The organism is Succinivibrio faecicola (assembly GCF_019448115.1).
Lineage (GTDB): Bacteria > Pseudomonadota > Gammaproteobacteria > Enterobacterales > Succinivibrionaceae > Succinivibrio > Succinivibrio faecicola.
In genome coordinates this window covers 1-49799 of sequence record NZ_JAGFNY010000013.1, presented here as the reverse complement: position 1 = coordinate 49799, position 49799 = coordinate 1, and the positions used below count along the sequence as shown (strand labels likewise).

The 49799-nt window shown below is 35.4% G+C and carries 54 protein-coding genes and 1 pseudogene; 35 read left to right on the top strand and 20 right to left on the bottom strand.

All coding sequences use genetic code 11. The features are described from left to right. The 10 genes from J5V48_RS05230 to J5V48_RS05185 form a co-directional block, all read left to right on the top strand. Positions 1-1489 (top strand): hypothetical protein (locus J5V48_RS05230; RefSeq protein ID WP_219937515.1); only part of this gene is annotated, 1489 nt, incomplete at its 5' end. Between the two features lie 14 nt (positions 1490-1503). Next, entirely contained in the window at positions 1504-1740 is a 237-nt protein-coding gene (locus tag J5V48_RS05225) for a hypothetical protein (protein ID WP_219937514.1), read from the top strand. A gap of 17 nt (positions 1741-1757) precedes the next feature. Further along, positions 1758-2864, top strand: a complete 1107-nt coding sequence (locus tag J5V48_RS05220; RefSeq protein WP_255557727.1) for a ParA family protein — start codon at positions 1758-1760, stop codon at positions 2862-2864. 10 nt (positions 2865-2874) lie between these two features. After that, positions 2875-3831 (top strand): hypothetical protein, encoded by a 957-nt coding sequence (locus J5V48_RS05215; protein ID WP_219937513.1) that lies wholly within the window; start codon positions 2875-2877, stop codon positions 3829-3831. 21 nt (positions 3832-3852) lie between these two features. Continuing rightward, positions 3853-5052, top strand: a complete 1200-nt coding sequence (locus J5V48_RS05210) for a ParB/RepB/Spo0J family partition protein (protein ID WP_219937512.1) — start codon at positions 3853-3855, stop codon at positions 5050-5052. A 218-nt stretch (positions 5053-5270) separates the two neighbouring features. After that, positions 5271-5870: a plasmid mobilization relaxosome protein MobC gene (gene mobC, locus J5V48_RS05205; protein ID WP_219937511.1), complete on the top strand. Its 600-nt coding sequence runs from the start codon at positions 5271-5273 to the stop codon at positions 5868-5870. A gap of 3 nt (positions 5871-5873) precedes the next feature. Next, a complete protein-coding gene (locus J5V48_RS05200) occupies positions 5874-7091 on the top strand; it encodes a relaxase/mobilization nuclease domain-containing protein (RefSeq protein ID WP_219937510.1) in 1218 nt (405 codons plus the stop codon). A gap of 172 nt (positions 7092-7263) precedes the next feature. After that, positions 7264-7557: a hypothetical protein gene (locus tag J5V48_RS05195; RefSeq protein ID WP_219937509.1), complete on the top strand. Its 294-nt coding sequence runs from the start codon at positions 7264-7266 to the stop codon at positions 7555-7557. Between the two features lie 5 nt (positions 7558-7562). Then, on the top strand, positions 7563-8597 hold the full coding sequence (locus J5V48_RS05190) for a Fic family protein (protein ID WP_219937508.1): 1035 nt from the start codon (positions 7563-7565) through the stop codon (positions 8595-8597). A gap of 82 nt (positions 8598-8679) precedes the next feature. Further along, positions 8680-8904 carry a hypothetical protein gene (locus J5V48_RS05185; RefSeq protein WP_219937507.1) on the top strand — a complete coding sequence of 75 codons (225 nt, stop codon included), beginning with the start codon at positions 8680-8682 and terminating at the stop codon, positions 8902-8904. A gap of 118 nt (positions 8905-9022) precedes the next feature. Here the strand turns inward: J5V48_RS05185 and J5V48_RS05180 are convergent, their stop codons facing one another. From J5V48_RS05180 to J5V48_RS09910, 11 genes are all read right to left on the bottom strand, one after another. Then, positions 9023-9343, bottom strand: coding sequence for a DUF4160 domain-containing protein (locus J5V48_RS05180; RefSeq protein WP_219937506.1), 321 nt, complete (start codon positions 9341-9343; stop codon positions 9023-9025). A gap of 2 nt (positions 9344-9345) precedes the next feature. Further along, a complete protein-coding gene (locus J5V48_RS05175; protein ID WP_219937505.1) occupies positions 9346-9618 on the bottom strand; it encodes a hypothetical protein in 273 nt (90 codons plus the stop codon). Between the two features lie 144 nt (positions 9619-9762). Beyond that, positions 9763-10500 carry a zeta toxin family protein gene (locus tag J5V48_RS05170; RefSeq protein ID WP_219937504.1) on the bottom strand — a complete coding sequence of 246 codons (738 nt, stop codon included), beginning with the start codon at positions 10498-10500 and terminating at the stop codon, positions 9763-9765. Next, on the bottom strand, positions 10493-10735 hold the full coding sequence (locus J5V48_RS05165) for a hypothetical protein (protein WP_219937503.1): 243 nt from the start codon (positions 10733-10735) through the stop codon (positions 10493-10495). The genes J5V48_RS05170 and J5V48_RS05165 overlap by 8 nt, the downstream gene beginning before the upstream one ends. A gap of 121 nt (positions 10736-10856) precedes the next feature. After that, a complete protein-coding gene (locus J5V48_RS05160) occupies positions 10857-11762 on the bottom strand; it encodes a hypothetical protein (RefSeq protein WP_219937502.1) in 906 nt (301 codons plus the stop codon). Next, positions 11740-12225: a 3'-5' exonuclease family protein gene (locus tag J5V48_RS05155; RefSeq protein WP_219937501.1), complete on the bottom strand. Its 486-nt coding sequence runs from the start codon at positions 12223-12225 to the stop codon at positions 11740-11742. The genes J5V48_RS05160 and J5V48_RS05155 overlap by 23 nt, the downstream gene beginning before the upstream one ends. A gap of 73 nt (positions 12226-12298) precedes the next feature. Then, positions 12299-12598 (bottom strand): hypothetical protein, encoded by a 300-nt coding sequence (locus J5V48_RS05150; RefSeq protein ID WP_219937500.1) that lies wholly within the window; start codon positions 12596-12598, stop codon positions 12299-12301. Next, positions 12599-14011 (bottom strand): hypothetical protein, encoded by a 1413-nt coding sequence (locus J5V48_RS05145; RefSeq protein WP_219937499.1) that lies wholly within the window; start codon positions 14009-14011, stop codon positions 12599-12601. It abuts the gene before it with no gap. A gap of 17 nt (positions 14012-14028) precedes the next feature. Continuing rightward, complete coding sequence (locus J5V48_RS05140; protein WP_219937498.1) at positions 14029-15837, bottom strand: zincin-like metallopeptidase domain-containing protein; 1809 nt, start codon at positions 15835-15837, stop codon at positions 14029-14031. 4 nt (positions 15838-15841) lie between these two features. Further along, complete coding sequence (locus J5V48_RS05135; RefSeq protein WP_219937497.1) at positions 15842-16069, bottom strand: hypothetical protein; 228 nt, start codon at positions 16067-16069, stop codon at positions 15842-15844. 174 nt (positions 16070-16243) lie between these two features. Beyond that, on the bottom strand, positions 16244-16414 hold the full coding sequence (locus J5V48_RS09910; protein ID WP_255557726.1) for a hypothetical protein: 171 nt from the start codon (positions 16412-16414) through the stop codon (positions 16244-16246). 31 nt (positions 16415-16445) lie between these two features. Here J5V48_RS09910 and J5V48_RS05130 point away from each other — a divergent pair, with 31 nt between their 5' ends. The 20 genes from J5V48_RS05130 (at position 16446) to J5V48_RS05035 (ending at position 34291) form a co-directional block, all read left to right on the top strand. Next, positions 16446-16961: a lytic transglycosylase domain-containing protein gene (locus tag J5V48_RS05130; protein ID WP_336244987.1), complete on the top strand. Its 516-nt coding sequence runs from the start codon at positions 16446-16448 to the stop codon at positions 16959-16961. 12 nt (positions 16962-16973) lie between these two features. Further along, positions 16974-17258, top strand: a complete 285-nt coding sequence (locus J5V48_RS05125; protein ID WP_219937496.1) for a TrbC/VirB2 family protein — start codon at positions 16974-16976, stop codon at positions 17256-17258. Between the two features lie 18 nt (positions 17259-17276). Next, on the top strand, positions 17277-17606 hold the full coding sequence (locus J5V48_RS05120) for a VirB3 family type IV secretion system protein (RefSeq protein ID WP_219937495.1): 330 nt from the start codon (positions 17277-17279) through the stop codon (positions 17604-17606). Then, the gene (locus J5V48_RS05115) at positions 17607-20135 is read left to right on the top strand and encodes a VirB4 family type IV secretion/conjugal transfer ATPase (RefSeq protein WP_219937494.1); all 2529 of its coding nucleotides are present in this window, start codon (positions 17607-17609) and stop codon (positions 20133-20135) included. Then, a complete protein-coding gene (locus tag J5V48_RS05110) occupies positions 20125-20871 on the top strand; it encodes a type IV secretion system protein (protein WP_219937493.1) in 747 nt (248 codons plus the stop codon). Before J5V48_RS05115 ends, J5V48_RS05110 begins: the two co-directional genes overlap by 11 nt. Positions 20872-20883: 12 nt before the next feature. Beyond that, complete coding sequence (locus J5V48_RS05105; protein ID WP_219937492.1) at positions 20884-22008, top strand: TrbL/VirB6 family protein; 1125 nt, start codon at positions 20884-20886, stop codon at positions 22006-22008. Positions 22009-22011: 3 nt separating this feature from the next. Then, positions 22012-22239, top strand: a complete 228-nt coding sequence (locus tag J5V48_RS05100) for a hypothetical protein (RefSeq protein WP_219937491.1) — start codon at positions 22012-22014, stop codon at positions 22237-22239. After that, entirely contained in the window at positions 22223-22942 is a 720-nt protein-coding gene (locus J5V48_RS05095; protein ID WP_219937490.1) for a VirB8 family type IV secretion system protein, read from the top strand. The genes J5V48_RS05100 and J5V48_RS05095 overlap by 17 nt, the downstream gene beginning before the upstream one ends. Positions 22943-22952: 10 nt before the next feature. Beyond that, complete coding sequence (gene virB9, locus J5V48_RS05090) at positions 22953-23774, top strand: P-type conjugative transfer protein VirB9 (protein ID WP_219937489.1); 822 nt, start codon at positions 22953-22955, stop codon at positions 23772-23774. Continuing rightward, on the top strand, positions 23774-25009 hold the full coding sequence (gene virB10, locus J5V48_RS05085; RefSeq protein WP_219937488.1) for a type IV secretion system protein VirB10: 1236 nt from the start codon (positions 23774-23776) through the stop codon (positions 25007-25009). The genes virB9 and virB10 overlap by 1 nt, the downstream gene beginning before the upstream one ends. 6 nt (positions 25010-25015) lie before the next feature. Continuing rightward, entirely contained in the window at positions 25016-26071 is a 1056-nt protein-coding gene (virB11, locus tag J5V48_RS05080) for a P-type DNA transfer ATPase VirB11 (RefSeq protein ID WP_219937487.1), read from the top strand. Continuing rightward, positions 26072-28375, top strand: coding sequence for a type IV secretory system conjugative DNA transfer family protein (locus tag J5V48_RS05075; RefSeq protein ID WP_219937486.1), 2304 nt, complete (start codon positions 26072-26074; stop codon positions 28373-28375). It abuts the gene before it with no gap. A gap of 6 nt (positions 28376-28381) precedes the next feature. Then, positions 28382-29029, top strand: a complete 648-nt coding sequence (locus J5V48_RS05070; protein ID WP_219937485.1) for a hypothetical protein — start codon at positions 28382-28384, stop codon at positions 29027-29029. 20 nt (positions 29030-29049) lie between these two features. Further along, positions 29050-29664: a hypothetical protein gene (locus J5V48_RS05065; RefSeq protein WP_219937484.1), complete on the top strand. Its 615-nt coding sequence runs from the start codon at positions 29050-29052 to the stop codon at positions 29662-29664. A gap of 6 nt (positions 29665-29670) precedes the next feature. Continuing rightward, the gene (locus J5V48_RS05060; RefSeq protein WP_219937483.1) at positions 29671-31647 is read left to right on the top strand and encodes a DNA topoisomerase 3; all 1977 of its coding nucleotides are present in this window, start codon (positions 29671-29673) and stop codon (positions 31645-31647) included. Positions 31648-31649: 2 nt separating this feature from the next. Continuing rightward, the gene (locus J5V48_RS05055) at positions 31650-32036 is read left to right on the top strand and encodes a hypothetical protein (protein WP_219937482.1); all 387 of its coding nucleotides are present in this window, start codon (positions 31650-31652) and stop codon (positions 32034-32036) included. Positions 32037-32064: 28 nt separating this feature from the next. After that, positions 32065-32406, top strand: coding sequence for a hypothetical protein (locus J5V48_RS05050; protein ID WP_219937481.1), 342 nt, complete (start codon positions 32065-32067; stop codon positions 32404-32406). Positions 32407-32459: 53 nt separating this feature from the next. Further along, complete coding sequence (locus J5V48_RS05045) at positions 32460-33098, top strand: hypothetical protein (protein ID WP_219937480.1); 639 nt, start codon at positions 32460-32462, stop codon at positions 33096-33098. Between the two features lie 61 nt (positions 33099-33159). Further along, a complete protein-coding gene (locus tag J5V48_RS05040) occupies positions 33160-33474 on the top strand; it encodes a hypothetical protein (RefSeq protein ID WP_219937479.1) in 315 nt (104 codons plus the stop codon). Next, complete coding sequence (locus J5V48_RS05035) at positions 33464-34291, top strand: hypothetical protein (RefSeq protein ID WP_219937478.1); 828 nt, start codon at positions 33464-33466, stop codon at positions 34289-34291. The genes J5V48_RS05040 and J5V48_RS05035 overlap by 11 nt, the downstream gene beginning before the upstream one ends. A gap of 80 nt (positions 34292-34371) precedes the next feature. Here J5V48_RS05035 and J5V48_RS05030 read toward each other — a convergent pair whose 3' ends face one another. The 4 genes and pseudogenes from J5V48_RS05030 to J5V48_RS05015 form a co-directional block, all read right to left on the bottom strand. Beyond that, the gene (locus J5V48_RS05030; protein WP_219937477.1) at positions 34372-35709 is read right to left on the bottom strand and encodes a tyrosine-type recombinase/integrase; all 1338 of its coding nucleotides are present in this window, start codon (positions 35707-35709) and stop codon (positions 34372-34374) included. A 168-nt stretch (positions 35710-35877) separates the two neighbouring features. After that, positions 35878-36138 (bottom strand): hypothetical protein, encoded by a 261-nt coding sequence (locus J5V48_RS05025; protein ID WP_219937476.1) that lies wholly within the window; start codon positions 36136-36138, stop codon positions 35878-35880. 770 nt (positions 36139-36908) lie between these two features. Continuing rightward, positions 36909-38153, bottom strand: a pseudogene (locus J5V48_RS05020) (ISAs1 family transposase); the annotation flags it as partial. 33 nt (positions 38154-38186) lie between these two features. Continuing rightward, positions 38187-38351, bottom strand: coding sequence for a hypothetical protein (locus J5V48_RS05015; protein WP_219937474.1), 165 nt, complete (start codon positions 38349-38351; stop codon positions 38187-38189). 424 nt (positions 38352-38775) lie between these two features. On the opposite strand from J5V48_RS05015, the gene J5V48_RS05010 reads away from it, so the two are divergent. Next, complete coding sequence (locus J5V48_RS05010) at positions 38776-38988, top strand: hypothetical protein (RefSeq protein WP_219937473.1); 213 nt, start codon at positions 38776-38778, stop codon at positions 38986-38988. A 165-nt stretch (positions 38989-39153) separates the two neighbouring features. Here J5V48_RS05010 and J5V48_RS05005 read toward each other — a convergent pair whose 3' ends face one another. Then, on the bottom strand, positions 39154-39969 hold the full coding sequence (locus J5V48_RS05005) for a hypothetical protein (protein WP_219937472.1): 816 nt from the start codon (positions 39967-39969) through the stop codon (positions 39154-39156). A gap of 363 nt (positions 39970-40332) precedes the next feature. Here J5V48_RS05005 and J5V48_RS05000 point away from each other — a divergent pair, with 363 nt between their 5' ends. Next, positions 40333-41538 (top strand): type III PLP-dependent enzyme, encoded by a 1206-nt coding sequence (locus J5V48_RS05000; RefSeq protein ID WP_219937471.1) that lies wholly within the window; start codon positions 40333-40335, stop codon positions 41536-41538. A gap of 39 nt (positions 41539-41577) precedes the next feature. On the opposite strand, the gene J5V48_RS04995 is transcribed toward J5V48_RS05000, so the two are convergent. Continuing rightward, positions 41578-41958 carry a cupin domain-containing protein gene (locus J5V48_RS04995; RefSeq protein WP_219937470.1) on the bottom strand — a complete coding sequence of 127 codons (381 nt, stop codon included), beginning with the start codon at positions 41956-41958 and terminating at the stop codon, positions 41578-41580. A gap of 124 nt (positions 41959-42082) precedes the next feature. On the opposite strand from J5V48_RS04995, the gene J5V48_RS04990 reads away from it, so the two are divergent. After that, positions 42083-42478, top strand: coding sequence for a winged helix-turn-helix transcriptional regulator (locus J5V48_RS04990; protein WP_219937469.1), 396 nt, complete (start codon positions 42083-42085; stop codon positions 42476-42478). A 22-nt stretch (positions 42479-42500) separates the two neighbouring features. Here the strand turns inward: J5V48_RS04990 and J5V48_RS04985 are convergent, their stop codons facing one another. Beyond that, the gene (locus tag J5V48_RS04985; RefSeq protein ID WP_219937468.1) at positions 42501-43589 is read right to left on the bottom strand and encodes a hypothetical protein; all 1089 of its coding nucleotides are present in this window, start codon (positions 43587-43589) and stop codon (positions 42501-42503) included. 160 nt (positions 43590-43749) lie between these two features. Here J5V48_RS04985 and J5V48_RS04980 point away from each other — a divergent pair, with 160 nt between their 5' ends. Next, positions 43750-45096 carry an ATP-binding protein gene (locus tag J5V48_RS04980; RefSeq protein ID WP_219937467.1) on the top strand — a complete coding sequence of 449 codons (1347 nt, stop codon included), beginning with the start codon at positions 43750-43752 and terminating at the stop codon, positions 45094-45096. Positions 45097-45098: 2 nt separating this feature from the next. Beyond that, positions 45099-47345, top strand: coding sequence for a DEAD/DEAH box helicase (locus tag J5V48_RS04975; protein WP_219937466.1), 2247 nt, complete (start codon positions 45099-45101; stop codon positions 47343-47345). On the opposite strand, the gene J5V48_RS04970 is transcribed toward J5V48_RS04975, so the two are convergent. Together J5V48_RS04970 and J5V48_RS04965 are read right to left on the bottom strand one after the other, a co-directional pair. Next, positions 47338-48996, bottom strand: a complete 1659-nt coding sequence (locus tag J5V48_RS04970; RefSeq protein ID WP_219937465.1) for a hypothetical protein — start codon at positions 48994-48996, stop codon at positions 47338-47340. The genes J5V48_RS04975 and J5V48_RS04970 overlap by 8 nt on opposite strands. A 179-nt stretch (positions 48997-49175) precedes the next feature. After that, on the bottom strand, positions 49176-49799 hold a 624-nt coding region (locus J5V48_RS04965; protein ID WP_336244986.1), incomplete at its 5' end, for a TetR/AcrR family transcriptional regulator.

The following is a 49799-nucleotide window of genomic DNA, read 5'->3' as shown; positions in this document are numbered from 1 at the left end:
TGATATGGCTCAGTTGGTAGAGCGCACCCTTGGTAAGGGTGAGGTCCCGAGTTCGATTCTCGGTATCAGCACCAGTCGTCATTACAGTATTAACTCACTGAATTATCAGAATATTTCTTCTGATTTCAACTATTCAGATTTTTCAAATTATTTTTTCAAAAATTTTAACTTTGGCTTAAATAAGCCATTGTTGCATTTCTTATCTAATGATAGAACAAAAACTGACAAAAATTACACTAAAAAAATCGATATTTTGTGTGAAAAAGAGTCCGTTATTATGCCAATTTCTTCAGTTGGTGAGTTATCTATCATCGGAATTCTTTTCAAAGAGCAACTAAGTTTAGAACTTAGTCCTACACTTAAAGTTTTCCTGTCTATTCTTACAAATCTCTGTAAAAATTCTCCATCCTATATTATTGATTACTCTAATTCAGAGCTTTTTGATCGTGCACATGGTTTATTCAGCCTCGTTCAAATCAGAAGACACATAGATAGATTAGAAAAATTAGATCTTATTTCTGTAACATATGGCCAGAACAGCTCTCGCAGTATCATGCTCACATGTGTCAATGATTTTACTGGTAAGTTTCTTTCTGTTTCTTCTCTATATACTGAATCAGGTGCGTCTAAGCTTAAGGCCTCAGAAATACTTGTATTCTCATATTTGTTGGATAAATCATCATTCTTTGCCAAAGCTGATTTAGGTTTCTTCACCGATAATGAGGATGCAGCTCTAATATGTAAAGAACTTAGCATTTCTGATAGGACTCTCCGCAATGCTTATGCCTCTTTAATTGAGCTTAAAGCTATTTCTTATTGTTCTGAAGATTCTAAAAAAGCTGTAAAGGCTGTAAACATTAGTGATGATATTAGCATTCAATATTCTGAGAAGTTCAACATTACAAGCTCTGATCATTGCAGAAAAATAGTGCTTAAACGCTGCAAATCCTGCTCTTCTGATACTGACCTTTCAAGCATGACTAATGACTCTTTAAAATCACTGTTATTAAGCTTAAACACAAAGAAAACTGTTGGAAAAAAATGTCGTTTCCCACAGGGCACTTCTGGAAAAAAAAGGATCTCAAAAATAGAATCTTTGGAAAAAAATGATCTCTCTATTAATAAGGAATTAAACGAATATATTAATAACGATAATATAAACGCACAGCAGATAGCTGTGGGAAATACATATTTAGATGTAAAAAATGACCCTATTGGCATTAGGATCATCCCTCCATCACTGACAGGTTCATCTGATTGGTACATTCAGGCTAAATCAGGATCTCATGCTCATCTAGATTTAAAAATCGATCCTTTAACATTCATCAGATTAAAGAAGATCAACGGAATAAACCTGAGTTCTTCAACTCTCTCTCATACTTACGTTTCATCGTTACTGAGTAAAAAACGAGTTCTTCTGCAGATTGAAGATCTTTGTGGCCCTCTTCAGAACGTTGTAAGAAATTTTGATATTTCAAGATCAGTTTAATTTAAGGAGCAGTTATGGATATTTTTGACAGAATCATTGCAGCAACATCAATGAATGAGGAGCAGAGAAAGCTAAAAGCAATTCCTTTACTGCAGGAGCTTGTAACTCTTACTACAGGTGAAGAGTGTTTTCTGAAATTAAACGAAAAAAACGAGCTACTTACAATCCAGTGTGGCCAGGCATTCAAGCAGATCTCTGTAAAAGGGGACAGTGCATCAGCACTTGTAAGAGACGTTTTTGACAATATTTAAAATCTAAGGAGTGATAAATGAAAATCTTAACAGTAGCAAATGAGAAGGGCGGTGTTGGTAAAACTCTTCTTTCTGTACAGTTTGCCTTCTATTGCGCTTTCAAGTTTGGGCTAAAAGTAGCTGTCATTGATTTAGATCAGCAGGCTAATGCTAGTAATTCCATTAGATCAAATCAGAACTGCGTTGTTTCTGATACGGCTTCTTCTTGTTTTATGTTGGAGCCTGCTGATCTTCTTGCAGAGAATCTTCAGAAAATTGAAGAAGCTGTAAAGCAGTCAAATATCGTCTGTTTCCCTGCAGACGATGCATTATCTGAAATAGAAAAGAAAGGCGATGAGTTTCATGCTCTTGTTACCTACAATTTCAGCAAGAACATTGACCTATTAAGTCCATATTTTGATTTGGTGATTATTGACACCAATCCAAATCCTGATGTCCGTTCTAATCTTGGAATTGCAGTTGCAACTCATCTTGTTTCACCTCTCATTCTCAATAAAGAGCCAATAGACGGAATTGCAAGACTTCTCAATAGGATCTCTGTATTAGCTCAGAACAACCCTGACATGGTTCTTGGAAAAGGCTTCTTGGGAATGTTGCCAAACATGCTCTCATCAACTAATTTTCAGTGTCAGAACGCAAAAGAACTGTTCGATTCAGCAGATGAGTTGATTATCAAATGGCAGCAGCTGGATATAGAACTTGATACATCAAAACTTTCTTTTGACAAAGATAAAGCATCAGTTGCTTTGGATGAAGATGGTAATGCAAAAGTTAAGGTATTAAACAGATATGCTTGCATTAAGCTGCACTCTGGAATTGCTGAGGCACAGGCTAAGGGGCTTCCAATCTGGGAAATGCCAAATCAGAACGCTGCATGGAGTGAGATGAAACGCTGCTTCTTTACCATGCTCTGCCAAATTAATCCTGAAAAAGATGATTTATCTACTCAGGAGCAGAAAGAAGTCTTTGAAAAGGCTTCAAAACTTTACGGCAAATCAGCTAAAGCAATCGTTAAAAACTTCTGGATGACTGATGTTGCAGCTTCTCTTCCTGGCATGAATTTAAGCGAAATTCAGAGACTAAGAGAAATGAGAAGCTCTGCACCGATTTCTACTGTTCTTTAAGGAAAAAAATATGACTTCAACAAAATCAAAAAAGAAAATTACAAATTCTGTTCCTGAAATAAAAACAGAAACTGCATCTGTAGAGCAGGAAATTAAGGATTCGCAGATAAGTGATGAGATTGTTCAAAAGCCAAAACTTGAGAAGTTAAAACTTAATTTTGTAGGCATGATATATCTGACATGCTTGCGACTTCGCTCATTAACTCCTCTTGAAAAGATTGTTCTGTCATACATAACAGGCCTGATTTTAGATGAAAAAATAGAAGAGCGTACTAACCGCTTTAAAGGATTCAATGAAGCTCATTTTAGGTTTTATTCTGAAAAGTATAAAAATCATTTACTTGATAAAATCAAGATCCCTTTATTCAAGAAGGTGACAGAGTCCCTTCAATGTAAAAATGAGCTTACACTAAGTTTTGACTTTCTCGGAAGAGCTGATGTTACGCTTTTTAAACGTCACACAACAGGATGCTGCATCCCTATTTTTGAAATTGATCCTGAAAATAGATTAAGTACAAATCAACCTACACTTGTACTTGAAGATAACATTGAAGCTGAAAATGGTTTTAACAAGGACTACGATTATAACTACACTGCCTGGCTGTTTTTCTCTGGTCTAATCAAATGTGCAAATCAGAGTCTTGTAGAGTGCGAAGGTTTTTATGTAAATAGAGTACAGATCATTAAATTAGCCTCACTTCTGCAGCTGCCTGATGCTGTAGTAAATAATGTAATGAACTACCTTTTTAAGATACATGCTGTTTTCACAAAGACATCACTAGAAGATCCTGAAAAAGAGTTCTCACTATATGACATTGTAAAAACTGAAACAGCTCCTTTTAAGTACTTATATATCAATGAATCTCTTGTTAGCAACTATATGAATCTTTTTCCAAATTACGAAATTCTGCATTATTCGTACGCAGTTTCAAGATCATCTTCTGCTTTTACAGGTAAATATAGATAGAAACATTAAGGAGAGAAAAAAATGGGAATGACTCCAGAATTTTTAGCAAATTTAAAGAAGGCTACTGAGAACTTTAAAGGCAAAGGTGATTATGCCAAGTTAATTTCTAAAGCAGGAGAATTTTATGATTTTGACATAGACATCGTATCTCCAGATCCTAATCAGCCTCGAAAGAACTTTGATGAAGCAGCTCTTCAGGAATTAGCTGATGATCTTAAAAAGAATGGTCTTATTCAGCCTATTGTGGTACGTGAAGATCCTGACAACGTAGGAAAATTCATTGTAGTTGCTGGTGAACGCAGATTAAAAGCAGCAAAGTTAGCAGGATTTAAGAAGATCCGTTCAATACTATCAACCTATGACAATTCACAGTTAGGTTATGTTCAGATTGCAGAAAACGCTAAAAGAGACAATCTGAAATTTTATGAAATGGCTGAGTTTATTGTCTCAAGATCAGATGCTGGCGAGAAACAAGCTGATATTGCTGAAAAGTTAGGCTTGTCAAAGACCAAATTAAGTGAATTTATGATTTGGAAAGATGCCCCTGAGTTGTTAAAGGATGCTAAAGAGAAGTTTAATGCAATTAGAGCTTTTTATGATGCAGTCAAGTTATATGAAGAACATCCTGATGAAATTAGCGACTTTATAGAAAAAAATGAAAATATCAGCAAATCTGATATTTCTAATTTTAGAAAAAAACTAACTGAGCAAAATACAGCTGTAGAAAGCTCAGATTCTGAAGCTCAAAATGTTGCTCAATTATTTGAAATTTCTTCTGATGATAAAGATTCAACATCATTAGAAAATGACAGCACTGAAGACTCATTTGAAGAGCCTGCTAATGCTAGTGATTATGAGTCTGATGATACTGAAGAAGAAAGTTCTGAAGCTACTACAGATGATTTTTCTTCAGACGACTCTGCAGAATCTGCTGAGATTTCAAATTCAGCTCCTACCTTCCAAGATGAAGCTTTCTCTGGAGTTGATACTTCAATAAATGAAAGTGAATCTGAATCATTAGCTGATACAGACTTTGACTCTGAAACAAAATCTAAAAAGCTGAAACATCCAGTATTTGTTGGAACTGTAGACGGTCGTGAGGCTGAAATAGTCATGGAAATGCCAACTACTGACGGCATGGTAAAGGTCAAATATGAAGACGGCTCTTTAGATGAGGTGTTGTGTGAGAACTTCATTTTAAACCGTATTTACGAATCCTAAAAAAGTTCGCCCGGGCGAACTTTTAGAGGGGAATTTTGTTGTTTTTTGATGAGGGCAGGATAGGCAAAATGGATCAAAATGCAGTGCATTTTGATTTTGCCACCTGCCCTTCTGGGGGACTCCCTGAGAGCGACAAAATTAAAATTTTGCGAAACACCTGAACAATGTCAGGTCGCACTTATTAAGTGCGGTTTAAATGAGAAAACAACAAAATCGCTATGAATGAACAGAAGAAAAGACGACAGTTAACAGTAAATCTTGGAGAGCATCACGATGCTTTCATAAAGCTTGCAGAATCTTATAAAGTGAAACCAGCAACACTGGCTTCAATGATTATCAAGCAGACTGTCAGTGAAGAAATCCAAAGTGGTAATAAAAAACTTGCAGAGCTTATTTTTCCTAACAAATCTAAAAAGGTTCATCAGCATTTGAGACTAAGAGAAGATGAACTCAAAGTTTTAGATGAATATGCATCTATCATGGGACAGACACGCCATCAGGCTCTTATAGGTCTTGTAAGAGCAATGACAGTCAATGAGCCACAATTCACTATTGGTGAACTGGAATCTCTTGAAAGTTCTAATTATGAGCTTCACAAAATAGGTGTGAACCTTAATCAGATAGCACATAAAATCAATTCAATGGAGCTTGATGAGTTCAAAAAGAATCAGTCTAGTGTAGTCATAAGTTTGATTAACATTCTTATAGACAGTGCAGACGAGTGCAAGAAGAACATAGATAAACATATAGATGCAGTTTGGAAACTTATCAATTCTTCAAGATACAGAACAAAGTTAAAGCAGAAACTGAGGCATTAACAGATGTCATTATCAACAAGATCAAACCTAAAAACCGAAGATATTCTTAAATGGCATAAAGGACGTGGAAGTTCTAAAAATAGCCATAAAGAGCAAAGAAGTGGTAGTGGCTATAATAGATCATCTGCAGGCTTTAAACTCTTTCCTACAGCATCCTATGGCTCAAATAGAGCATCATCTGAATTAAGTCCAAGTGATAAAGCATCAGGCATTGTTAATAATCTTCCAGAATCAATGGTTAAACTTGATAAGGCTAGCAAGGGAATTAAATGTCAGAAACATATGATGGCTGCTGCAGATTACATCTCAAGACATGGAATGATTGATCTTGAAGATGAAAATGGAGAGTTTCTGACTCATGACGAACTTGAATCCAGGATTGAGGATTGGTGTAAATCTCAGAATACACCTTATGAGGAGGACGGAAAGAAAAGGGCTGCAGATGCAAGAAGATTAGTCATTTCTTGTCCTAAAGGAACAGATCCTGAGGCTGTTAAAAAAGCAGTTAGAGAGCTTGCAAAAGAGTGTTTAGCAAATGAAGATTATAGGTATCTGTTTGCAATTCATAACAGATCTAAAGAAATGCCTAACGAGCCTGATCATCCTCATGTTCATCTTCTTATAAAAGCTATAAATTCAAAGGGAAAAAGATTAAATTTAAGAAAAGAAGATTTGAGATACCTAAGAGAACGTTTTGCCGTTATAGCCAAAAAATACGGAATTGATATGAATGCTACTACCAGGGCTCAAAGGGGTCATACTCAAAAATCTAAAACTCAGGAGCGTATTCATCAAGAAGAAAGAGAATGGAACAAACATCTTTCTCCATCCCATCCTTATGATTTGTCAAGAATGAATCAGATAGATGATGCCTTGAATACTGGTAAAGATATTCCTGAGAGTGTAGCTAAACAAAAAGCTGTAAAGACAAGAGAGAATATCATTAAGAATGCTAATGAATATATCAAAGAGCTAAGAGCATCAGGCAATACTGAAAATCTCAAGTTAGCCGCTGATTTAGAACGATACATTAGCAACATGTCTCCAGTAAAAACATCTCAAGAAGAGCTACTCAGAAAGATTAGAGAATTTAATCAAATTCAGAAAGAAAAGGGATATGACCTCAAAGAAAAAATTAGGCAGCGAAAATCGCATCAATCAAAGCAGTCACAGGCACAGAAGTGGGCAATTCATAGAAAAAAGCAGAATCAGGAACGCTAAGGAGTATATAAAATGAAATTTTCTGATTCATCTATTCTTTATCATACCATACCCAAGGCGTTAGCAATTTTTGAGATCTTTTGTGTGGCAATTGAGTTGTCGTTATGTTTTTTTTGGTGTAAAAATGTTCTATATTTTACTCATAACGGAAGCAAAAGAAAGGAGCCTATAAATGAATGAAAATATTGAAAAAAGAAGAGCATTAAGACAAAGAGAAAAAGATCTTGAGTCTTTTAAAATTCTATTTGAGGTGGATTTAAAAGGCAACGTAGAGCCAGAAGCGTGGGATTTGTACCATCAATGCTTAAATCTTGAAATTTCAATGGATGAGTTCTGTGAGCGTTTTTCTGCGTTAACAATTAAACAAGCCAAAACTTCTGATAATAATGCTTCTCATTATCAAGATGAAGTTGAATTACATTTGACTCATGAACAGGCAAAAGACTTATTTAGAGGTAAAAAGTAAAAAAAATGGATTGTACTGATTTATCAATAAACTCAGAAGCAGCTGTTAGACTTTGTGTTAGTAGAATTAAAGAAATCGAATCAAACAAGCTACCTGAATCAGTTTCATCTGAGTATATAAAGCAGCTTAATAGTTATATTTTTCAGAATATGAAAGATATTGGAATTGATTATCCTGCTGGTAAATTCAGGGAGCCTTCTAATACTGAAGATTTAAATCTGTCATATAGACCACTTAGCACTGGCGATGGTTTTTATTGCATGAGATCATTGCTTGATAAAGGTGCCGTTGAAAAATTTAACGCAACTCTGAACGAACTTAGTGTAGAAAATTTAAAAAAGTTGACTACAAAAGAGTTTGTCAAATCAATCAGTGACCTGTATGCCAGGTTAGACTATACACATCCATTTGTTGATGGAAATAGTAGAACCTTTAGAACTTTTACTAAACAGGTTGCTAACAGTGCTGGATTTTTACTTGACTGGGATAAGACTGCTTCATCAGATCAGAATAGAGATGCTTTGTACTGTGCTAGAGGTATCTGTGCCAATAATCTTGCTCTTTCAGATCCTTCGCAGGCGAATTTTAAAGAATATATTCAAAACATGAATGAAGATATCTCATTTATTTCTGGTGGATATGACATAAATCAGTTGCTTACTTCATTGGATATGGTGACTCCAAATAGAGCTGTTGCCCTGAAGGAAAAAATAGAAGATATATCACAGCCAATGCAAACTGGCGATTTGATAAATACAATCTGTGATTTGAAGAAAAACTATCCAGAAATTGAAAAGTCCGCAGATTCAATTAACAATTACATTCTTACTCTTTCTAAGAAAAAATCTACAGCTGAGACATTGGCTTTAACTTCTGAGATTTTGATACCGTCATTTTATAATTTTTTAAAAGATGGCTATCAAGATTGTAATGCTCATTTGCTTAATAAATATATTGATACGACTATCAATGAGAAAACAGGTCCTGTCGAAAGCAAAAATATAGAAAAGCAGAATAACAAATCTGATTTAGAAAGGTAATTCAAAAGTTTGATGTAATCTTTACTGTCATCATAAATATAAACTATTCTTAGTACAGAAAGATATTTTATAGGTGGACAAAATGAATAGCAAAAATAGTTCTGAATCTAGGAATATCAGTCCTGGTCAGGCTTTTTTTGAGAAAATGTGCAATCCTCAAATTTTGAGAAAAAATCTAAAAAAAGCAATTGAAGAAAGTTGGATGTTAGGCATTCCTGTTACTCAACAAGATGAGAATGGAATTTATGACTTATATCCAGATGGTACAAAAAAATACATAGATATTAAAGATATCGAAAACTCTTAATTTCAGAAATGTTGGAGATTGTCTTATCTGATATAACATGTTTCACCTTATTAAGGGACTTTGCAATTAGTGTTGCAACCATTGCGGTGAAAGCCCTCTTTTTTTTCATAGATTGAATCTATCTTTCAATATCAAGATCCTTCTTTTTATAGAAATTTACTTTTCCATCTTCTGGTTCAAATAACTTTATGTATAAATCTACTGTTTTCTTGAATAGTCTATCTTTTTTTATCAATTCTTGAATAGCTTTTATCTTTCTAGCTGGAATTCCTGCTCTGTTATACGCTAATTGTGAACTTCCATCTTCTCTAATCCAAAGTTTTGCAGTTTTAGAAGAGCCAACAAGGGCTTTTGGTGCAACATGAACGTGAAGAGGCTCGCCTTCATCTCTACTGCTAAAATAAACATATAGACCTAACAGAAATTCAATTTCAGGCATTTCTATCTACCACCTTCAGAATAATATCTTGCCATATCCCAAATGACATCTTTGCAATCAACTATGATATTTTTAATATTTGCAAATTCTTCATCTGTATATCCTTCGAGCAAGGTTACATTTTCTTTAGGTAAGAACATTTCTAATTTTTTAAACTTTCCTGTAGTGGTATCAGGTGATTCAGCATAAACTCTAACTTGTTCAATTCCATCGATCTTTTTTACTTCAGAGGTTAGAATATCCAGCCCCTCCTCACCTAAAAAAGGAAACATCATAATACACCTCCAAAAATAAAAAGCACCGCATACCCTTAGTATATAAATAAAGACTAGAAATTTCTATTTTATACTAATAATTATCATTTTTTAGGGGAAATAATTTTATTACAGTGTCATGCTGTTGTTCCTATCTTTGTGCCCCTATCTCTCAATATCTGTTTTGTTTTTTGTAAGATTCAGTTCTTTAGTAATAGCACTAGAAGGAAGTTTGTTAAAAATATTTTTTGAAGAGTCAAAAATCAAATCTCCAGATTCGCCAACAACTCCAAATTTATCTGCTAGTCCTGATTTATAAACAATATCTGCGTTTTTTGCTAGATTCTTTACTACAAGATCATGATGACTCTTAGCAGTGAATCTTTCTTTTCCTGACTTGTCATTTAGTCCTTCTTCATACCTAGACAAACATCTATTCCAGCTAACTTCTGCAGGACAGGTTTTTATACAAACGTAAGTTGTATATCCATTGTCTTTCAACTCTTTTAACGTTTTTAGTGGAGTCTCGGATGTTCTGAATGTCCCCTCAATGACAACGTTATACTTTTCTTTTATTGCTTTTTTGATTAAAGCTTCAGTTACCTTTCCTGCAAATTTTGCTGTTATTTTTGAGCTTTCTTTGCCATATGTATTCTGAATTTCAGAAAAATAAGGGTGCCAACTTCTGTATTCGTCACCATTAATGCTAATAATATTTTGGTTGTTTTTCTTGATAGTCTCAGTTAATACTGATTTTCCTGAACCTGGCTGTCCACCTAATACGTATCCTAAAGTTTTTTTTGAAGACGGAATTATCTTTCCTTGATGCGTTGAGTGTTCCCAAATTTGTTTTAAGATACTTTTGCTAGGAACAACGTTTTCAAGGTCTTCTTTGTTATGCATTCTCTGAATCATCTAAATAATATGATAATATAGGAAGTTTTAAGTATTTCTCTTTAAGAAATTTTAATCTGTTCAAAATATTTTGTTTATCAATATATTGTGGGGAAGTTATTAGCAAATTTTCTCTTATTTCAGAACATTCTATAAGATCTTCACTTTTTGTATTTAAAGGTGTTCTGTATGCGATAAAAGCAGCAGTTGCTGAAACTTCTTCAATCAGTACATCCTTTTCCATCAAAGTGCACATATTTGTAACTCCTTTAATATTTATCCATTACCATCATTATAATTCAAAAATATGAATACTTACTTAATCTTAGTAAGCAAATCCTGATTCGATTTATCATTAGTAACTTTCAGTTATTAAGCACTTCTTGAGCTATGTTTAAGTACTTTTGATTTGTTTCCCAGTCCTTCTTATTTAAGATATTTTTAGAAAAGTTAATATCTATATAAAGTTCAAATGAACCTAGATAGCGAGGATAACCCCCATTAGAATTAGATTCATGAAGTGAAATTTCTATGCTTTCATTTTCACCGAAGTTTTTGATCTTGAAATCTGATATTACGAAGGACAAAGAAGAAAATTCATCTTGCCTTGATATGAAACAAGCACCTTTAACTTTTTTACAATCAACTTTTTTCAGTTTAATTGTTTTTTCTAAGAAAGTTATAAAGGGAGAGTCTGCCTTGATAGGTGTTCTTGATAAATGTTGACAAGTATAAGAAAGTAGAAAAAGCCATGGTAAATTAAACTTATTTAAGACTTCAATCGTTTCATTGTGCATCGTAACAAAGTTTCTTAACATGTCTTTATAATCTTCAGCACTGAAGTAGATCTTAAACGTGCTTTTTACTAAATAGGCAATTCTGTCAAAGTTCTCTTTAAGAAATTTAATTAAGAGCTTATTTTCTGGATCTTCATATTTTCTTCTGCAGTTGTCGTTCTTAAAAGAATAAGAGTTAGATGCGTAAGGACATCTTTTGTAGCCTGCTTCGTTGTATTCAGCTAGTCCTGGCACACTATACGGATGATGTGCTGCATAAGGTGCTCGTGAATTTTTGAGCCTGTTTGCTTCTATGAGATTTACAAATTTAACTGGATTGCTGCAACCTCTAAAAGGACATACTGCAAAATAAATACTTTTATTTCCGTCAGATCTTACCCAAGGGAATTTTTTGCCTGTTAGTTTCAAAAAATCAGATTCGTTTGTAATGGTATGCGTGTTTGGATCATCTTTACTTAGCTTGAATATTCTCATGAATTAGCTCTTCTGTAAGATTTTGTAATGAAGGATAGGAGTTAAACAGTAAAATCCAAAAATTAGGATATGTATCAACTATAACATGTTCTTCTTTGCAAATAAAAAGGCAAAAAATAATCTGCTCTAAGGGAAGAATAAATTCATGTTTTAGATCTTTAAACAGAAAGCAGAAATCGCTATTTCCGCAATCAGGACAATAAAAATCTTCAGCTACATTTTGAAATTTAGCTATGTTTTTATCGGAATACTCAACATAATTATCATTTTTTAGAATGTAATTTTCCGCTTGCTTGATCCAATCGTCAGTTAAAGTTGGTATTTTCTTATTAGAATCAGCTATCAGAACACACTTAAGAACATCAAAATCGCTTATGTAAAATGAAGAAAAGTTATCTTGCATTTCAAAATATAAAGGTTCATTTGTGACTTCTTTTTCTTCTTTGATTGATTGAGTTTTCAATTTATGTCTCTTGTAAGTATTAAAAAACTTCCTCAGAAAAGAGGAAGTAAAATAGGCAAATTAGAAATTAAGATTAGAATTCATCAGGATATGCTTTTTTTGCTTCCGTCAGGTTGTACTCTTGAATGGCTTTGAATCCAAATCTGGTTTTAGCACTTAACATGACGTTAGCAGGGGCAGGAAGTTTCAGAAGTAAATTTTCTGATTCTTCAATTTTTCCTGCTTTTCGAAGATCAATAGCATCTCTAAAAATAGCTTCCTGCTGCTCCTTTGTCATTTCGATGTCGTATTTTTTACGACATTCAAAGTATTCATTCCAGTCAGCATCGGTCATTTTATAGTTGTCAACTAAAGGCATTTTTGGGGTAGTCATTTATCTCTCCAGATCTTTGTTTTGGTTATGGACTCCTGCAAGACGAGGATTCATCTGCATGCTCATTCCTGAATTGTGTTGTAGCTGAGTTTGTGGCTCAGCAGCTTTTACTAAATTCTGAGCTAGTGCTGCTTTATAAAGTGCGTTGATAAATTCTGCTTGGCGAGCATTGAAGTTGTAATAAACGCCAAGAGCCCTGTTTGTTATTGGGTAAACTTTTCCGTTTGGCGACATTAGATAGGCATATACAGGCTTGTCTTTGTACTGCATGCTGATATTAAAGCCTTTATTTCGATTTCTTAATGCCTCTCTCATGCTTCTGCCAAATTCCCATAGCCAGGTTTTTTGTGCTGCAATAAACCTTTCGTTGGCCATTCCAATTCCTCTCATGACAGCATGAGCTAAACCTTCTCCCTTTTGGCTAATGTTGAGTTTTACATTTTCTCCGTCTTTTTGGAGTTTCATCTTCATATCACCTGATTTGACTGTCATCTTGAAATTATCAGTCATCATTCCTGCAGGCATTACTTCAGTGAAAGGATTCATGAAGAGATTCTGTTCAAAAACAGGGTAGGTGAGAAGGGATTTGCCTGGTTGAACAATATTTGCTGCCATCTGCTGTGCCTGATTGTCCAGGCAGAGTCGAACCGCATCTTGAGGAAGACCATCCTGAAATTCAGTGTTTGGATCAAGAATTACAGGAAGATAAGGATTTTCAGTTTGAATATAAGGCAACTGAATAGGACTCTCATCGGTAATGACTTTAGTATCAGGTGTTTTTTGTAATGAACTTAAGTCTCTGATTGCATTTGTCTGCATCTCAATTCTGTCAGCACCATCAGAGAGATCCTGCTCATTATCCATTAGCTCGTGTTTATTTGTGAGCTCCCAATCAGCTTCAATTATTTCATTTACATTCTTTCGTTCATGTTCTGCAGGTAGAACTTCAGGAAGCAGTTCAATTTCATCAATTGCGGCTTTTTCTAAAACTGCATTTTTCTCCATAATTGGATAAAAAGCTTCAGGATCTTTTTCTGCATGATTGCATTCGTTAGTAAAGCCTATGAGTTTTATCTGCTCGTCAAGACTTGCAGGTGATTTATCCTCCAACGCTGCTTTAATGTCGTTTCCTGAAAGTCCCAAGTAATACTGCATACACTCAAGACTATCTAATGCTTTCTGTTTGTTTTCAAGCTGCTGTGGACTTAATTCAGTTTCATCTTTACTGATGATTTCAGGCTCTATTGGAACTTCTTTAGTAAACCATTGAGATTTAACAGCAATCACAATATCTTTGATCAGCTCTTTGCTGCTTGAAAGAGAGTCATGAATGCCAGCTCCTATGCCATGCAGATCATCTTTAAGATTCTCCTTGTGAGATACTCTTGAAGCAGTTCCATCAATCGTCGCCATTTTTTACTCCTTTATCTTTATCGTTCTATATCAGCTGATTTATGTGCAGTGAAAATTGATTGAGTGCCAGTAGTTTTTTCAGCTTCTGTTGCAGGTACAGGAGCAGAATATTTCTCAAAAACAGGAACAATATGCTCTTTGTAATCAGCAAAAAAAGCTTTTCTTTCTTTTAGTTCTTTTTGTTGAGAGTACTCAGAAGTGTACATATAGTCTTCCTCCCCCTTCAAAATGCTATCAATGTAATCCTTGATGTGAGTTGAAAGATCGGAATTTGCAGGTTCACTTCCTAAGTCATATCTAAAATGCTCATAGCTTTCATCTTTAAATCCGATGCCAGAGTCATCCTTTTTGAAGTAAAGAACTGAAAACTTTGATTTGTCATAACCACTATCAAGAGGATAGTTATTGTTCATTTCTTGAACTACTTCATTTGCTTTATTTAATGGAAGAAACCTGTTTTTACCAAAGGATTTGTTTAATTTTCCACTTTCAGACCAATGAAGATATGCCATAGGAGGCATTTCTCCCTTTAGAGTCTGGCTTAAAGTTTTTGGATCATTAGCAATAGCATCAACAAGACGTTCTACAGACCACTCTTCACGCTCTTCTCTAGTTTTTGAGTTTCCTTCTGGAACAATAATTTTGCTGTAGATTTTTTCAAAAGTATCAAAATCTAAATTTTTGAAATAGCCTTGTTCTTTTCCCTGACTGTAGATTTCCTTATAATCTTTAGCAACATCTTCTAAATCAGAACTTAACTGCTTAATCAGATCGGAATTTTCTCTTTGTTCAGTCAATGCCTTAGCATCAGTTATAGCTGTATCAAGGTTCTGTTGTGTGATAGGCTCTGAATCAGTTAAAAGTTTTTGTGCCTGACATGCTTCCTTAGCTTTAATGTATTCAGGATCAAAGCTCATGATAAAGTCAGAGATTTTTTCTGCATCACTTGCTGCTTTAAGAATTTCCTTTGGCTCTTTCTTTAAAACTTCGACCCAGCTTTTTATATATGCTTTATGGTTATCAGCAATTTTAGGCTCAATGCCTAACTGCATACAGAGCATGGCACTTGCAATTTCAGCTCTTAGTTCTTCTCTGGCATATCCAGGAGAGCCAAATTTTCCTGTCAATGGTCTGTCTAATCTAGATTTATGACCAGTCCAATGCCCAAGTTCATGCAGAGCTGTTGCATAATAATCAGTTGGATCTTTATATTGTGTTTTTAATGGTAGCTCAATTGAATCTGTTGCAGGTCTGTAGCATGGTGTTTGACAGGTTAATTCATTTTTGATGTCAGCTTTTGATGCTACAAGAATGTTTTCTGCTTTTTCATTTGGCGACCATTTATGATCTGGCTGTTCAACTTCTGGTAATTTAGGTAGATTTAAACCTTCAAACTGTTCGACATTAAAAACCATAAAAGGCTTAGGAAACATTTTTTCTTCGTATTGTTTCAGCCCATTTTCGTCAAGAATTGGATTACCTTCTTCATCCTTAACTACAACTTGAGTAGGCTTGAAATTGAAACCCCAGATGCAGTGCTCGCCTTTTTTGACTTTACCTCCGAGCTCATTAGCCTGAGCCATTGTCATAAAGCGAGGATCTGTATAGCCTCTCATGTAACTTTGAAGTGCAAAGTTAAATGAGTTCATGCCCCTATATACTGTTCCAGATGCAGGATTGAAAGGTTTAATGTAGCTGAACTTATCAAAGCCAGATCTCCAAGGAAGAGTTTCCTCTTCAAGTGCTTTGATAAAGACATCTGCTATTTCTTTTGCAGTGTCAGTGTAATGATCTTTCTTCTGAAAGTTTTTCTTATTGTAAGCCATGAGATTAAACCTCTTCAGCAGCTAAGAGTAATTCTGCCTCTGCATCTTCTTCTGCTATCTCCTGCTGAGACCTAACATCGTTATCAGAGTAGCCGACAGCTTCAGCTTCCTCTCTTGTTATGAATAATTCAGGAGCAGTTTCTGCAAGCTGCTGGATCCTTCTATTTAATCTGTCAGCTAGAACATTGTTGCTTATAGCAGCAGCTACGCTTCTGTTAATTTGTTCTGTCATATTTTTTTTGTCCTTTTTATGTCTTTTTTTAAGTTTGCTAAATTTGTTTTTAACTTTCTAAAATAAGGAGTTGGCAAATTTTTTAACTAAAAATTAAGTGTTTTTAAGTGTCTTTTTTTATGCTATATTTCTCTTTTAAAAAATAACCTGTTGAAAGATAAAGATTTAATATTCTCAATTAGAGAACAGCATAAGGCTAAAAAGCAGCACAGCAACTCTAAAAAGGACTCTTAAATTCTTTGTTTTTTCCTTAATTGGAGTTTCCCTAAGTGCATCTGCTGAAAGCTCCGCAGATAACTTTGATGTTTTAGCTTCAAAGTGTGCTCCAGATGTTGCTAAAGACACTCTTCACGCCCTTGTTCTGACAGAAAGTAGCATGAACCCTTATGCTGTCGCTGTTGTCGGTCAGAAAGTTTCTCAGCCTCAATCTATTTCTGAAGCCCTTTCTCTTGTAAAAAAACTAGATGCTACAGGTGCAAATTATTCCCTTGGTCTTGGCCAGATTAACGTTAAGAATTTCAAAACTCTTGGTGTTACCGCAGAAGAGATGTTTGATCCTTGTGAAAATTTAAAAGCTACTCAATACATCCTAAAAGACTGTTTCGTTAGAGCTAAGGGAAAAGATAAATCTCAAGGAAAGCAGTTAGGTGATGCTCTTTCTTGCTACTACTCTGGTAATGAAAAAACTGGATATAAAGGGTACGTTCAAAAAGTGATTGCCAATTCTGATAAATACACTTCTGTCAGAATTCCTTCAATAAAAGAAGCAAAAAAAGAATTGAATAACAGTCCTGCAACATCTGCAGGATCTGAATCAATCGTGATCAATTCTGATCATGTAACAGGTAGCCTGATCAGCTCAAATTCAGCTCCGTCAGGTCTCATTTTTTAACAGGAAAATAATATGAATATAAAGTTAGTTAAAAATCTTGGTTTGTGTTCTCTGATTGTAGGTCTATGTGTGCTTGATCAGGCTGTTGCTGCAGGTGCTACAGATGTTAAATCAAAACTTCAGTCTATTTTAGATGTGGTTCAGGCCTGCGGTGTTGTAGTTGCTACTGGTGCTATCTGTTGGGCAGGTTTCAAAATTGCCTTCCAGGGAGAATCATTACGTAACGTTGCAGGTCCTTTAATCGGCGGCATTATCGTTGGTTGTGCAGCTTACTTTGGTGCTCTGTTAGTTAACTAAAAGTAGGGGAGAGCATCGATGTCAGATCAAGAAAACAAGTACATGCTAAATAATGCTCCTATCTTCAAAGGTGCAACCAGACCTCCTTGTGTTTTAGGAATACCTCTTACACCATTTGTGTTCGTGGCTGGAGGCATTCTTATTGCAAGTCTTGTTATATGGCTCCCACTGGTGTTCTCCCTTATTCCGATCCTATGGATCATGCACAAAATTGCTAAAGATGATGATCAGAGATTTCTACAACTTTGGCTGTCGTACAGAATAAATTTTCTTGGCAGTAACAGGCTATTTACTGGTTATAACGCTTTATTTCCAGCAACTTATAAAAAAGACACTAAGAGAAAATAAATGCAACAACAAGAATTATTAGAAAACAGAGTACGCCTGATGCAGTCTGCTAAGAGCGTAGGAAAATTTATCAATTTGTCATCTGTAATTGCACCTTCTGTCGTCATCGGCAGAGATGGTGAATTAGTGACAACCTGGAAGATTCAGGGCATGGCATTTGAGACCAGTGAAGACATCACTTTAGATGGTGCTATCAATTCACTGAATATTCTTTATCGTTCACTTGCTTCAAGTAAGACTGCTCTTGCAGTACAGATTCACAGATTAAGAAGACCTATGACTGATGAACTGTCTGCTTGTGAAGAAGCAGGCTTTGCTCATAATCTATCAAAAGCTTATAACAAAAAGATAGGACATGAGTCCCTCATGTCAACTGAGTTGTATTTTACTGTTATTGAAAAGAGAAAATCATTAAAGAAAAGGAAGCGTACAGCAGAAGTTATCAAGCAGGAGCTTTTAGCAAGATTAGAAGTCTTTAACAAGATTGCTGAAAATGTAGAGCGTTCATTAAGCTCTTTTTCACCAAAAAGATTAGGCGAATACAAGAAGAATAATAAAGAGTATTCCTCTCAGTTAGCTTTTTATAATTTTCTTGTTACTGGTGTATGGCAGGAAGTTGTAATTCCAAAATGTCCTTTATATGAAGCATTGATGCCAGAAGCTATCTTTTCAGGCTCAGATTTCTTGGAAATTCAAAGTGCAAATGGCCATAAGTTTGTGCAGGCTTTAGAGTTTAAGGATTACGCTCAGAGCAGCTATTCAGGCATTTTAGACGGCCTTTTATATCCTGATGTTAATGCTGTAAAGAAGCCTTACATCTTTATTGAAACTCAGACTTTCTGCTTCTTATCAAAATATGATGGTCAGCATTTCCTAGAGTTACAGCAAAAACAGCTACTTTCATCTGAAGATGCAGGTGTTTCACAGATTCAGGCAATGTCAGCTGCTATTGATGGTGTTGTCAACGGTGATTTCTCCATCGGAGAGTATAGCTACTCTTTAACTTTATTTGCTGATTCTTATCAGGAAGTAAAACAGAATACAGCAGATGCTGCTAAGAAACTTCAGGATGAAGGTTTTTTAACCTTCCTAAGTACATTGGCTCTACCTGCAGCATTTTTCTCACAGTTACCTTGTAACTTAGCCTTACGACCTCGTTTAGCCAAAATTACTTCAGTTAACTTTGCTCAGTTAGCTCCACTACACAATTTCATCTCAGGTAAGAGAGAAGGTAATCCTTGGGGTGAAGCACTAGCACTGTTGCAGACTCCATCTAATCAGCCTTATTACTTTAACTTTCATACAAGTCCTATAGGCGAAGATTCTTTTGATAAAAAGACTCTAGCTCATACCACAATCATAGGTACATCAGGATCTGGTAAGACTGTTTTAATGAACTTCTTGCTGTCAATGGCACAGAAGTACAGAACGCCAACACAAAAGATGACTACAGTCTATTTTGATAAAGATCGTGGTGCCGAAATTGCAATTCGTGCACTGCATGGTGGGTATTTAACTGTAGAAAACGGCAGACCAACTGGCTTTAATCCTTTTCAGATGGAAGCAAATAAGTCAAATATTCAGTTTTTAATTTCATTTGTTAAGTTGTTGTTATCAATGGATGGGATGCCAATCACCGCTGCAGAAGAACAGCAGATCCAACACGCTGTAGAAACTGTTATGGGAATGCCTGTACAGCTAAGACGATTGGGATTAATTCCTCAGAACTTAACTGATGGTCTTACTCGTGAAGAAAGACAAAACTCTCTTTCAGTACGACTTAAAAAGTGGTGCGAAGGCGGCGATCTTGGTTGGGTTTTTGACAATGAAAAAGACTTACTTGACTTTGATGCTTATCCAAATTATGGAATAGATGGTACTGCATTCTTAGACAATAAAGCAGTTCGCACTCCTATAGCTTTTTATCTATTAAAGCGCATGGATCAAGTAATTGACGGCAGAAGATTCATCTTTGTGATGGATGAGTTCTGGAAGTGGTTGCTTGATGAAGCTTTTAGAACTTTTGCCTTTGATAAGTTGAAAACAATGCGTAAACAGAACGGCTTTGGCGTGTTTGCAACACAGTCACCATCTGACGTGCTTAATTCTGAAATTGCAAAGGCTGTTATTGAGCAGTCTGCAACTCAAATCTTTTTACCAAATCCAAAGGCAGATAAAAAGGAGTACATCGAGGGCTTTAAGGTCTCTGAAGCTGAATTTATGTGGATCCAGGGCTTAAAAGAAGACTCAAGAATGATGCTAATTAAGCAAGGCTCACGAAGTGCAATCTGTAAGCTTGATTTGGGGTGGGCTAAAGAGCCTTTAAGGGTGCTATCAGGCTCTACGGATAACATCAATCTGATTGAGCAGCTAAGAGCTCTTGTTGGGGACAATCCAGATAAATGGCTCAATCTGTTCCAGCAGATAAAAAATGATTCAAAAACAGTAAAACAAATACAACAAAGATATGGCACAGAGCCTGAATTATGGCTCTCTCACTATTTAGAGGAGTGTGTTCATGAAGGTTAGTTTGCAGTTGTCAGCGTTAGCAGTTGCTGTATCGATGATTTCTACTTCAGCTTTTGCATCTGGTATTCCTACAGTCGATATTGCTAATTTGACTCAAAATTTAACTCAGTATATCGAAGAGTTTAATCAGGCATTAAAGCAGTATAAGACTTTAGAAAATCAGTACAAAGAAATGCAGAACACAGTGAATGAGCTGAAAAATGTTAATAATGCCATCGAAGGCATAAATAAGGTTGGCTCACTGATCTCAATTGTTGATTCTGTATGGGATAACGAATATCGCAAAATTATGGATATTTCCAACAGCGATTATTTTAAGACTGATGCATCTCTTGACTCTAATGGCATGAAGTTTAAAGAACACTATGCAAAGCAGTGCCCATCTCTTGCCACAGATGACATGAAGTCAAATTGCAACAAAATAGCCGTTTTAAAAGCCAATGTAGATAACATTCCTGTAAAGCTGTACACAAATATGCAGGATCTGATTCAGGAAGGTCGTCAAGCATACAACAAAGCTTCTAGTGCACAAACAGCAAAAGACATTGCTGATGCTACTGCTGCTCTTAATTATGTAAACCAGAAATTTCAGACTCGTTTTAATGAAGCTCGCATGGCAAGAGAGCATTTTGATAATTTAATTAGACAAGAGGAAGCAGAAAAGGAAGCCATAGAAAATGCATTTTTTGCTGGAGCCACTGAACAGCAGATTGAAGACGTTCACTTTGGATACTAAAAGGAGCGAGTCATGGCAGTAAGTGTAGGTTCTAGAGGTTTTTTTGAGTATGTTGGAGACGATATTATTAAGGCTCCAATACAAAATTTTACAGACCAATTTTCAAGTAATCTTATACCAACGATTACTCCTATTCTGATAGTAGGATTAACTCTTTATTTTGTTTTAAAAGGCTATTTAGCCATGACAGGAAGATCACAAGATCCGATCATGGAGATTCTGATCCATGGCTTTAAAGTTGCGTTGATTGCTTATATTTTTTTAAACACAGGTAACTTTATCAACTACAGTTGGGATTTTCTTGATGCTTCTGAACATCTGATTTTAAATGCTATGCCTGGTACTCCAGATTCCTCATGGAACGCAATCGATAAGCTGTGGGTTGAACTTTTTAAAATTGAAGAGAAATATTATGAATGCGTAAAACATTTCAGTCTAGGCAAGATGATCGTGATGGGCCTACTAGGTGTAATCTTTGTTCTTGCAAGTCTATTTTTGACTTGTTCTGCTTTCGGAGTTCTATTGATCACAACTATTAGTCTTGCAGTAGTGTGTGGTTTTGGCCCTTTATTCGCAGGTTTTCTATTTTTTCCTCTCACAAAGTCTTGGTTCGATGGTTGGTTAAAGGTATGTTTGGGCTTAGCTTTTACAAAAATCTTATTTAGTGCTTTTTTAATGCTTGTATGTTCTGTTGTAAACGGAATGCTACCAACTTGGTCATCTGTTAATCAGTCAGCAGGTGACTCATGGATGCCTTTATTAGAAAACTTTTTAACCTTGGTTATAGTTATTGTTTCTGCAGCATCTCTGATATCTAAAATTCCTCAAATTTCATCTTCAATGGTTGGCGGTGCGCAATTGGCATTTAGTGGATCTTCAAGTGCAATGGGAAGTTTTGCTGGAGCTATGAATAGGGCTGGTTCAACTATGGCTGCTGGAAAATTAATGGGCGGAATAGGAAAGGAAGCAATGGGGGCTGCAGGTTCGTCATTAACATCAGCTTCTGGAATAGCAAAATTAGCAACTGGAGTTGCTACAGGAGGAGCTTCTTTTGCTGCTCAGATTGGAATGGCTGCATTAAAAGGCGGAATGCAAAATAGAATTAATCGCTCTCTTCAACAAATTGGAAGTAAATAAAAAATGACAAATTTAAAGTGTATGTGTGGACTTATGTGTTCAGGTTTGATGTTAGTTGCTGGTTGTGCTACGCCACCAAAGCCAACTCAGCCAGAAGGCGAAAAGATTGTAATAAATCCTCATGCAGATTTGGATCTTCTTGTAAAACTCAGAAAGGAAGAACTAAAAGCTCAGAAGAATAACAATTATGAAATCAATTTAGAGGAGATAGAAGGTGAACTTTCTAAATAAAAGCAAAAACAATGCTTCATCAGCAATCAATACAGTAAAGACTCGTTCTGAAGAAATAAATTGGGAAGTTTCTAGAATTGAAATGATTGAAGCTAGCGAGCGTAAAGCCTGGACTATTGTCAAAATCGTCAGCTTTGCTGTTGTTGCTTTATCTATCGCTATTATCTGTCTGTTTCCTTTAAAAACAACCGAGCCTTATGTTATTCAGGTTGATAAGAGCACTGGTCTTACAGACATTTTGCACATTGCTGATGTTCAGGATATTCCAGTAAGTGAAGTGATGGATAAATACTGGATCAATACATTCGTGCTTTCACGTGAGTCTTACGACTGGAATATGCTAAATGATCTTATTGAAAAGGTTCGTCAGCTATCAATTCCTATTGTCTATGAAACTTACGCCCAGCAGTTCATGAAAACAGGCAAGCAGGATCCTTTAGATGACAAGTTAAAAGATAACTTCCGCATTGTTGTCAATGTAAAGAGTGTAGTAATAAATCGTGGCAGAGAAAATGTGGCTACAGTACGATTTTCTAAAACTACTTTCAACAACGCCAATGGCCATACTGTTGGAACCAATAATTGGACAGCAAATATAAGCTTTGATTACTACCCAGAGTTTGACACTTCCGAAGCTACAAGACTTGTAAATCCTTTCGGTTTTAAAGTTCTCTCTTATCAGGTTGATCCTGAGTTGAATTAAGGTGGTTAAGATGTTTTATAAATCACTTTTAACAGCGGTAATATCAGCTGCTTTATTCAGTTCACAAGCTTTTGCTTTAGCCACACCTTCAAAGAGCAAGTTAGACAGCAGAATCCAGTATGTGAATTATTCAGAGCACAATGTAACTAAGATTAAAGCAGTTAATGGCTACATAACAACCATTACTTTTTCATCAGGTGAAACTGTATCTAATTATGGTTCTGGCTATTCTACAGCATGGGAGTTTGCTGCAGCAGATAATCACTTCTTTTTAAAGCCAAAAGATAAAGAAGCAACAACAAATATTGTTATTGTCACCAATAAACACACTTATTCAATTGATGTTGAACTGGTTACAGACGAAAAAGCCGCAACATATCAGCTTGTCTATAAATATCCTGAAGACGAGGCGAAGCTAAAAGAGCGTAAAGCTCACATCAAAAAGTTAACTGATGAGCTTGAAAGAACTGATCCTAATGTTGCAGAAGAACGACCTGTAGGAAACTATCAGTACACCATGAATTTTGGCAAGGATGAAGGCTCACTAGATCTGGCACCAGCACTTGTCTATGACAACGGTCAATTTACCTACTTCAGATTTAATTCTCAAAAGGATTTTCCTGCAATCTACAGAGTATCAAGTGACGGTGAGTCATTAGTGAACTCTCACGTAGAAAAGGGTGTTCTAGTAGTTCATGGAGTTTACAAAGAGTATCGCTTAAGAGCAGGAAAATCAGTTGTAGGTGTCTATAACGAAAACTACCGAGGCGGGGATTTACAGCCAGCATCTGGCACTACTGTAAGCAGCGTTTCACGAGAGGTTATCAAATAATGTCAGATCAGCCAAAAAATCCAGAGCAAAATGAAAATCATGACTACACACAGCAAGGAATTCCTTCTGTAGCTCAAAATAACGTAGTAACACCTAATCAGAAAAACGCAAAGAAATTGCTTTTTCTTGCCTTTTTGATTGGTTTAGCTGCTCTAATCTGGGGCTTAACTCATTTTAAAGGTACTTCCTCAGATGATGCTGATAAGCAGGCAAACAGCAATATGCAGGCTTTGACTTCATCTAAGTCTGTAACTAAGCCTGTTTTGCCTCCTAAAGATCCAGAGCCAGATCCTGTTTTGCCACAGCCAACACAGCAGCCAATTGATGATCTTCCTCCATTAACAGCACAAGCTGATTCTTCAGGTCGTGTTCAGGTTACATCTGGTTCAACAATAAGTGTTGTTGGAGCAAATGGTGAAGTTGAAGTTACTACAGAGCAGCTAAAATACGCAGCTCCTATGATGGGAAACGTTATCAATAATTCTAACGAGAGTAATAGAGGTTATTCTCAGGAAGGTTATTCTGAAAACGATAGAAACAGCGTTCTTGAAACTTATAAGAACAGCATGAATAGTATCAATGGTGGTTCTGAGTCAAATCTTACATCAAGAATAAAGTCAATGGATACTCCTGATGGCACTGCAAGAGTAATCAGACAGCCAAGTTTAACTTTAGCAAAAGGCACCATGATTGAGTGCATCTTGGAGACTCGTGTAGATACTTCAGTGCCAGGTATGGCTTCATGTGTAATTCCTCAAAACATTTATTCGATGGATGGCAGAGTTCTCTTAATAGAGAAAGGTACAAAAGCTATTGGTGAGTACCAGGGAGCAGTTCAAAACGGTCTTGAGCGTATTTTTATGCTCTGGTCAGAACTTAGAACACCTGAAGGTTTAGCTGTATCACTTTCATCCCCTACTACAGATGCATTAGGTGGTGCAGGTATGGGGGGATATACCGATCATCACTGGTGGAAGCGTTTTGGTAATGCACTGATGTTCTCGATGGTAGCCGATGCTTTTCAGTATGCAGTTAATACCGCAAACTCCAATACTACAAATAATAACGTAACTTATGAAAATTCTTCTGATGGTATGGATGAAATTATCAAAGCTGCAATGCAGCAGTCTGGCAACATTCCTCCAACTCTGATTAAGAACGCTGGCGAACGTGTAGGCATCTTTGTTGCTCGTGATGTTAATTTCTCTAGTGTTTATCATCTACAGAAAAGGTAGCACACTATGGCACTGAAAAAAGATGCAACTGTAAGCTATTTACTAGAGGACTTTAAGCAGTTCTTTGATGATCCTGATGTTACTGAAATCTGTGTAAATGCACCAGGCGAGGTCTGGTGCGAAAACAAAGGAAAGTGGGTTTGCACAAAGGTTGAAAAACTTACTTATGATCGACTGCTACAACTTGGAATCGCCGTAGCAAAGTACGCTAATACTGAGTTTGGTGAAAACGCTCCAATCGTATCTGCTGTACTCCCTAACGGTGAACGTTCGCAGTTTGTAATGCCTCCTGCATGTAAAGATGGCACTATTTCAATAACAATCAGAAAACCTAGCTTTTATGTGCGTTCAATGGAAGATTACGAAAGTAATAACTTCTTTTCTAACGTAAAACCTGCAGCTCATTTAAGTGTTGAAGATCAAGAGCTGATGCAGATGCAGCAGAAAATACTTGTTGAGCAGGATGGTCAAAAGCAGGCATTGATGAGAGCTCAATTTTTACAAAGAGCGGTAGTGCTCGGTAAAAATATCATCATCGCAGGTGAAACTGGTTCAGGTAAGACTACTTTTATGAAAACACTCATGCAGTCTATACCTACAGATCAAAGACTAATCACAATTGAAGACGTGCCTGAATTACTGTGGGGACTTCCAAATCATCACAATGTGGTGAATCTTTTATATCCATCTGAAGCTAAAGACGATGCAGTAATCACTGCAGCATCACTGATGCGCTCATGCTTGCGTATGAAGCCAGACCGTATTTTGTTAGCTGAGTTGCGTGGTGGTGAGACATTTGACTTCTTGAATGTATGCCTTTCAGGACACGGAGGCACTATTACATCATGCCATGCAGGAAGCTCAAAAGGTGTTTTTGAATACCTGGCTTTAAAAGTGATGCAGTCCTCTGTAGGTAAAAGCCTTCCATATCCAGTTATTTTCAAGCTCTTACATCTGGTTTTAGATGTCATTGTCTGCATTCATAACGACAAACAGAACGGCTTAGGTCGTCATATCACTGAATTGTGGTATGACCCTGAATCAAAGTTTAAGGAGTATTAAATGGGACAGCAAAAAAAGAAATTTAAGCTTAACATGATGTATGTAGTCCCAGTATTGGTGATTATTGGCTTTATAGCACTATGTTATGTAGGCTCTCTTCTTTTAATGCACTTAAACGGATTGCCTTTAGAGAAGGCTGGCCCTTTTACAGCTTTTAGATACTTTCCTATCTATAAAAATTCGCCTGTAAAATCCGTAAGGCTTACAGTGATTTTCTGTGCTGCATTCCCTTTTTTAGTAAGTGCAGGCATTGCAGTTCTCTTTTACATCACTAAATACAAGCCTCGTGCGTTGCATGGAGATGCTCGTTTTGCAACTTACATGGAGATTAAAAAAGCAGGTCTTGTTGCTCGTGACAGCTATGACAAGACAATTTTGGTAGGTCAGTATAAAGAACACGGCCGAAACGAATATTTGTGTTATGGCGGTTATCAGTTTGTGATGTTAGCTGCTCCAACACGCTCAGGAAAAGGCGTAGGCGTAGTTATCCCAAATTGTCTTAATTACAGTGATTCTCTGGTTGTTCTTGATATTAAGCTTGAAAATTTCGATAAAACATCAGGTTTTAGAGCAAAAAGCGGTCAGGAAGTTTACCTCTTTGCTCCATATGATGAATGTGAGTCAGAAAGGCAGGAAGGTAAACCAGCACCTATGAGGACACATAGGTATAACCCTTTAGGCTATGTAAGCTCTGATCCTGTAGATAGAATTGGTGATATAGACTCAATTGCTCAGGCTTTTTACAACAATCCAAACTCTAAAGATAAGTTTTTCGATGAACAGGCTAAAGATCTGTTTCGTGGCATAACAATGCTTGTTTTAGAAACTCCAGGTATTCCTCATACTTTAGGAGAAGTCTTCAGACAGTCATCTGGCTATGGAAAAGCTCTTCCAGAGCATCTTAATGAGATGATTGAAAAGGCAAAATCAGAAGGCAGGCCATATTCTGATGAATGTGTTGCAGCAATTAGCCGTGTATGCACCTTATCTGATAACACTTTTGCAGGTGTCAAAGGATCAATGCAAGTTCCTTTAATGCCATGGGCTAATGCTCGTGTAGATGCATCAACCAGTGCCAATGATTTTGATTTAAGAGATGTTCGTAAAAAGAGAATGACCATCTATGTAGGCATTACTCCTAATAAGCTTGCTGAGGCTAAGAACATCATCAATCTTTTCTTTGATCAGCTCATTAATTTGAATACTAAGACACTGCCTCAACAAGACAAGTCACTTAAATACCAGTGCCTGATGATTTTAGATGAGTTTACAGCTGCAGGAAAAATCAATCAGATAGCTCAGTCTATATCTTATCAGGCAGGCTATAACATGAGAGTTCTGACAATTATTCAGAACAAATCTCAGTTAGAAGATGTTTATGGTAAGCCTGGTGCTTTAACTCTGATGTCTAACCATGCCTTGATGATTATGTATGCTCCTTCCCCTGTAGTGCAATCAGATGCTAATGAATATTCTGAAATGCTGGGATATCAGACTGTTAAAAATACTTCTCATTCTCGTTCTTTTGGCAAGCAGGGCTCACGCTCAGACTCAACCTCAGATCAAAAGAGAGCTTTAATGCTTCCTCAAGAATTAAAAGAAATGGATATGTGGGAAGAGATCGTGTCTCTTGAACACACTAAGCCTATTAGATGCGGAAAAATAAAATACTTTGAAGATCCAACTTTTACAGCTCGTGTTGATTGGCAGATCCCTGAAATTCCTCTAGTTGATCTTGAAGAGTTCATGCAGAGCACAAAAGCAGGTGCCAAGATCCTTTCAAATACAAGTGAATCAGAAAATGAGCCTGCAGATCTTGATCAAATAGGTAAAAACGATGTTCCAAGTCAAGATGAAATAATAAGTCGACTAGATCAGATCCCAGAAAATAAGCTGGTTGATGTTATATCACTTGTTAAGCAGAGTTCACTTCTTAACAAGCTCAGTATTCCTGAACTTAAGATGAATTATGGTGGAACGTCTGAGGATTCTAAAAAGAGAATGCTTTCTGACTTTTTTGAGTCATCCCCTGATGATGAAACTTTGGATGAGGTTTTAGAGCAGAGTGATCTTAGTGAAGATGAGCAAGAAACTCTGTCCCTCATGCAAGAATTTACAGTGGATGAAAATTCAAATTCACAAAAAGGACTTTTAGTTTCTGAAGAATACAAACAGGTTCAAGCAGCAGACGTTCTAGCTAAATTTGGTTTTAGCTCGATTAAAGAATCTGATGAAATACCAGAAGATCTTGACAGTATCAATGCACAACTTGAGTCACTGTTTGGCAATGCTTTAAGTGCTTAATCCTATATGACAGAAACAGAATTAGATCCTGAGTTAATCAATGAAGTTGCGATTTATATAACGCAACTTCAACTGAAGAGAACTCAAATGATTATTAAGGACAAGCAGGCGAAAGCAGATGCCCTTGAAGAGAAATTGAATTTATTAACTAAAGAAAAAGGAGAATTTAAAATGGCAGAAAACAATGAAAATGAAAAAAATCAGTCTGAGAAAGTTCAGAACTACAAAATTTACATTTATCAGAATCCTGAGATGACAACAATTGTTCCAAAAACAGGGAAAAATGCAGGAAAGACAATTGATGTTATGAGTGTAAAAGCTTTGCATAGAAATTATGAAATCAATGATACAACTGGCGAGTTTGTCAAAAAAGATCCAACTTTTATGACCTTAAAAAAGTACGGAGAGGAGCATGAGGATCTTAAACAACTATCTTCTCTCATTAAGCCAGGCATGCAACTTAGAGTTAATGGCTATTTAACATCTCACGAATATGAATTTACAGATCAGAAAACAGGTGAGCTTCGTAAACAGACTGCAATTGAACTCAATGCAAATAGTCTGATGCTTGATCTTAGTCAGCAAGGTCTTAAATCAATTACTTTTGAACAGCAGAAGCGTGAAAATGACAAAATTCAAGCACCTGAACTGTAAATAGAACTGGAGGAAATATTATGAATTTAAAGCGATTTATTGCTCTATCATTGATTGCATTATATTCATCTGCAACTTTAGCAATAAGCTCTGGTATCAGAAGTAATAAAGATAATGAGTGTGCTATCTGGTTGTGTCTTCCTACAGGATTCGCAACAGATGGTTGCTCTTCGGCTCATAGTGCATATATAAGTAGAATAACCGATGTTAATCATCATGGTACAAGAAAATATACTGATCTTCCTGATTTTAAATACTGTGAAGAAAAAGATCCTAATAATTTACAGAGTACAGTCAATATTCCTAAAAGTGAAATGTCTTATGTAACTTATTATGAAATCAAAATGCCAGCATACAATACTGCAACTCGATGGAAATGGATATACAAAGAAGAATCAAATCGTCAGTATGGTTGCGATAAAGTAGAAAATAACAGATGCTATAAACGCCTTTATCAGGTTGTTGCTGCGGTATCAACAACTCCTGCACGAACATTTCAGTCATCAACACCAACTCATAAATACAAAACCATAAATATAGGAGAACGATTCTATACTGAAAAAACAGCACCTTACAGCTCAGTATCAGAAGTCAGAGTTGATGGCAAAACAGTTGGTGAACGTTATTATAGGTAATGTGTAATGAACAGACTTTTTATAGCTGAAAAGCCATCTGTAGGTAAGGCTATAGCTGAGGCTTTAGGTAAATCAAAATCAGATAAAGGCTACTGTGAGACTAAGTCAGGTGATATTGTCACCTGGTGCTTCGGTCACTTAATGGAGTTAGCTACACCTGATGTGTATTTGCCTGACGATGTTCCTACAACCAAAAACGGATCAAAAGTTTGGAGAGAGCAGGATCTTCCGATTGTACCTGAAAGATGGAAGATTCAAGTAAAAGCAGACTGCAAAGCTCAGTTTAACGTTATCAAAAAGCTTGCTCAAAAATCTAACATCACTACTATTGTTAACTGTGGTGATCCTGATCGTGAAGGCCAGCTTTTAGTTGATGAAATTTTGTCTTTTATAGGCAATAAAAAGCCTGTTTTGCGTTACTGGGCTTCGGCTGTAGATAGTGTTTCAGTAAAAAGAGCTTTATCTTCACTTGAGTCTAATGAAAAATATATAGGCATGAGAAATGCTGCTTTAGGAAGAAGTCACTCTGACTGGCTTATTGGTATGAATGCAACAAGAGCATTTACTCTTGCTTCAAGAAGAAGTGGTAAAGGCTCTCTTCTCTCTGTCGGCCGAGTTCAGACACCAACGCTTAATCTTGTAGCTACACGAGATCATGAGATTAGTAACTTCAAGCCTCAAACTTATTATGTGTTTAAAGGTAACTTTAAAGCAGAAAATAAGACTTTTACCGCTACACTGCAGTATGGTGAAACTCAAAAAGGCCTGGATAGTGAAGGCAGGCTTATTGATCTTAATGTTGCAAGATTTTTACAGCAAAAATTAGCTAATGCCAAAAAGTCAAAAGTAATTGCGTTTGAGACAAAAAGAAAAGATAAGAATGCACCGTTAGTGTACTCATTAGCTTCAATTCAAGCAGAAGCAAATGCTAAATATGGCTACTCTGCAGAGCAAATACTCAATATATGCCAGGCACTTTATGAAAAGTACAAGCTCACTACTTATCCTCGTTCTGATTGTGAATACCTACCAACAGTTCAACATCAGGATGCTGCTAAGGTTTTAAAGTCCTTATACTCTTTTCATACAGAGCTGAAATCAATAATTTCGAAAGCAGATCCTTCAATAAAGTCCAAAGTATGGAACGATAGCAAAATAACAGCCCATCACGGAATCATCCCAACCCAGCAAGTAGGTAATTTATCTGAGTTGAAAGACGATGAAAGAAAGGTGTATATGCTTATTGTTAAGCGTTATTTAAGCCAGTTCTTTCCTTCTGCAAAACTTCTAGCTACAACAATCAAAATGGATGTGTCAGGCGAAGTATTCGCCTGTAAAGGCTCTGTAGTAGTTGAAAGTGGCTATTTAGCTGTTTATGGTGGTGAAGATGATGCTGTAGAGCAGGACAAAGACGATGAAAAAGAAGACTCTCAAAGTCTTCCAAAACTCTCTGTAGGTGAAATTGTTGATGTTCTGAAGATAAGTCCTGTAACAGCGCAGACAAAGCCTCCAGCATCTTTCACAGAAGGAACACTTATCAAAGCAATGCAAAATATTTATAACTTTGTACCAGATGGCCCTTTTAAGAAGGTTTTGAAAGATGGTGATGGTATTGGAACAAGTGCAACAAGAGCAGGCATTATTGCTGAATTGAAGAGAAAAGGCTTTTTAGAACTTGTTGGTAAAAAAATCAAAGCAACTCCTGTAGGAATAAGGTTATTAGAAGAGCTTCCTGATTTATGTAAAAATCCAGTACTTACGGCAATGTTTGAATCCCAGTTGAAACTTGTTGAAAGTGGTCAAATAACTTGTAAGCAGTTTGAAGAAAAGCAGAAGGCTTTCGCTCTTCAGCTTGTTGAAAAGGCTTCAAAATTGACTATTTCTCTGCCAGGCGGTTCAGTATCAACATCTAAAGGAGCAAAAATTCAAAACAATAGAGCTAGACCTTTAAAATCAAAAGTGAATCCCTTTAAAAGGAAATAGAAATGGAAAGTCCTCTTAATGCATATAGAGCATTTGTTCTTTCTGAAATATATAAGCTCGGAGATGATTTTGCTCATGTAATGGTGTCACTCAAAAATTCTCTGACTTCAAAGCAGGTTAATGCCTTATCCAAACGCTCTTTACAACTCATTGATAGAATTGAAAATCTGAACAGAATATTGTGGGCACTTGAAATCTATATCAAGAGTGATATCTTTAATAAGGAGAACTGTCAAGAAATTATCAGTATTTTTAACGAGTTAAGAGAAAATAACGAAATATCGGATATAAATTTAAGATTGAAATGTAGAAAAATAGTTGAATTGGTATTAGAATTAGTCGAAAGACAAAAACAAATATCACCTGATGAAATTGTTGGTTTAGTATAATCAAGATTTAATATAAGGAAATTAGTAAATGAAATTGTATTCTGCTATTGCTGTTACATTAGTTGCAACCGTCACTTTATCAGGTTGTGGCGAAAAGAAAATTGAGCCTAACAATTACCATTGCACTTATGACAGAGAAGAACTGGAATCTCTTTCAAGACAGGGAAAAATAGATGATGTAACCAAATATATTAAGGAGTGCAGGGTTAAAAAATTAGGTCAATATAATCCTGAAATGATAAAGTTGAAAGACAGAAACTGTGGTTTAGAATTGTTTGACAAAAAGATAACAGAAGCTGAATATAAAAAATGTGAACATGCTCCACAAGATCTTATTGAAAAGTGGAAAAAAGGAGCAGAGCAAATGTAATCTGCAATTCATAGACCTTGCATATGCAGGGCTTTTTAATAGGAGTTAATCAAATGAATCCGCAACTTGTTCAATTTTTGGTGGCTTGCAAAGCTCAGCTTGATTATTATGAATCCCTTGAAAAGTCATACTTCAATGCTAAACAGTCATGGATTGGTTGGTGCTTCTCTTCTCTTGTCTATATATTCTTGATTGCTCCTCCATGCGCTTGTCTGATTGGTTATTTGTCAAAACTTGTTTTCGTTGGTGACTATATTATTGGCGTGATTGGGCAGCAGAACTATGTGTATGTGTTAGTTGTTTTAAGTGCCGTGTTAATAGGTATCTATAGATATAAAAAAAGACAGTATGATAATAGTACGGTGAATAGTGTTAAAAAGATTTTCTCAAGTCCAGAATACTATTCATTTTATCAGCAGGTCTCTTCAGTTCTAGGTGAAAAGTATTGCACTGCCCATGCCTGCGGAAAGTTTCTTGAATACATTTCTAGTGGAAGATGTGCTGATCTTATGATGGCAAAGAACATCTATGAACAGGAACTAGCTCAAGAGAGACTCGAACAGACTATCAGAGAAAGAATTTCTGCAGATCTAGCAACTGAACAGCGTGAACAACGTGAACAGGCAGAACGAGAGGCTGAAGAACAGATGCGACAGAATGAATATCAAAGACAGCTAAATATGAATCGTTAGATTTATTCTATAATCTCAAAGAAGATGTGTAGATGTGTGACTCACAAACATTGAGGTGAATATGAGAATACCAGAGAAATTACCAAATCCTCCAAAGTATAGGGACTTCCCAGAAATGACAAAAGAAGAGTGGGAGGATTATTACGCTTGCAGAGAAAAGTATGATATTGAAATGACGGATGAAGAAATCGAAAGTATCTTTGAAGAATCAGATGCTTTATTCGAGAGAGGTCTCAACGAGGAGGCTTGCACAATATTAAATAGAATCCCTGCTGAGCCATTCACTGCAATTTCAGCCAAAATAGCAGGAGGTTTTAGGGCAATTAAATTCCTTAATCTCTCAAAAGCAAAGAAGGTTTACCCTGATGAGTTTTAATTCTTCAAATAATTTCTCTCATCAATGGTTTTCCTCAAAACAAAGCAGTTTCCCTTTTGATTTTGCTTCGTCTGATATTTTTTTGAAAGCAGTAAAATATTCAAATGAAACAGAATTATCTTTTAAACGATTTTGTGAGACTAGGGCAGGAAGTAGTTTAAAACCATTTGATCTTGGTTGTTCAAAATTATCAAATATACTTAAAAATGTTGCATTAGAAGGCAATATTAGCAAAATTGCTGAAATGGACTGTTTTATGGTAGGGTTATGCAGTTATCTTGAAATGTGTATGCATAATGGTGATAGAGCAAGGCAAGAAGGTGCATTAAACAATTTTTCAAAGCAGATAGACTGTTTAAAAGGGATTAAACGGTTTTGTGCAAACTACAAAACTTATGAAAGTTACATACCTCAAATTCAGGCTGCAGTACCAGGTGTAGATAGACAGTTTGCTCAGGGATTACCTTTAGATTCTGTTCATAGAAGTTTAAATAGCATCATTGCATCTTTGCGCAACATGAATTTTGCCAATTACCTTTCTCCTGAATATTCAGAACTTTTAAATACAAGAGAAACATCCTTAAAAAGAGCAAAAGCACTACATGCTCAACAGCAAATCGCATTTATGGATCGTTACTCTGCTGATTTCCCAATAGACAGCCAGTCTGAGATTTTCCTTAATAAAAGAGATGCATTAGTCAAGAGTATTGATTCTGTACTAGAAAAAACTGCATTGGCTCTTTCAGCGAAAGGAGACAAGTCTCAAGAGTTAAACTCTAGCAAGAAAACAAAATCTTCACCTGATATCGAGCGATAAAAGAGGACTTCTATGAATATGAAGCAAAACAGGAGTACCCTGATGAATTTTAAAATAAAATCAGGATACTGTAGGTATAATTACTTTCCCCAAAACTTGTCAGATATTAGAGATGTACAGTTATTTCCCCAATCTTCCATGATCCTTCGTCTTTCAGAAATGTGCTTTGTTCTATCGTAAGCTCCTTTCAAAGGATCTTTTCTTTCATGTAATAGACACAATTCAACGGCATCAACATTGTATCTTTTTGATGCGTTTTCATCAGCACTTGCCCAGCACTTGAAAGATGATCTTGCAGTGCCGTGTTGCGTAATTGGTACAGGCTTGTTTGTTTTCGGATCGAGTATTGATTTATCAACAAATAAAGGTGTTGTCTTAAACCTCTTATGTTCTTCATTTAACTGATAAATAACAGCTTTAAAGACTGAATCGCTATATGCCTTGCATAAATTCGACACAAAAACTGTTTCAGAGCGTTTTTCTATCCACTTTAATAATTGTAAAGCTGCTTTTGAGAGGTAAATAGTTCTGTTTGCATTTTCCTTTTTGTTTTTATCGTGAGCAAGAGGAATAGTCCAGGTTTTCTCACGATAGTCAATTTCAGTCCATTCCATGAGCCTTACGGCCTTAGATCTTGTTGCCGTTAGAATGGAAAAGATTAGCTCATAGGCAGGGACTGTATGTCGATTGAAACATGCTTTTATCAGTTTTGGTACATCTTTCCAATCTAGTGCTGCGTTATGAGATGGTTGTTTCTTCTTTGAATTTAAGGATTTGAGGATTATTCCCAGGCTTCCATCCATATCAACTGGATTCGAGTCCGTGCGATACTTTTTTAAAATTGCATAATCAAAAACTCCTTTTATATGACCTTTAAGTTTTGAGGCCATGAAAGGTTTGTTTACATATGGATCTTTTAAAATCTTCAGAATATCATCCGGTGTGATAGCACTGACATCCATATTCTGAATAACTGGATATGCGTAAGTTACCATCATAGATGAATAATCTCTTTTTCCTTTCATAGAATGTTTAAAAGCACCACTTTCTTCTCTGAAGTTTAAATACTCATCGCTTACTTTCCAGAAAGGATGTTTAATCGTTGTCTTTTTAGCTTCTTTTTCGTCTTTTTTTCGTTGAGCTCTTTTTACTTCGGCTGGATCTTCTCCGTTAAAAACCATCTGTCTGTATTTTAGGCAGAGTTTTTTTGCATCCTTGTAGGAAATAAGTTCACTATTTCCAATAGTGCAGAATTTCTGCTTTCCTTGAAAGTAATAGCGAATTTGATAGGTTGAAGAGAATTCTGTTTTTCGCAAAACAAGACCAAAAGAGCCTCCCAATGAAAAGATTCCTTTTTGTTTGCTCTTTATCAGTTTTTTTAATTCACTTGTCTTAATTTGAGGAAGAATTTTAGGCATAATACACGGTAATAATAAAAACTAATCGATAATCCCCTCTTAAATGCTCTTAAATGGTAAAATGACAATAGAGTAAGAAAGGGAAATTTTTGCTAGCAATCATCGTACTTAATTTAATAACGATGTATAAAAATAACGCTTTGAAAAATAAAGTAAAAATTACTTGTATTATAGCCATTCTCTAATTGAGAATGAGTCTTTTTTGTTTCTTTTAAGGCCTGCATGTTCATCAATAATTTTAATCTGAATATTGAGAGCATTCCAAATCTGTTCCATGTTTTCACTTTTAACAAAGTCCTTTATGCCATCCCTGATCTTTCCTGGAAGAGTTTGGTATTTAGCATCTACCAAGTCATCAATTGCCTTTAAAAAGCGGTTTGGTGATACAATTCTTTCAAGAATATCTTTATTGGTTAAGTTTTTCTTCATATATATAAAATAAATGTAACTTTGTTTGTTGATGTTGATAATAACACGTATTAAAAGTGAATTGGTAAAAATTATTGTCCTTATAATACAATGAAATAATAATTTTTTCTTTCTAAAATAAGGAATTAAATTTTTAATATTTTTTGATATACTTTGATGTTTAAGAAATTTTGATGTAGAATAAAAAATGAGCCTAAACAAAAAATGTTTAAGCTCATTTCCCAAAACCAAAAACTGGAGTAATTATATCATGGTTTGTTGTGAAAACCAAGGTGTAATGACTGAATCTCATGCTGTACTCGGTATCAGCACCAGTCGTCATTACAGTATTAAATCATTGAATTGTCAGAATATTTCTTCTGATTTCTACTGTTCAAATTTTTCAAATTATTTTTTCAAAATTTTAACTTTGGCTTAAATAAGCCATTGTTACATTCCTTATCTGCTGATAGAGCAAAAACTGACAAAAACAACACTAAAAAAATCGATATTTTGTGTGAAAAAAGAGTCTGTTATTCTGCCAAGTCCAAATCATAAGACACATAGAAAGATTAGTATAATTAGATCTGATATCTGTAACTTATGGGACATTCTTTTATGGCGACAACACACATAGATCGAGATCACAATGATGTTGTAGCCAGTTTTTTTACCAGTTTTAGGCAGATTTATCTGCCTTGTGTTGTGGCTTATTTTATTAAGCCATGACCAAAAGCCTCAGTTGTTACCAACAAAGGCGTTCTTTAACAATGTGATTCAGAAATCAAACTCTAACGGAGTTTTCTTTTGCTTTTAATCTTGCTACTTCGTCTTACCAGATTAGCAAGCATGAAGCTGTCATCTATCTGGTTCTCATGACCTGTAATTTCAAGGTTATCAGGTACATCATTACCTGTAGGTTCAGGCTCTTTGTAAAAGATCCCAATGAATCTTTCATCGTTCTCTATTTCTGTCATATCTTTAGTAAAGAATGCTTTTAGGAACATGAAGTTGGTTTGAGCTTTCCTTGCTAAAATCTGTAAGCTTTCAAAAGACCAAGGCTTACCATTGTAGTAAGGGACATGATCTCTAATGTAGCTTAATACATTGCAGGCAATCTTGGTGTAGACAGTTGAGTTCTCGATGTACTCTTTATTTCTTAAAGGTAATGCATCCTGACCAAAGACTACATCAATCACCCAGTGGCGACTTTCAATCTGCCATCTTGAGAGAATGATATCTTGCATAGTAGCAGCAAAAGAAGGGTCTAAACCATCAGGTGTAATAGAGCTAATAAAGAACTTGTCTTCTCTGTCTTCAGTCTGAACACCAGAACTTTTATAAATTCTGCTTGTTCTTACTCTGATTACAGAATGAACATGAGTCCATTTTCTTTTCAAGTCGGTGCTTAATATATCTTCAGCACTGAGAATAGATATTTCTTTAGTCTCTATTCTGCCATGGTCAGTACTGGTTCTGGATGAAGACAGAACTTCACCTTGAAATTTATCTACATCTAGCCAGCTGAATGCTTCTTCAATTACGTCAAAGAGCTCTCCCTGGTTAGCTTTAAGGCTGACTAAGAAGTCTGCAAATGCTTTTACTACAGCATCTAAGGTTACAGCTCTGGTATTGATAGCATCCCAGGTGAGAATACAGTTTCTAAGGTTTAAAGTTGCTATCATCTCAAGGATTGCTTCTGCTTCATGGTTCTTCTTATCTACAGCTCTCTGAGAGATGGTTAAACCATACTTGGTTGAATACAGACTGACCAAATCATAGCCGGTGCTCTTACGGGCATCATTACCTTTCTTGGTCTGTCTTGTAGCTCTGATATTCTGTCCATCAGCTGCTATAACATCTCTTTTAGATAATGGAACTTCATCTTCTGATGATTGTGAGTTCTTTTGGTATTCCGAAAAGTACTCTGTCAAGAACTTGATTGTTTCCTCTGTCTTTACGCCTGATATAACTCGTCTGATGGTTTGTTCACTTGGAACTTCATCATCTAAACCATAGAACATAGACTTTAAGGACTCTAAGTTCTCTAACCAGAATAACCTTTGTGTTCAGCTGTTATTGTTTCCTGCAATTCTAGCCATAATGACTACTGATGCTATTACTGAGAAACAATATTTAATGGCAGTCTGACATCTTGGATCATTGAAGTTTAGTTCAATAATTCTCTGTAAGAACTGTGCATCCTTTTTATCGAAGTTTTCTTCTGGTGTCATACTAATATTCTTATGTTATTTCATTAAGTTACAGAGCATAGAATATTAATACTTTAACCTAAAGTTTGATCTCTGAATCACATTTTTAAAGAGCGAAATCAGTGTTGTAACTAACTGATTAATTTACATTAATTTTTTTCTGAACTACTTTGCTACTTTGTGATGTAGTTCAAATGGTGTGGTCGCCATAACATTCTTTTATAAATCTATAGAAGATGGCTATTCAAGGTGTAATGTTAATTTGCTTATATATTGTTACTACTATCAATGAGAAAATAGGTCCTGTCGAAAGCAAAAATATAGAAAAGAAGAATAAAAATCTGATTTAGAATGGTAATTCAAACGTTGATGTAATCTTTAATGTCATCATAAATATAAATATGAACTATAATCAGTGCTGAAAGATATTTTATAGGTTGGCAAAATGAATAGAAAAAATAGTTTTGAATCTAGGAATATAAGTCCAGGTCAGGCTTTTTTTGAGAAAATGTGCAATCCTCAAATTTTGAGAGAAAATCTAAAAAAAGCAATTGAAAAAAGCTGGGCTGCAGGCGTACCTATCATAAGACAGGATAAAAAAGGGATTTACGAATTATATGCTGACGGCACAAAAAAATATGTACGTTTATTTTCCTGAGAATAGGAAATAGGTATTATCTTTCTATGTCCTTCTTTTTATAGAAATTTACTTTTCCATTTTCTGGTTCAAAAAGATCTGCCTACTTAGTATGGCAGATCGTTAACCAACCAAACCCTTCTGCTAAAATTGCTTAAGGTCTTGGGTATGATTTTCTTAAAGACCTTATAAAGCCATTTCTTCGATATTAATCTTTAGATCGTTACAGATTTTTTCGACATCTGGATCTAATTCATCAGTATCAATGCATTCAAAATCATCTGTTTTTATATCACCATGAAACTGCAGTTCAAAATACTTAAACTGAGGAACCATATCTCCAAATAGATCATCAATTTTGAAAAAGTTATCAGCCGTTATTTTCTTATCTATTATTCCTTTTGCAATAATTTCAAGGTTTTTAAATGATCCTGCATTTTGAGGCGCCATTATTATGTTTAGCAATGGATGATTAGGAAAAGATACAATGCAACTTGCTTTAGGATTATCAAGATAACTAGGCACTAAAAAATTATAACTTCCAAAATCTAATGTTGATCCAACACTTATTGTTGTTCTATTAAAAAGTTTCTCTTTTTTTAATCTAATGACACTCATTCCATACTGAAATCCCATGTCAGCAGTGGCAAAAAAGTTCCTTCTTCTGTCTTTACATGAAAGATATCCAAATCTTGGGTAGTCTGAGTCTTTTAATTCTTCTGTGTTACAGTTAAACAGGTGCACTGTACTGTTTATACGGGACTTTCCTCCGCCAAAGCTTGCAGATCCTGATGCTTCTAAAGCATTCTTTAGTCTTCCTGATAATAAGATCTGTTTAAGCGTTTGTGTATGAACTCTTACGTAGAACTCGCCTTCTTCAATTATCTCTTTTAAAAAAGGCTCAATAATTGAAGCTAAAGTTTTGTAGTTAGGATGTGCCTGTAATGATGAGTAATAGTTCTTTTCATATTCATCAAAGTTCTTTAATGTTGCAATTGCCATTTTGTTCCTTGTATAGATAAGAGTGATTACATACTTATTATAATAATAAGATCTACAGAAAAATTTGAATAGTTCAAAAGTTAAAGGCAAGGTCAAAAAAAGAATTCTTCTTAATTTACAAAATAATTAAAAAACAGGCGTGAAAGAAACGTATTTTGATTTTAAAACTGTATTGTATTGCTATTTTTACAGTGATTTGCACTACATTGGTGCTAATAAACTAATTTAAAAAAAAGTATTGTCATATTTATCATAATTCCTTAAAGTTGACGCCGCAAAAAAAAACAACGCCGGTCACATTGTTTGGCCGGGATTTTTTATCGGAGACACAAAGGTCTCTAAGTCGAGGTGTACAATAAGACAATGAAACAGTCACTTTTAACTAATGCTGACTTAAAAAAAGCTGTTAAAAAATTCGGTTCTCCATTCTTAATTCAGGATCTCTCCAAAGTACAGAACCAGTATCTTCAACTAAAGCAAGCCTTGCCTAATTTCAGACTTCACTATGCTGTAAAACCACTACCTGACGCTAATGTTATAAGAGCATTAAAAGCAGTTGGTGCAAGTTTTGATCTTGCAGGAAATGGAGAAATAGATCTTGTAAAGAGTCAGGGGGTATCTCCTAACGATTGCATTCATACGCATCCTATCAAAAAAGACAGTGATATTCGTTATGCATTGGAATTTGGCTGTTCAGTATTCGTCTATGACAATCTTTGTGAACTTAAAAAATTCATTCCATACAAGAAGAATGTTCAGTTACTTTTAAGATTAAGTTTCCCAAATCCAGAAACTCCTGTAGATCTATCAAAGAAATTCGGTTGCACCCCAGATGAGGCAATGGATCTGCTAAAGGCTGCCTGTGAACTTGGAATTAACGTTGTTGGACTTTCTTTCCATGTTGGTTCACAAGCACCTAACCCTAAGCGTCACGTAGAAGCTATTGAAACATGTAACGGTATCATCCGTCAGGCTCAAGCAGATGGAATTGACCTTAAGATCCTTGATATTGGCGGTGGATTCCCTGTTGATTATTTAAATGCAGAAGATACTGATATTGATGCATTCTGTGCTCCAATTCGTGAAGCTTGCAACAAGCTTCCTGTGAATCTCGAGCTTAAAGCAGAGCCTGGTCGATTTATTGCAGCACCATGCATGATTTCTGTTTCATCAGTTGTTGGTGTTTCTCGTCGCCAGGATGTTCCTTGGTACTATGTAGATGATGGCGTTTATGGAAGCTATAGTGGTCAGATTTTTGATCATGTAGTTTATCCAAAATCAGTTATTTCTGACAGCCCACTAACTGAAAAGAGTGTACTAGCAGGTCCTACTTGCGACAGTATTGATATTCTTGCTGAGGGTATCAATTTACCACACCTAAAAGTTGGTGATCTTCTTGTAGGAAGAATGATGGGGGCTTATACATCTGCAACAGCAACCGAGTTCAACTTTATTCCAAAAGCAAAAATTATTTCTGTTGAATCTCTTGAAAAACTTCATGAAGAGCTAAATTCACAAGATGATTCTGTTACAACTCTTGAGATAGAGCAGAAAGCTCGTTTAGCTTAAATTCAAACTACAAGGCGGAGCTTACTCCGCCTTTAATGATTAGATTTTCCATTCAATTGTTTTATCTATAGCACCATCACCGAATGTAAACTGAGCTAGTGAATTCTCCTTGCACTGAATACACAAAAAACGTATACCGTTTTCTTCAGCTTTTATACATCGTTTAACGGATGGAGCCATTCTGAATACAGATCCTTTTTCAACTTTTATAGTTTCACCATCTGCGTATACAAAACCTGAACCTTCTAACACTACATACACTTCTTCATTCTCTTTGTGGTAATGGAAAAAAGGTGCTTGTGTATTTGGGGCCATATTATTAATAGAAACTTCACATCCAGTGAGATTTAAAAGATCATGCAGCTCTGTTCTATCTGAATTTAGATCTACTGATTTAAATGTGTATGATTCCTTGCTCATTTTTATCTCCTTTATATGTCGATATGTTTACTGTATAGTGTTGAATTATTATTTATTGTTTGCCTAAATGTAAGATACTAATAAATTTATTAGCCACTAATAAATTTCTTTGTAAGGATAAAATATGTATCAGAAGAAAAAGCAAGAAGACATTCGCTGTCCACTTGAGTATGCAATTTCTCTTATAAGTGGAAAATGGAATAGCCGTGTTCTTTGTGTTCTTCATACATATGGCACCGTTAGATATTCAAAGATTAGAGATGAGCTTGTATCAGTTTCCGACGCTGTATTAAGTGCAACTTTAAAAGAAATGCTAAATAAAAATCTGATTGTAAAACATGTTTTATCAACAGAACTGACGCCTCATGTTGAGTATAGTCTTTCAGATTATTGTAAAACTCTTCTACCTGCACTGCAGGAGTTGTGTAAATGGGGTGGCGTTCATTTTACAAGTCATGATGAGAGCATTCCTTTGTGTAAAAGATGTGGTTGCAATACAAATATGAAAAAAGAACCTTAAGTTACTCTGTAAGTAAGACTCATTATGTATGTCTTAAGCCGAATACAAAGCTGATACTGCTTTCTTCTTCAACTTCCTTTTGTTTACTCTGATCAACAAGCTCATAATCAAGGTTGTCGTATTCAAATTCATTTTCAATATTTTCAATATCCAAATCCTTTTTTCTGTATCTAAGTTTTCTAATAAGTTCTCGTTCTGATTGGCAGTTATCAACGATATCCATTCCTACAATAAGGGTAATAGCATCCATTATTTTTGTAGTTTTATGAGCAATCTTTATATAAATAGTCTCGTTTTTTTCTTTATCTAGAGGAATTATTCTTATCAGTTTGGAATTCTGAATTGCCTCTTCAATAACATTAAGTGATGAAACTTTATGAGTTATAGATAAATAATGATTTATGCAATAAAGAAAGCTCTGTTTTAAAATATGCTTAAAAATTGCAATATAGCTATCCTTATCTAAATTTGTTTTTGTTGCAGCACATAGGCTGTCATATTCTTTTGCAACAGTTTGATACCACGGAAATCTTACTCTATCCAATCTTTTAATATATTTTTCAAAACGAGTCCTTGTATTAAAGATGATTTCCTTACATTCTTCATCTGTGCTTCGTTCATGAATCAGATCTACCTTTTCATTAAAAAAAGCATTTGATCTTTTAAGGGTAAAGGCTTCAGGAATAAGATATTCAAGCATCATATGAAATACTTTTTCCTCGATATTAAATGCCAGATCCCGGTAGTATTTTCTCTGCAGATATTTGAAATAATAATGAAGGTTTAAATATGCATCCCAGAACCTTTTTAATGGTTCATTTGCATAATAGATAAACTGATATCCATTGTTTAGGTTGGCGGATAGCTCATTCTCTTGAGCCTTTATTGTAAGGTTTTCATATAACCGCTGTTCAGATTTTGCAATTTCGCCTTTATTTTTCAGTGTTGCTTTCAGATGTTCAATAAAAAGAGGATCCTTTTTTAGTAAATCATCTAATTTACCAAGTTTATCGATGGTTTTTCTTACAATTTTGCCATCACTCTTTCTTCGCCTGTTTTCGACTACATATACGTATTTACAGTTACGAACCATTCTTATCTGAACATACATAAATGCACCTATATTGTGTAAGGAGTTATTTTTAGTATAGAAAAGAATGATTTTTTTGAGAAATTCAAATATTGAATATGATACATACGGTATTAATTATTCTCTACATAAAGAAAACATGTTATATAATATGCAGTTTACAATTTTTTTAGGAGTTACCATGGCAAACATCAGACCAAGGGAACGTGCTGCAATTATCCAATCTTTAAGAGCGGGTGTTACTCCACGAACAGGACTTGAATATATTCAGGTTGGAAGAGTTAATGAAGTAAAAGCTCTAATCGAAGACATTGATAATATTATTCAAGGTGGCAGTGCCTTCAGAATGGTTATTGGTGATTTTGGTGCCGGTAAATCCTTCTTCCTTCAGCTTATTCGCTATATTGCGCTAGAAAAGGGACTGGTTGTAATCAATGCCGATTTATCACCAGACAGAAGAATATTTGCATCGTCCGGTCAGGCAAGATCTCTTTATAAGGAATTAACAAGAAATCTTGCAACAAGAGCTCATCCAGAAGGTAATGCTATGGTTCCTCTTGTAGAGAAATTCATAACAGAGCAAAGAAGAATTGCAGATGAGACTGGTCGTGACGTAGAGCAGGTGATTAAAGAAAAGCTTTCGTCTCTGTCAGAGCTTGTTGATGGATATGATTTTGCTCAGGTAATTGCAAAATACTGGCAGGCATACAACGAAGACAATGAAGAGTTAAAAGGCTGTGTAATCCGTTATCTTCGTGGTGAATATACAACTAAAGCAGATGCAAAAAGAGATCTTGGTGTAAGAGCAATAGTTGAAGATTCAAATGTTTATGATCACATCAAACTGTTATCAAGATTTATAACTCAGGCAGGATATAAAGGTCTTTTAGTAAATCTTGATGAAATGGTAAATCTGTACAAATTACCATCTCAAAGAGCAAGAACTTCTAACTACGAACAGCTTTTAAGAATATTAAATGACTGTCTTCAAGGATCAGCACAGAACATTGGTTTTATGTTCGGTGGTACACCTGAATTTTTGATGGATCAGAGAAAAGGTCTGTACTCATATGAAGCATTACACTCAAGACTTGCAGAAAATACCTTTGCAAAAGTAGCAAATGTTGTTGATTACAGAAGTCCTATTCTCATGCTGCAGAATCTTTCTCCTGAAGAAATTTTTGTTCTGCTTTGCAATATCAGAAATGTATTTGCATCTGGCAAGAGTGAAAACTACCTTTTACCTGATGAAGCGTTAAAAGCTTTTTTAGTACACTGTTCAAAGAATATCGGTGATGCATATTTTAGAACACCAAGAAATACAATTAAGGCATTTGTAGATCTTTTATCAGTTATCGAGCAGAATCCTGATCTTTCATGGCAGGCACTGATTGGCTCTATTAAGATTGAATCAGAAACAGATACCTCTTTGGTTACAATAGTAAAAGGTCAGACTCTGTCATCAGATGAAAATTCTTCATCTCAGGATGATGAGGATGACGATGATCTGACTTCATTTACATTATAGATATGAATGAACAAAGCCTCGAATTACTAGATCCGTCATTAATCAGATGGATGCATAAAAAAGGGTGGCAGTCTTTACTTCCTATTCAGGAGTTGGCGGTTAGGCCTATTCTCGAGGCAAAGACAGACGTTATTATTTCTGCATCGACTGCAAGTGGAAAAACAGAAGCAGCTTTTTTACCATCAATAACAGCAATTCACAAAAATCCTGAAAAAACAGGAATCAGGATTTTATATATCAGTCCTCTAAAGGCTCTGATTAACGATCAGTGCAGAAGGTTAGAGCAGATGTGTGAATTCAGTGCTGACAATGTAACTCCTTGGCATGGAGATGTCAGTGCAAGCAAGAAAAAGAATCTGAAAAACTCTCCATCTGGAATCATCCTTACAACACCTGAATCTTTAGAATCAATGCTTATTAACCATGTTCAATGGATTAAAGAAAGCATGAAGTATTTAAGTTATGTTGTAATAGATGAATTTCATGCATTTATGGGCACACAAAGAGGTTATCAGCTTCAGTCCCAGCTTCACAGATTAGAGAATCTTATTGGTAAGCTAGTCCCAAGAATAGCTCTATCAGCTACATTTTCAGATGCAACATCTGTTTCATCATATTTAAGACCAAATTCAAAAGTTAGGTGCAGAATTATTACAGCACCTAAAGGCAGTGAAGATACATTAAGTGTTCAGATAAAAGGTTATGACAAACCTTTTGAGCCGGATTCTTTTTTTAAGGATAATCAAAGCGATGATAATTCCCTTAAAGAGCAGTTACAGGATTCAGCTGAAAACCAGCCTTCTTTAGAGGAAAATGCTTATTCAAAGATATCAGATGATATTTTCAGACTTCTAAGAGGCAAAAATAATCTTGTGTTCTGTAATTCAAGATCTGCAACAGAAGAAATTGCAGCAAAACTTGAAATGAAGTGCTCTGAGAATTTTGTCCCAAACGAGTTTTTTCCTCATCATGGATCCTTATCAAAGGATTTAAGAGAATCACTTGAATACAGATTGCAGGAAGGAAGATGGCCTACAACAGCAATCTGCACAGCTACACTTGAACTTGGTATTGATATCTCAGATGTAAATTCAATTGGCCAGGTTGATCACCCTATTTCTGTTGCATCATTAAGACAGCGTCTAGGACGAGCTGGACGTCGTGATCACAAAGCTGTATTGCGTGTATTTCTTCCTGAAGGTGAGAATAATTCTAATCATGAGGAGCTTTATGAAGATACTGTTATGACAGTAGCGATGATAGAGCTTCTTCTAGAAAGATGGTATGAACCACCTTTATCACATGAGTATTCATTTTCAACGCTCCTTCAGCAGACACTGTCTGTTATAGCTTCATTTGGATCTGTAAGTGCAAAGGCTCTTTATGAGCTTTTATGTCAGACAGGACCATTCTGTCTTTGTACTCCTAAAGTATTTGCTGCTTTTTTAAGATCACTTGGTGAACATGATTTGATTGTACAGTTAAACGATGGTTCACTCACTTTAGGTTTGAATGGTGAAAGTCTAGTTTCAGAGTGGAGTTTTTATGCTGCCTTTGATACGCCACAAGAATATCTGATTGAACATGATGGTCATATAATTGGATCAGTTCCTTTAAATTATGAACTTGAAGTGGATTCTACATTCCTGTTCGCAGGCAGAGGATGGAGAGTGGTCTTCTTTTCATCAAAACGACATGTTATCAGCGTTAAACCTTATCAGTATGATACACAGCCTTTAACAGTAAATGGAGCATCAGGTAGAATATATGACATCATTCGAGAACGAATGAGAGATATCTATCTGCAAAAAAAGGTGCCTGCTTATTTAAATAAAAAGGCTAAAGAGCATCTTTTAAGAGGCATTGAGTTGTTTAATCTTTTCAAACTTGATAGATGCCACTACTACGAAGGTGCAAAGGGTATTTCTCTGTTCCCATGGAAAGGTGACAGAGTAATGCAGACTATTGTTCTTTTACTTAGAAAAGAGAATATAAAAGCAAGTCTGTACAAGTCCCATATTGAGCTTGAATTTGTTCCTATGGATTCTCTTAAGGTTGCAGTTTATAACATTATCAATAATTCAGAAATCAATCCTGTTGATCTGGTAAAGAAGATCCGCCATCTTGATAGAGATAAGCATGATGAATATATCTCTCTTGAATTAAAACAGATGGCTTATGCTCATAGTGAGCTAGATCTTCAAGGTGCTATGGAATTTTTACGTATTCTTAAAAAAGAACTTAGTTAAGAATATCTACTAAAGCTTTTGTAATTTTCATTAAATGGTCCTGAAAAAATCTTGCTAGATATTTGATTACAACATTTTTGGTTTCAGGTCCCTTTACACAGATGACAACCTTTTTGAGAATTTGGAAGTAATCATCAAAAAAGGTTGCATTGAAAAGATCCTGCGACAGCTGAAAATTAATTTTTACCGCTTTATCTCTTGCAAATCCGTTTATATTATCCAAGCACCTTTTTATAGTTGTGCATTCGTTTATAAGTAATCTTTTTACTTCCTCATTTGATGCTGCAAGATGAGCTAATTCCTCTATCTTTTGTATATATCCATCAAAATATTCATGAGCTTCCTCGATTGTATCTCCTACAATAAAGATCTTGTCTGCGTCATCATAGAAATCTTCATTACGCAAAAAGAAATCATGGTATTCTTTAGGTTCTGTACTAGGTTCAATATTAAAACCAGAAAGCGTGGTTTCGAAAGATTTGACTAATCTTTCTCTTTTTTCAAAATCCTTTTTATTTTCTGCATTTAATTCTGCCAGAGTATTTTCAAAACTCTGCGTCTTGTTTTCATTTTCAATTTTATCTAGATAATGTTTTTCTACTGTATCCTTGTAATCGTTCATAAATCGGTTAATTACGCTTTCATTTTTATTTACGTAGTAAGTTACAGCTTGTCGAATATTGGTATTCATTAGCAGTTCCTTGTCGTAAAAATAAGGCTTATTTTTTAACTCCTCGTTTGTATCCCAGTCTTTAGGCGTATGAGCTTTTCCTATAAAAACAGGTCTTATAGCTTCAAGATACTGATCATCACATTCAGCATTTTCAAGGCATACGCAGATCGATTTTTTCAGGATCTTAAAGAGAATATCGTCTTCTTTTATGCAAAAGAGGTTGTATATTATCTCTTTGTCATCAAGTTGCTCACGGGTGTCTTTAACTAAGGAATTTGCAATGAGCAGTCCTGTTTTTAGAATTTGTATATGATCCTTTTTACACTCTTTGTAGATCTGCTTAATATTGAGAGTATCGTTTTTTAAGATAAATTCTCTTAGTGTTTCATTGATTGGATTGTATTCAACCTCATTTTTGTTATCTTCGTCAGATTTAACTATAAATGAATGTAAAGCTCTTCCAAGGCAGTAGGTTGTTGCGGTGAGCATGATCATAAGAGCTGCATCTTTTACAGAGTTATCTTCAAAATAATAGGAATTGTTTTTTCCAATTTTCAGTGCATACAGTATGATCTTATAGCTTAACGCAAGTATCGAACCTTTTGATTCATTTGTATTGAGAGGTCCAAAGAAATCGTTTAGTCTGTCTGTATAAAGCAGAATATGATCATCTGATAAATAGGATGTTTCCTTTATTAGCGCAACTGTACTTATAAACTGATCCTGATAATTGAATCCTGGGTTAACTTCAAATGTGTCATAGGTTTCTTTTGTATCATGATTTGTCTTAAGATTTGTTTTATCCTTTAGTACAAGGTATTCTAGTTCATTAAAGATTTTTGTATGACCAATATCTTTAATGAGCCTTTCACTTACTCTTTTTTCAATATTGAGATTTACTCTTTTATCAATTAAGTAACACAAATCCTTAACATCAAGAAAGAGTCCTTTGTTTTTATATTTTTTTCTAAAAAGCATATTTATATCTCCTAACATTATCATGATGATACGACAGAGATTTTTTTTGCTATGTTTAAAGTGGCGCAAAACGCCAATTGAAATAAAATTATTTTTATAAATCAAAAAGATATGATATTTGAACTTTTTTTGAAAAAAAATGCCACATACAAAGATGTGGCTTAAAGTATGTGTATTCTTTATGTAAGGAGACTTTTATACACAAGGCTAAAGGAGTAATTGAGGAAGGTATCTATACTTTCCTGACTGGATAATTCAATATAATTTCTCTTGTTTGCAGTAATTGAAATTATTCCTGAAATCATTGCCCACAATGCAAATACAGTTGAGAAATCTTTTAGATCCTGCTTGAAGATCTTTTTTTCTTTACCTTCTTTTAGGTATTCATAAATAACGGCATTTATTTTTTTGCCAACTTCATAGCATTCTTTTTCTTCGCCGGTAAAGTCACAAAGATCACCGACAACTCTTATTTCCTTTTGAGTTAAGGCAAAATAGAAAGGATACTGCTGCTGATAATTGTATAGTGCAATACACAAGGAAAAAAATCTTTCCTCAATACTTTTATCTTTATTCTGCATCTGCGCACTAATGATCTCATACAGTGTATTCATACTTCTGAGAACCAGATAAGATACAAGCTGCTCTTTATCTGCAAAGTAGACATACAAAGTAGCCTTACTGTAGCCTGCAAGCTTTGCTATTTCATTCATTGATGTATTTTCAATTATGGCGAAATTATGGATCAGCACTAAGTTCACACTTTTGAACAAAGTATAAACATTGGATGCATAATTCGTGTT

Excerpts from the sequence above, each read along its gene's own strand:
- J5V48_RS05225 (WP_219937514.1), top strand. The coding sequence starts at position 1,504 with ATGGATATTTTTGACAGAATCATTGCAGCAACATCAATGAATGAGGAG.
- J5V48_RS05220 (WP_255557727.1), top strand. The coding sequence starts at position 1,758 with ATGAAAATCTTAACAGTAGCAAATGAGAAGGGCGGTGTTGGTAAAACT.
- J5V48_RS05215 (WP_219937513.1), top strand. The coding sequence starts at position 2,875 with ATGACTTCAACAAAATCAAAAAAGAAAATTACAAATTCTGTTCCTGAA.
- J5V48_RS05210 (WP_219937512.1), top strand. The coding sequence starts at position 3,853 with ATGGGAATGACTCCAGAATTTTTAGCAAATTTAAAGAAGGCTACTGAG.
- mobC (WP_219937511.1), top strand. The coding sequence starts at position 5,271 with ATGAATGAACAGAAGAAAAGACGACAGTTAACAGTAAATCTTGGAGAG.
- J5V48_RS05200 (WP_219937510.1), top strand. The coding sequence starts at position 5,874 with ATGTCATTATCAACAAGATCAAACCTAAAAACCGAAGATATTCTTAAA.
- J5V48_RS05195 (WP_219937509.1), top strand. The coding sequence starts at position 7,264 with ATGAATGAAAATATTGAAAAAAGAAGAGCATTAAGACAAAGAGAAAAA.
- J5V48_RS05190 (WP_219937508.1), top strand. The coding sequence starts at position 7,563 with ATGGATTGTACTGATTTATCAATAAACTCAGAAGCAGCTGTTAGACTT.
- J5V48_RS05185 (WP_219937507.1), top strand. The coding sequence starts at position 8,680 with ATGAATAGCAAAAATAGTTCTGAATCTAGGAATATCAGTCCTGGTCAG.
- J5V48_RS05180 (WP_219937506.1), bottom strand. The coding sequence starts at position 9,343 with ATGCCTGAAATTGAATTTCTGTTAGGTCTATATGTTTATTTTAGCAGT.
- J5V48_RS05175 (WP_219937505.1), bottom strand. The coding sequence starts at position 9,618 with ATGATGTTTCCTTTTTTAGGTGAGGAGGGGCTGGATATTCTAACCTCT.
- J5V48_RS05170 (WP_219937504.1), bottom strand. The coding sequence starts at position 10,500 with ATGCATAACAAAGAAGACCTTGAAAACGTTGTTCCTAGCAAAAGTATC.
- J5V48_RS05165 (WP_219937503.1), bottom strand. The coding sequence starts at position 10,735 with ATGGAAAAGGATGTACTGATTGAAGAAGTTTCAGCAACTGCTGCTTTT.
- J5V48_RS05160 (WP_219937502.1), bottom strand. The coding sequence starts at position 11,762 with ATGAGAATATTCAAGCTAAGTAAAGATGATCCAAACACGCATACCATT.
- J5V48_RS05150 (WP_219937500.1), bottom strand. The coding sequence starts at position 12,598 with ATGACTACCCCAAAAATGCCTTTAGTTGACAACTATAAAATGACCGAT.
- J5V48_RS05145 (WP_219937499.1), bottom strand. The coding sequence starts at position 14,011 with ATGGCGACGATTGATGGAACTGCTTCAAGAGTATCTCACAAGGAGAAT.
- J5V48_RS05140 (WP_219937498.1), bottom strand. The coding sequence starts at position 15,837 with ATGGCTTACAATAAGAAAAACTTTCAGAAGAAAGATCATTACACTGAC.
- J5V48_RS05135 (WP_219937497.1), bottom strand. The coding sequence starts at position 16,069 with ATGACAGAACAAATTAACAGAAGCGTAGCTGCTGCTATAAGCAACAAT.
- J5V48_RS05130 (WP_336244987.1), top strand. The coding sequence starts at position 16,446 with ATGAACCCTTATGCTGTCGCTGTTGTCGGTCAGAAAGTTTCTCAGCCT.
- J5V48_RS05125 (WP_219937496.1), top strand. The coding sequence starts at position 16,974 with ATGAATATAAAGTTAGTTAAAAATCTTGGTTTGTGTTCTCTGATTGTA.
- J5V48_RS05120 (WP_219937495.1), top strand. The coding sequence starts at position 17,277 with ATGTCAGATCAAGAAAACAAGTACATGCTAAATAATGCTCCTATCTTC.
- J5V48_RS05115 (WP_219937494.1), top strand. The coding sequence starts at position 17,607 with ATGCAACAACAAGAATTATTAGAAAACAGAGTACGCCTGATGCAGTCT.
- J5V48_RS05110 (WP_219937493.1), top strand. The coding sequence starts at position 20,125 with ATGAAGGTTAGTTTGCAGTTGTCAGCGTTAGCAGTTGCTGTATCGATG.
- J5V48_RS05105 (WP_219937492.1), top strand. The coding sequence starts at position 20,884 with ATGGCAGTAAGTGTAGGTTCTAGAGGTTTTTTTGAGTATGTTGGAGAC.
- J5V48_RS05100 (WP_219937491.1), top strand. The coding sequence starts at position 22,012 with ATGACAAATTTAAAGTGTATGTGTGGACTTATGTGTTCAGGTTTGATG.
- virB9 (WP_219937489.1), top strand. The coding sequence starts at position 22,953 with ATGTTTTATAAATCACTTTTAACAGCGGTAATATCAGCTGCTTTATTC.
- virB10 (WP_219937488.1), top strand. The coding sequence starts at position 23,774 with ATGTCAGATCAGCCAAAAAATCCAGAGCAAAATGAAAATCATGACTAC.
- virB11 (WP_219937487.1), top strand. The coding sequence starts at position 25,016 with ATGGCACTGAAAAAAGATGCAACTGTAAGCTATTTACTAGAGGACTTT.
- J5V48_RS05075 (WP_219937486.1), top strand. The coding sequence starts at position 26,072 with ATGGGACAGCAAAAAAAGAAATTTAAGCTTAACATGATGTATGTAGTC.
- J5V48_RS05070 (WP_219937485.1), top strand. The coding sequence starts at position 28,382 with ATGACAGAAACAGAATTAGATCCTGAGTTAATCAATGAAGTTGCGATT.
- J5V48_RS05065 (WP_219937484.1), top strand. The coding sequence starts at position 29,050 with ATGAATTTAAAGCGATTTATTGCTCTATCATTGATTGCATTATATTCA.
- J5V48_RS05060 (WP_219937483.1), top strand. The coding sequence starts at position 29,671 with ATGAACAGACTTTTTATAGCTGAAAAGCCATCTGTAGGTAAGGCTATA.
- J5V48_RS05055 (WP_219937482.1), top strand. The coding sequence starts at position 31,650 with ATGGAAAGTCCTCTTAATGCATATAGAGCATTTGTTCTTTCTGAAATA.
- J5V48_RS05050 (WP_219937481.1), top strand. The coding sequence starts at position 32,065 with ATGAAATTGTATTCTGCTATTGCTGTTACATTAGTTGCAACCGTCACT.
- J5V48_RS05045 (WP_219937480.1), top strand. The coding sequence starts at position 32,460 with ATGAATCCGCAACTTGTTCAATTTTTGGTGGCTTGCAAAGCTCAGCTT.
- J5V48_RS05040 (WP_219937479.1), top strand. The coding sequence starts at position 33,160 with ATGAGAATACCAGAGAAATTACCAAATCCTCCAAAGTATAGGGACTTC.
- J5V48_RS05035 (WP_219937478.1), top strand. The coding sequence starts at position 33,464 with ATGAGTTTTAATTCTTCAAATAATTTCTCTCATCAATGGTTTTCCTCA.
- J5V48_RS05030 (WP_219937477.1), bottom strand. The coding sequence starts at position 35,709 with ATGCCTAAAATTCTTCCTCAAATTAAGACAAGTGAATTAAAAAAACTG.
- J5V48_RS05025 (WP_219937476.1), bottom strand. The coding sequence starts at position 36,138 with ATGAAGAAAAACTTAACCAATAAAGATATTCTTGAAAGAATTGTATCA.
- J5V48_RS05015 (WP_219937474.1), bottom strand. The coding sequence starts at position 38,351 with ATGACACCAGAAGAAAACTTCGATAAAAAGGATGCACAGTTCTTACAG.
- J5V48_RS05010 (WP_219937473.1), top strand. The coding sequence starts at position 38,776 with ATGAATAGAAAAAATAGTTTTGAATCTAGGAATATAAGTCCAGGTCAG.
- J5V48_RS05005 (WP_219937472.1), bottom strand. The coding sequence starts at position 39,969 with ATGGCAATTGCAACATTAAAGAACTTTGATGAATATGAAAAGAACTAT.
- J5V48_RS05000 (WP_219937471.1), top strand. The coding sequence starts at position 40,333 with ATGAAACAGTCACTTTTAACTAATGCTGACTTAAAAAAAGCTGTTAAA.
- J5V48_RS04995 (WP_219937470.1), bottom strand. The coding sequence starts at position 41,958 with ATGAGCAAGGAATCATACACATTTAAATCAGTAGATCTAAATTCAGAT.
- J5V48_RS04990 (WP_219937469.1), top strand. The coding sequence starts at position 42,083 with ATGTATCAGAAGAAAAAGCAAGAAGACATTCGCTGTCCACTTGAGTAT.
- J5V48_RS04985 (WP_219937468.1), bottom strand. The coding sequence starts at position 43,589 with ATGTATGTTCAGATAAGAATGGTTCGTAACTGTAAATACGTATATGTA.
- J5V48_RS04980 (WP_219937467.1), top strand. The coding sequence starts at position 43,750 with ATGGCAAACATCAGACCAAGGGAACGTGCTGCAATTATCCAATCTTTA.
- J5V48_RS04975 (WP_219937466.1), top strand. The coding sequence starts at position 45,099 with ATGAATGAACAAAGCCTCGAATTACTAGATCCGTCATTAATCAGATGG.
- J5V48_RS04970 (WP_219937465.1), bottom strand. The coding sequence starts at position 48,996 with ATGCTTTTTAGAAAAAAATATAAAAACAAAGGACTCTTTCTTGATGTT.